Below are 56,956 nucleotides of genomic sequence, written 5' to 3' on the forward strand. Positions count from 1 at the left end.
GGCGGTCGATCGGTCGGCGAATTCGGGGCTGGAATTTTCGCTGACCCTGACAGAGGCGACGGCCTCCGTCACCGAGTTGTGGAGGAGCGATGTGGAGCGTCGCCGGTTCCTGGAAGGCACTGCCTACGCGGTCGCGGTCTACCCGGTCGCGAGCATGCGCTGGCTGACCCTCCCCGGCCGCGAGCACCCTGCCTCGGCTACAGGGCTTCGCCGTATCGGAGTAGCCGATATAGACGCTTTGCGCACCATGACCACCGCATTTCGTGATCTGGACAATCAAGTCGGGGGCGGCAAGGTCCGCTCCACGGTTGTGCACTACCTGCACACGTCGGTTGCACCGCTGCTGCGCGGCAGCTATACCGAAGACGTCGGCCGTCGCCTATTCGCAGTTACCGCAGAGCTGACGAAGCTGGCGGGCTGGGCCGCCTACGACCTCGAAGAACACGGCCTCGCACAGCGGTATCTCATCCAGGCACTCAGGATGGCCCGAGTCGCCGGGGACACAGCACTGGGAGCCGAGATCCTGGCGGCCATGAGCCACCAGGCGACATATGTCGGACGGCCGGGTGACGCGGTAGATCTCGCACGGGCAGCACAGATCGCTGCCCGATCGGCTGGACTGCCCGCGCTGGAAGCGGGATGCCACATGGTAGAAGCCCACGGGCATGCGGCCCGCTCTGATGCCCGCTCCTGCGGGAATTCGTTGAACGCGGCCGAGGGCGCACTCAACCGCGACAGCTCGAATCGTCCTCCATGGCTGTCCTACCTCGACACGGCGTACATGGCAGCGAAGGCTGCTCAGTGCTTCCGCGACCTCGGCGACAACAGTCGTGCCGCAGTGCTCGCGCGGCGATCTCTCGATATGAGCGACGGTTATCAGCGAGGCAAGGTATTCAATCTGTGTCTACTGGCATCGAGCCTCGTTGCCGCCGATCCGCAGGAGGCGGTCCGGATCGGCACGACCGCGCTCGAACTCGCCGGCGCTCTGGAGTCGCGCCGAACGTATGCCTACCTCCGGGACGTGCGGGCACGGCTTGCCCCATACCGTGAGATCCCGGCAGTCGAAGAGTTTCGTCTGCAGGTAGCGATCGCTAAGACAGCGTGAGCGCCCGGTACACGCCCACTACGGTCGCTGCGCCGACGATCTCGCCACGGTCGATCATTTCCACCGCCTCGCCGAGTGGTACCCACCGAATCGTCTCGGCCTCGTTGATATCCGGTCGGGTATCGGTGAGATCGGCACCGCGGGCGACATAGATTTCCTGTGGATGGTCGAGGGTGCCGATTGCGGGCTGATAGGTCACGAGGTGCTGCATCGTGTGCGGGCGCCATCCGGTCTCCTCTTCGACCTCACGGGCTGCCGCGGCGGCGACATTTTCGGCATGGTCGACGTATCCGCCGGGCAGTTCCCATACCCACTGGTCGATGATCCAACGGTGCCGGTACATCAGCAGCACCTCACGGGCGCCGTTGAGCACCAAGGTCATCGCGCATCGTGGCATCCGCGCGACGTACTGGGTGAACTCCACTCCGTCAGGAAGTCGAATATCCGCTGTCGACAAACGGATGTGCCGGTTCTCATCGACCAGTCGCTCACCGAGAATCGTCCACTGCGTATCGCTCACACTGTCGACCGTAGTAGATCCCACAGAGACTCGGCCGCATTGTAACGCCGAGGTCCCCGAGCAGTGCGGACAGCGGGATCAGCCCAGGGCCGGGGTGTAAGTGCGGGCGTCGCTGACGAATTCGGGTTTGCCGTAGGTTGCCAGCCGGCGCTCGATGAGCTTCACCAGGTAGCGGTCGACGGCGGGGGCGAGCTTCGGGATGCGGGCGGCGCGGTCCACGAGCAGTAGGCGGCCGAGGATGAAGGGGGCGGTTATCGCGATCCGGGCGAAATCGGCCGGGCCGAGCGTTACTCCCAGTCCGCGGGCGGTGCGCAGGCTGCCGCGGCAGAATGCCAGGACGAAACCTGCCTTGCTGTAACTTTTCTCGACAGCGTCGGCGATCCGGTCGAACCGGGAATCGTTGGGACGGAGGTAGGCGGCCATGGTCGAGCGGATCAGTTCGCCGCAGGTCGCGTCGTCGAAGCCGTCACGTAGAAGGGCCGCGCGGGCGTGGAATATGTGGATTATCTCGGTGGGCTCGGTCGGCAGCAATTCCTCGGGGAGGCCGAGGAGGAAGCAGCGGTAGCGGCTGAATTCCACCTGGGCGCGCTCGCCCGGGGTGAATTCGGTACGGCCCTGCCGACGCACCCGGACGGCGAGGAGGTAGAGGTCGATCATCCCGGCCGGCATCTGATCGACCTGCGGCACCGGTAACCCGTAGATATCGGTATCCCAGTGCTCGGACCGCTTCAGCGCGTTGTATCGGACCATCGAATGCATCAACCGCACCATGGCCGCCGCTTCGAAGCCGGGACCGTAGCGGTCGAGTGCGCCGGGCAAGGTTGTCACGGCGAAGAACGAGGCCGTTTCGTTGACGCGACGGGCCGCGCGTCGGCCGGACAGCGCGCCGGTGAGCGCCATCGGCAGCGCCGCGTAAGTGTTGGTGAAGGTGGCGATGAACGCACCCCGGGTCACGAAGGGAGCGAGCAGGGCGGCGGGGGTGCGCGCTGCCTTCGCACCTTGCCGGACCAGTTCCGGGTCGAGCCAGGCGGGTGTGGCTTCCATCGCGGAGATGAAGGCGACCAGTTCCGGCGGCGCCTCGGGCACAGCGTCCAGGCCTTCTCTGCAGGCTCGATGAACCATGCCGATCAGGCTGGTCACACTGTGCTCGGCGGATAAAGCCGCGTACGGGTCGGCGACGACATCACCCAGCATCGTAGCCGTGGACATCAGCTCGACGACGCGGTCGTCGGCCAGGATCGATTCCCGGTCGGCGACTCCGCGCGGCAGGGACGACGGTTCACCGGGCTCGGTCGCCAGGCGGTAGGGCTGTTTGCCGAAGTCGAGGTCACCGTAGAGGCCGGGCTGTAGCTCGCCCTGACTGCGCACACGCTGCGCAAGATCCGGGTAGTACGTAGGCATCGCGCCCTCCAAGTAACTAACACTGTGTGAGTTAATACTCACGGACTGTTAGTTAAGCTGTCAAGCATGACTTCGCAGCACCGGCGACGGATGCCCGCCGAGGCACGACGCGGGCAGATCCTCGATGTGGCGCACGCGATCATCGACGCCGAGGGCTTTCATGCGGCAACTCCCAACCGCATCGCGGACTCGGCCGGCGTCAATCGCTCGCTGCTGTACCAGCAGTTCGGCGATCTGTCCGGCCTGTTCGTCGCCTTGATCGACCGCGAAGCCGATCGAGCGGCCGCCCAGTTCGCCGACGCCATCTCCACAGGTGGCGGCGAAGCCCCGGAAAGCAACCCCGCCCTGCGCGCCTTCGACAGCCTGCTGCACGCCGTCGATGCCCGCCCCGCGACCTGGCGGCTGTTCCTGTTCCCGCCCCAGGGTGCACCCCCTGCGCTCTACGAACGACTCGCACAATCCGAGACCGTGGTCCGCGAGTTCTTCGTCCGGCAACTACTACGGTTCAACCCCGACCTCGAGGACCCCGACTACACCGCACGAGTACTCCACGCAGCCGGTCGCGAACTGCTGCAACTACGGCTCAGCGATCCCGAGGGCGCCACTCACGAACGCCTGCGCGCGTTGGTTGGAAGACTCAACTCCGAACTCTTACACCGTATTCGGTAACGCTGACTCGGATCGCACCGCGGCCGTGACTTCCTCGGCGAACCAGCGCAGATAATCCAGGAACTCCTGCTCGGAACCTATATTGCGCGGCGGCTGGGCAGCCACCCGAGTGATACCTGCCTTCCGGTAATCACCGGAGTAGGCCTCGATCAACTCGTCCCGGTACCCGTTCAGTTCGGAAGCGGTAGCACCGGCGAAACCCTTGTCCAGACCGACACCGGACGGCGCTTTCAGCCAGTTGACATCGAAGATGTCCTCCTTGCCCGCATAGGCCGGCTGTTCACGGATGTAGTCCAGCAGTGGCGGGATCTCTTCCAGCGTGAAGTTCGTCGGGTTCGGCTGCCAACCCTCGTGCCGCGCCGCGCGCCGCAACGCGGGCTTGGAATTCCCGCCGACATAGATCGGCGGTCGTGGTTTCTGTACGGGGCGCGGATCCACCGCGAGATCGGTGATCTCGAAATACTTACCGCGATGCTCGGGCTGTTCTGCGGTCCACAGCGTGTTCAGAGCTTCCAGGATCTCGTCGGTGATCGCTCCGCGCTCCCGGAACGGCACCCCCATCGCCGCGAACTCCTGTTCGGCGTGGCCGACACCGACCGACACATTGACCCGGCCGCCGGAGAGCACATCGATCGTCGCCAGTGATTTCGCCAGCCGCAACGGATGGTGATACGGCAGCACCAGAACGGTCGCATCCAACCGGATCCGGCGGGTCGCCGCGGCCGCGAACGCCATCGTCGACAACGCATCCTGCCAGTACGGGCCGAGCCTGGGCACCTCGAACAACGGCATCGCGAGATGCTCGGAGACCGACACGGCATGGAAACCGGCTTCGTCGATGGTGGTGAGAATACGCCGGAAACCGTCCGCATCGAGGGTGTGCGCCCACGGATAGAAACCCGGGATGTGACTGGTCCCGGGCAGGATGACATCGAATTTCATTGCTCACGAGCCCTTTCGTCCTGGAGGGGTCAGGATCCGGCGGCGGCCCGGCCGGCGCGGCGGCCGTAGAAGCTACCGTCACCCAGGGACGCGCCGCTCACATATCCGCCCGCACTGATTCCCGACGTGCAGCGGCCCGCGGCGAAGAGGCCGGGAATCGGAGCGCCGGATACGTGTATCACCCGGGAGTCGAGATCGGTGCGCAGGCCACCGAGGGTGAAACCACCTGTGCGGTTGCGCAGATCGTAGGCCGCCAGCGGCGCGCCGATCGGTTTCACCCACTGGGCTTTCTTACCCAGCACGGGATCCGCGCCGTCCTTCGCGTGCCGGTTGTAGACCTCGACCGTGGCCTGCAGGACACCGGCGGGAAAACCGATATCCGATTCCAGTTCCTCGACCGATGCCGCGACCCAGGTGGGTGGCACGCTGCGCATGGCGGCGCTGCTCGAGACGCTGTTGTTCGCCTCCTCGAGGGACGATTCGTCGATGATCAGGAAGGCTTCGTTGTTCTGGCGGATGAGGGTCGACTGCCCGATATGGCTGGGATAGGAATCCTCGGGAATGTAGCGCTGGCCGCGCCCGTTGACGAGGATCCCGCGCGCGATCATCTGCGGATCGGCGAAGATCGCGACCTCGATGGCGTCCATATGCGCCAGCTGAGCGCCCAAGGCCTGCGCGACCAGGATGCCGATACCGTCGTGTTCCTCGATGGCGGCCGCGGGCCGGTTGATCAGCAGCGGGGTGTAGGCCTCGACCATCTGCTGGTTGTAGGCGAAGCTACCGGTGGCCAGTACCACGCCGCGGCGTGCGCGGACATAAACAGGTTTGCCGTAGCGTTTGGCCACCACTCCGGCCACCCGCCCGGAATCGTCGACGATCAGGCGTTGCAACCGTAAATCGTACTCGGCGCGAACACCCAGCGCCGCAGCGGTTTCGGTGAGCGGTTTCATCAGCATGAACCCGCCGCCCTTCTCGCCGGTGTGCTTATCCGCCATTTCCGGAAGGTGTCCACGCGGCGCCGGGACGGCGAGGGTGTTGTACGGTGCGGCGTTCTCCCCGCCGGAGAACATCAGGCCCTGATCGGCCGGCGGTTCCCAACCGGGCTCGCCCCAGAATTCCTCCTTGAACGGAACACCTTGCGCGACGAGCCAATCGAAATGCTCCACACTGCCCTGGCAGTAGTCGTGGATCTTGGCCTCGTCGGCACCCGGACCGAGCGCGGCCATCAGGAACCGTTCCATATTCTCGGGCGTGTCCTCGTAACCCAGCACCTTCTGCAGCGCGGTGCCGCCGCCGAGATAGATGAACCCGCCCGAGAGCGCCGCCGCACCACCCCAACCCCCGGTGCGCTCGAGCACGAGGACATCGGCTCCCCCGCGGGCGGCCTCGATCGCCGCGCTCGCACCCGCCACTCCGTAGCCGACCACGACGACATCGGCCTCGTAATCCCATTCGGCGACCGCGGCGAGCCACTCGGGGTGCACACTCACATCCGACATTGGTTTCTCCTGTTCTGTGAGATCGGTGACCGATTCGGCGGCCGCAGCCGGCCACGATGGGATGGGCCGTGGCGGATAATGGAGCCGGCAGGAATACCGGTCGTCCTGCCTGCCGACGGGGCCGGACCCCAGTGTCGGTGGCGGTAACCGGCCCGGTTCCGGAAAATCCCGCTCAGCGAGAAGATTTGCCGGGGCGGCGCCGCCCGGGCCCCGCGGAGACGACGGAACGGGCCCCGGAACCGTTGCCCCGGGGGCCGTTTCCCTCCCGGCCGGATAGCTCAGCCGCGGACCGACGCCAGCAGTTTCCCGAGCGGAACGCTGCTGTCCGACAATACTTCCGGGCCCGGCCGATGACCTCGGCCGAGCGCGGAGCGCAGCGCCACGAAATCGGCCGGTGAGTTGAGGCATTCGGCGGCGAGCAGCGCATCGTCGGCGAAGTACAGGGCGACCTGTCGCCGCGGCCGACCAGGGTCCACCCGGACCAGCATCGACGTGTGACCGGTGAGCAAACCGGCGATCTGCAGCTTCTGATCCCCCTGATCCGACCAGAACCATGGGACGGGCCGGTCCGGAACGGGCCTGCCCAGCAGTACCGCGGCAGCGATACCGGCCTGCTCGACCGCGTTGTCCACCGACTCGAGCCGGTATCGGACGCCGGCGCCTGTGACGGTGGTGGTGCAATCGCCGACCGCCAGGGTCCATCCGTCGGAGGCGAGGCATCGCTCGTCGACGACAATCCCGCAATCGCATACCAGCTCGAGCTGCTCGGCCAGCTCGGTGCGCGCCTGGGCACCGACACCCAGGAGCACCGTCGCCGCCGGAATCTCCCGCCCGTCGTCGAGAAGTACACAGCGGGTTCCGTCATCACGGTGCCGGACCTCGGTCGGCACCGCACCCAGTACCATTTCGGTCCCCATCGCCCGATGGGCGGCCAGCAGGGTATCGGCGGTATCCGGGCCCACCGCGCGGGCCAGCAGCCGCTCGCCCGCCTCGATCACCGTCACCTCGGTCCCGAGTGCACGCGCGGTGGCGGCGACCTCCAGGCCGACGAACCCGCCGCCGACAACAACCATGGGCCCCGCCTGTATCCGGTTCGCGAGCGACCGGGCATGGTCCAGCTCACGCAGGACCAGGACGTCGGGATGGTCCGCGCCGGGCAACGCCGGCCGGCGCGCTCGCGCTCCGGTCGCCAGCACCAGCCGATCGAATCGCCGGACGAGCCGCTCGCCGCCCCGGGAAAACCGAAGCTCGACTCCCTCCGGCGTGCGGTCGAGGTGCTCGACCCGAGCACCGGTGATGAGCTCGATCTTCTGGTCCGAGTAGTACGCGGGGGCACGCAACAGCACCGAGTCGCTGTTCATCTCGCCCTTCAGCCATGCCTTGGACAATGGCGGGCGCTGATACGGCGGGTGCGCCTCATACGAGATCAACGTGATCTTCCCGGTGTAACCCTCACCGCGGAGACAGTCGGCCAGCTGTACTCCCGCATGTGAAGCGCCTACGATCACCACACTGTGCGGCACCGGGCCGTCCGAATCCACTCGGACCTGCACTCCGGTCATCGATCAGACCTGTTCCTCGGGGATGATCACGTGCAGGTCGATCCCGTCCGACAACGTCAGCTGGCAGGACAGGCGTGAGTTGTCCTCCCGGTCCGACGCGGTGCAGTCCAGCATATCGTCCTCGTCCTCACCGGGATCCGCGAAGTGGCCCAGCTCGTTGCGGTCGAGAAAGACGTGGCAGGTGGCGCACGACAGCGTGCCACCGCATTGACCGACGATGCCTTTCACACCGTTCTTCACGGCGGTGGACATCACCGAATCGCCCACGGCACCGTCGATCACCTTCACCTCGCCGCCGGGCTGGGTGTAGAAAACTTTCGGCATGGTGCTCCTACCAGGAGACGGGCAGATCGGTGACCGCCTGGGTCAAGTTGTCCATATCGATGACGGCCTCGCCCTCGAGTCGCAGGCCCGGCAGGCGTTTGAACAGTTCGGCGAGACCGACCTGCATCTCCATCCGCGCCAGCGGCGCCCCGAGGCAATGGTGCAGGCCGTAGCTCAGGGTGAGGTGCGGGTTGTTCGTGCGCCGGATATCGAACACCCCGTCGTTCTCGACGACCACACCGTCGTGGTTGACCGCGGCCGGGTCGACCAGGACCGCTTCGTCTTTCGCGATGAGCTGCCCGTCGAGTTCCACGTCCTCGGTGGCCACGAACGGCACCAACCCGCCACCGCCGGCGACAGTGGAGCCCACCGACATCCGGCCGTGCCGCAGGATTTCCTCCACGGCGGTCGGCGCGAGACCGTCGGGATCGGCGAGGAAGAGTTCGAGCTGATCGGGGTTCTTCAGCAGCGAGTGCACACCCGCGCAGATGAAGTTCGCGGTGTTGTCGAATCCGCCGATGATCAGCACCAGGGCGATCGGCAGGATCTCGCCGTCAGTGAGGCTGTCGTCCTTGTCACGGGCGTTGGCCAGATCGCTGAGCAGATCCTCGCGCGGGTTCTTACGACGTTCTTCGATCAGGCCCATCATGTAGACGACGAGTTCGGTCATATTGGCAACGACCTCTTCCTCGGGCATATTCGCCACCGCCAGCGTCGACGAGCTCCACTTCTGGAACTTCGGCCGGTCGTCGGGCGGCACACCGAGCAGGTTGGCCAGCATCTGGATCGGCAGTGCAACCGCGTAGTCGTGCACCAGGTTGGCCGGTGCACCCTCGGCGACCATCTCGTCGACGAGATGGTTGGCGAATTCCACCGCCGAATCCCGCATCGCCTTGACCCGCTTCGGGGAAATCGAGCGCTGCACCAGCTTCCGCAGCTTGGTGTGATGCGGCGGGTCCTCGAATTGCAGGGTGGTCTTCAGGAAGTCGGGGAATTCGACGAAATACGGCACCACCCGTTCACCGGTCCGGAACGGTTCGCGGACGAACCGCCTGTCGCCCAGCATTTCCCGGGCCGCGGCGTTGCGATGGATCACCCAGACGTCGCCGCCGAACGGCATGGTCATCTTGGTCATCGGCCGGTCAACGGCGATGGCGTGGTAGCGCTGCATTGCGTCCTCCGGCGCCACCGCCGGGAACGGGTACTCGACGCTCACGGCATTACCGGCCGTTTCGGTTGTGCTCATCGGATCACTCCAATAGGGACTGTGGGACGTCGGATCAGGAAGCCGGGAGCTGTGCGGGAGCGACCAGCTGCGGGATCGCTTCCGGCGTGATCGCCATGATCGTGTCGAACCGGTCGGCCACGCTCTCCACGGTGAGGCCCGGGTCGTGGATGCCCACGGTATTGACCAGAGCCAGCCGGTTCACGATGCCGCCCGCCACGTTGAACACCTCACCGGTGACCTCGCAGGACGGGTGCAGCAGGTACGCGACGACCGGTGCGACCTGCTCGGGCTTGAGCGCCGTGCGCATATACTCCATGACCTCGGGCGACAGCGTGTCGGCCGCGGCCTCGGCCATCCGGGTACCGGCGCCGGGCGCGATCGCGTTGACTTTGATACCCACCTCGAGCCCCTCGACGGCGAGGTTACGCGTGAGGCCGAACAGTGCGCCCTTGGAGCCGCCGTAGTGTGACATCCCCGGATTGCCGAGCATCGCCTGGGAGATGGTGTTGACGATCCGCGGCGCCTCGGCCTGTAGCAGATGCGGCCAGGCAGCGCGGATGACCCGCAGGGAACCGAAATAGTGGACGTCGAGATGGCGCTGGTACTCCTCATCCGGGACCTCGGCGAACGGCGCCCCTCGCACGATCCCGGCATTGTTGACGACCGAGGTCAGCCCGCCGAAGGAAGCGACCGCCGCATCGACGAGCGCACGGGCCCCCTCCTCGGTCGACACGTCACCGGTGCAGGCGACCGCCTTGCCGCCGGCGGCGGTGATCTCCGCGACGACCTCCGCGGCCGGGTTGTCAGCGTCGACGCCGGAGCCGTCGATGCGGGCGCCGAAATCGCCGACCACGACCGAAGCGCCACGCGAAGCGAGTAGCAGCGCGTGGGCGCGGCCGATACCGCGACCGGCGCCGGTGACGATGACGACGCGGTCGGAAAAGTCCAGTGTTGCCATTATTTCCTCGGAGTTCTGTGGGTTGCGGAATGGTCAGGGGCGGGTGCTGCCACCGGAGTGCTCGACTTCTGCCACCCAGATGGATCCCTGCGCTTCCCGGGCCGACTTCTCGAAGTCGAAAACCTCGAAGCCGGCGGTCATATAAAGGGTTGTGCGGTCCGTCCCGCCGAGCAGGCAGGCGGAGGCGACACCGTTCTCCAGCGGCAGCGAGACCGCGTGGGTGAGGCCCTTGTCGGTGAAGCGCGCGATATAGCCGCCGCCGGGCATTGCCGCCCACACACCGCCGTCCGCGTCGAGACCGATCCCGTCGGGCATGAAGGGGCAGGTGGCGAATTCCCGCGGGTTCGACAGGGTGCCGTCCGCGGCGCGATCCATCACCGTGATCTTGAAGGCCATCACTTCTGCCGTGTAGACCTTGGTGCCGTCTTCGCTGATGGCGATACCGTTGGCGCACAACAGCGGGCCGACTTTCTCCGGCGTCGACACCGTGCCGTCCGGGGCCACCACGATCAGCGGGGAGGTCACCGGCTCTTCACCTTTGAAGAGGTCGAAGCCGAGCTGGGTGATATAGGCCCGGCCGTCGGCGTCGACGACCATATCGTTGGCAGCGGCCAGTGTGTACTGCGAGATATCGGCGTACACGCTCAGATCGTCGGGCGCGCCACCACCGTGCATCAGAACGAGTTTTTCGTGCATCGACACCACGATCAGCCGGCCGTCCGGCAGCCAGCCGAAACCGCCGAGCACGATCGGCGCTTCGGTATCGGCGGCACGTCCGGTCGCGTCCACCACGACGGTCGCGATGCCGTCGGTGTCGAGCTTTTTCAGTGTGCCGGTGTACATATCGGAGAACCAGAAGGTGCCCTCGTGCCACCGCGGGCATTCCGGCCAGGAGTAACCGGTGGAGACCCGGCGGCTCTCCAGTGTTGGGGCACCGGCCGCGGTGACGGCGGCGGCTACGGTTTCCACGGGGTTTGTCATGATGCGGGGCCTTCCGAAAGCAGAGTTGACCGGGCCGCCGCGTACCCCCACAGCAGCGGGCGGTCGGAGCAGGCCTGGGATCGAGCGGGTAAGTGGTCGAACGAGAGCGCGGCGGCCTCCGGGAGGCCGCCCGAATGGAGCGAACCGCCGGCGCGCCCGGTACGACCGAGCAGTCCGACGCCGCGGCTTCCCACAACCGGGCGGGTTGCGGTGGTGTGAGCGGACCCGAAAACGGAGGGTCTCCGTCGGTGAACTGCATCACAACCACGTGGCATGACAGGACGATAGGGTCTGCGCAAGGGGCCGGTCGACGGCCTCCCATTGAGCGGGAGAACTCCTTCGCGAAACCAAGATGATCGCAGGTCACACACCACCGCAGCCGGATACGGCCGCGCCGGACAGGAAACCCCTGTTCCTGTCCGGCGCAATATTCGGCGTTATCCGCGGTGCCCGGTACACCGCGGGTAGCGGTCAAGCGGTCAGTTGACGTCGAGCGGGGCGTCGGCCGGGTACTCGGCGGGCGCCATGGCGTAGGTGGCGGTGAGCAGCGCGATGAAATCGCGATCGGTCATCGGATCTGCAGGGAACTCGAACGCGATACCGCGGCGCTTCAGATCATCGCCGAGAATGTCGAAAACCTTGTCGGCGGTGAGGTCGTCGGTGTGGTCGAGATAGCGGTCGGCGTCGTGCCGGTCGTCGAAGACCAGCGCCGTGTAGTGGAAAAGGGTCCGGACGTCACCGTCGGTGTACCGGCCGATTTCCTTCTCACCGTTGCGTACCACCCACTGACCGTTGTCACCGTGCAGACGTGTGTGCATTTCCAGCTCCGGCATATCGCGGCGGTCCCGCGGACCGTTGCCCTCGCGCCGGTGGTACATCTTCGAGTTGTCCGACAGCACAGCGGTATTCCAGAACGGCGCGGCCAGCCGTTGCGGAGCGCGGTCGGGTCCGTCGGGCCAGTAGGTGAAACCGCCGTCGAGATCTGAATCGTAGAAGTACGTGATCACCTGGGAGGTCTTGACCTCCCACGCGTCGAACAGACCAGATTTCGCCATCACACTCAGCAACCAGATCGGGGTTTCCACCGAACTCATTCCACGCCAGTTACCACTGTCGAAATGGCCGGCATCGAAACTGCGCGACGGCACCGCCATGTTGAACAGCATGTGATGGGCCATACCGTAGCGGGCACCGTGCACACTTTTGGCGTGCTCCAGCAGCGTCCGGCTCAGGTAGATATCGCGGATCTCGTCATAGAAGGCGACCCCCTCCTTGGCAAGGTAGCCGCGGAACACCGGCGCGGCGAAATCCGAGAGTTTCGCTTCCGGTTTCCGGTCTGCCCCACCGGATACGGCCAGATACTCCTCGGTCGAGGAAAAATGATGGGCCAGCACCAGCGGCCACGGCCCGCGATCGGCGATCACACCGAACAAGGCGGCGGTCTCGGCACTCGAGTAGAGGTCGGCGACGATCCGGGGCGGGGCGACCGGGATGAGCGGATGCCTGCCGGAAGTCGAGAGAGTGGCGGTCATGATATTTTCCTTCTTCCCGAAATACTGGTCACAGCCGTTCGAAGAGTTCCAGTACATGCCCTTCCGGATCCGCGACAAAAGCGACCCGGATACCGACATCCGCCATCGTGGTGGGCGGTTCGGTGACGGTGGCACCGGCCTCCTCGGCCCGCCGCACGATGTCATCGAGACCGTGCACCTCGAAACCGATCACCACCGAACCCGGAGTCGGGGCGGGCCGGTTCTTGTAGTGCAACAGCACCAGCGACTGCTCGGTTCCGTCCGGTGAGGTCATGATGATCTCGGCGAGCGGATCGGAACGGTCGTCGAACTCGTACCGGGTTTTCTCCACTCGACCGAAAACCTTCGAATAGAAGTCGAATTGGACCGGAAGATCATTCACCAGGATTTTGGTGAAGGCAAAGCGCGGACCGGGCATATATTTCCTTTCGTTGCGCGGTGGGTGCAACCCCACCGCGACGATTCGGTTACCCCGAAGCGCCACCGAGGACCGCATGGCGGTCCCCCAACTCGATATCGATCACGAATGTTCGTTCCACGATCCGCCACCCCTGCGCCGACCGAATCAGCCGGTCGCGATACACACCCACGCATTCGTAGGTGATGTTCGCGTTCTCCCCCGCGCCGATGTGCAGTACCCGGGCTTTGCAGATCGAGGAGGCGGTATCGCCGTCGATATCGATGACGTGGTTACCGAGCAGGTGCTGGGACGGGCCACACCGATCGAGGAAGGACCGGATCATCGCCACGGTCGCCACCCGGCCACGGACCGCGGGCGCCTCGGCCGCGCCGTAGCGGACCACCGCATCCGGTGCGAACACCTCGTCGAGAAGGGCCCAATCGCGGTCGTCGAGGGCGTAGGTGTAACGGTTCACGGTATCGGCGACGGCGTCACGGTCGGGTTTCGCCGGGCCGGGGTGGGAGGAATCGGACGAAGAAGTCACGATCGGATCGTAAAGGCACGGTAGTACGAACTCGGGCGGCCGATCCCGATGAACGGGAAGTTCGGCGGACGGCCCGGTCCGTCGCGGCGAACCGTCGACTCGGCGTCCGGCGCATCGCCCGGCTCCGCCCGACACCGGCCCGCCGCTCCGGCTCGGTCCGGCTCCGATGCCGCTACGAGGTAAGTCCCGTAGCGGCGTCGGCCCCGCAGTCCGTCAGGCGTACGCCGCCGAGGTCTCGCTGCCCTCGTCACCGGCCGGCAGACCGTCGGCCGGTTTCGTCTCCGGCTTCGGCCGGCCGATGAACAAGCACACGGCGGCCACGATCAGCGAGCACAGAATGAACCAGCCCACCGCCACATTGAACGACGACAACGCCGGTGCGGTGGTCTCCGGAACCGTCCACAGGGTCAGCATGACCGAAACGATGGCCACACCGATCGCCGAGAACGCCTGCCGGGCGGTGCTCAGAATGCCCGTGGTGACACTGGTGACGCTGTCGGGGACGGATTCGATCACGATCTTCGGGTAACCGGTGAACGCGAAAGCCGTAGCGACCGCGGCGACGGCGAAAACTCCCATCATCACGGGCAGCGATTTATGACCCACGAAGATCATGATGTTGGCAACGGCGAACAACGCGGCCCCGATGAGGAACGCCGTCCGGCCGCCCCACCGGCCGGCGACCGCCCCGGCCACCGGTGATGCGGCGAATCCGAAGAGGGCCGCGATACCGGCCACCAGTCCGGTAACCGTCGCCGACATCCCGAGCCCCACCGGCAGGGAGGTCGGTGACTGCAGGATCATCGGGGTCACGATCTGCACGGCGCCGGCAGGGCCGAGCGCGAGCACGGACAACGCGATCAGGTTGAGCGTCATACGTTTGTTCGCGAATACCCGGAAATCGACCAAGGGTTCGCTTCGACCCAGCTCCCAGAAGGTCCATACCGCCAGGATGCCGAGACCGGCGACGATCAGGCCGATAACGGCGGGACTGGTCCAGCCCCAGGCCGGCCCCTGTGTGATGCCGTACAGCAGCGCGATGAGTCCGGGCGTCATCAGGATCGCGCCCACGTAGTCGAAGCGGGGCAGTTCGGACCGGGTATGCGCTCCCGGAAGTACCGCCGCGGCCACGGCGGAAGCGACGATGGCCAGGACGGCGGCCAAGACGAAGATCATATGCCAGTCGGCGACATCGAGCAGGACCCCGGCGATCAGGGAGCCACCCGAACCGGCCAGGAGGGCCGCGCCGCTGATGAACCCCACGGCGATCGACACCTTCTCGGCCGGTAGAGCTTCCCGCGCCAGGCCATAGCAGAGTGGCAGGATCGCACCCGAAACTCCCTGCACACCACGCCCGACGATGATCGCCGCCATCGAGTCACCGAAAACGCTGATCACCGAACCGAGTACCGAAATCAGCATGACGGCGATGAGTACCTTTTTGCGGCCGTACATATCACCGAGACGGCCGCCGACCAGGGCCGTCGCCGCCGCCACGAGCATGTAGGCGGTAACCGCCCATCCTGTCGTGGAGGCCGGCGCCCCGAAAATTTCACTGAACCGCGGCAACGCGATGAAGATCGTGCCGGCCTCGAAAGCACTGACGCATTCGGCGAGGATCAGCGCCGTGATGATCATTGCCGGGGACCTGAACCTCGGCGGGTTACCGGGGCTTCCGGTGGTGAGCCGGGATGAGGGATCGGACATCGAACGTCCTCCTGAGACGAGATGGGCCCGGGGTTACGGTCGCCGGGTATCCCGCTCTGCGCTCGTGGAATACGACATTCCGCGGCGTGGTCGAGGGATTCGGCAACAGCACCCGGCGGGCCTACGGCACCGCGGAAACTGCACCCAGCACCGAGCACCGGTGCAGGTAGCGAACCAATGGTCGGCTGTTCGTGATCTGGATCACGAACGGCTGGCACAACGGACGATAAGGCGTGTCCGAAATGTCGACTGTCGCGTTTCCGGTGAGCGGGACCGAACAGGATCGATCGATTAGCGGCCGGCCTCCCATCTGACGGAACAGCGGCAGCCGAACAACGGCGGCATGCGTTCCCATAGGGGTGTCGCGACGGCCGGCCCGCAGAACGGATGAGCCATGCGTGAACTGAAGGGATGCCGGTTTCACAGATCGTGGAACCGGTCGTCCAAGGGATGGCGGAGCGCAAAACCCATAACTTCCCGCATCCGGAGTGGCTGAACCTGTGGGCCGGCCGCGTAGAACGTGTCACCGCACAGGCCGATTCACAGCCACACCTATCCCCTTCATATTCGCCGAGGAGACGACCGTGCCCGTTCCCCCACTCGATCCCGATGTCGAAGCACGTATCAGCGCCCTCGGGGCAGTGTCTTCCATGCGTTCCCGAGGTATCGAACAGGTCCGTGCCGGTGTCGAGGCGATGGCACCCCCGGCCGATATGCCGCCCATGGCAGAGATCGAAGAGCTCACCGTTCCCGGGCCGTACGGTCCCATCCCGCTCCGCGTGTACCGGCCCACCACCGATGCCCTCGCCCCGGCCGTGGTCCATCTGCACGGTGGTGGTCTCGTGATGGGTTCCAATGCCTCGTTCGAACCGCTGGCCCGGCAGATCGCGGCCGCCGCGGGTGCGACCGTGATCGGGGTCGACTACCGGCTGGCACCGGAATGGGGAGCGCCCGTGCAGATCGAGGAATCGTATGCGGCCACTGTATGGGCCGCGGACAACGCCGAGTCTCTGCGCATCGACGCCGGACGCTTGGTAGTGCTCGGCGACAGCGCGGGCGGCAGTCTCGCGGCCGGTGTAACCCTGCTGTCCAGAGACCGCAGCGGCCCGGCCCTTTTCGGTCAGGTGCTGCTGTACCCCGGACTGGACCGCGATATGGGCGCACCGTCGATCGTCGAAATGACCGATATGCCGCTGATGCTCCGCGACGACGTCGCTTATATGCACGAACTCGTCGACACCAGTGCCACCGGGCCGGCGGACTACTATCGGGTTCCGGCCTATGCCGAGGACCTGTCCGGTCTCCCCCAGACGATCATGGTGACCGCCGAGAGCGACCCGATCCGCGATTGGGGCGAGCGATACGCCCGCCGGTTGCGGGACGCGCGGGTCCAGACCACGGTCACGCGGTACCCCGGTGTGCTACACGGTTTCCTCATGCGGCCGGAGAATTCGGCCCGCGCGACACTCGCGATAGCCGAAGTCGGCGCTCTGCTGCGCGCCAAGTTCAATCATCCGCTGCCCTTCGGCTGATCGGCACGCAGATACGAACTGACGCACCGTCCGGCCCGGCGCCGGGGCGGCCGGATCCGGTATAGATCCGGCCCAGGGCCCCGCCGCCCAGCATCTCCCTATTTCCGGCCGGCCACCAGCTCACGGGCTTCGGCGCTACCGTTCAACGGCCGGGTGACCCGACGGGTGACACACCAACCGCTGTCGGTGCGGCGCAACTCGATCCGGTGGACTCCGGCCCGCCAGATGTAGAATTCGCCGTCTTTCTGCCGTACCAGTATCGATTCGCAGATCGCGGCGGCCTCGTCGCCCTCGATACGTTCGATATGGGGCGGGCCGAAGAAGTGGGCACTGCCGCCGGTGATGATGTCCTGGTGGGCGTCGGACAAGACCATCGCCCGCACCTCGGCGCGCCCGGCCATCCGCCAGTGCTCGACGTCGTATACACCGTCCTCGGCCCACAGTGCGGCCACGGCATCGGCTTCGCCGGCATCGACCAGCGGTCCGTAAGCGGTGAGTTTCCGGATGATGGCCAGCTCGTCCTCGAGCCGCTGTACCCGCGTCACCAGTCCGGCGAGTGTCTCTTCCACGCCCATATTTCAACCTCTCGTCGTACCGAATCGCCGCAAGGCAATTCGGCTGTCACGTAGCGCTACCGCAGCTTGATCGTTCCACCGTCGACCATGAGGGTCTGACCGGTGATGTAGTCGGCGTCCGCGCTCGCCAGGAATACCGCCACCCGCCCGATATCCTTTTGCGGATCGCCGAAACGGCGCAGGGGCACACGCTTCAGCATGACGTCCTCGACACCCGGATTCGCTTCGAGATACGCCTGCACCCCTTCGGTGAGGGCCAGCGGCGAGATGATGTTCACATTGATGTTGTCGGCCGCCCATTCGTTGGCCGCCACTCGGCTGACCGCCCGGATCGCTTCCTTGGCCGCGGCGTACGAGGCCTGGGTTACCTGCCCGTCGATACCGGCACCCGAAGCGAAATTGATCACCGAACCCGCGGTCGCCCGCAGATGCGGGTACGCGGCCTGCATCAACCGCACCGTCGGGTAGAAGCCGGTGCCGAACGACAGGTCGAACATGCCCTGCGTCGTTTCGAGCAACGGAGCCTGTCGCGAGGCGTGCGCATTGTTGACCAGGATATGCAAGGCACCGAAGGCTTCTAGTGCTGCGGCACAGATCTTTTCGGCGCTACCCTCCTGCGCGATATCGATATCGATGTACTTCGCCCGGCCGCCGAGATCCTCCTCCAGCGCACGTCCCGCTTCGGCGTCGATATCGGCGAAAACGACCGACGCCCCCTCGTCGGTGAAAGCCCGGACGATCCCGCGCCCGATCCCACCGGCGCCACCGGTGACTATCGCGACTCTTCCGTCGAGTCTCACGTATGTTCCTTCCGTCCCGATCTCACCATTCGCCCGAACATCTTCGGCACCATCGTTATTCGGTCGGCGGCGGAAGCAGCTTCTTCGCCGAGGCCCGCGCCTCCAGCAGCAGTTCGGCCCGGTTGTGCCCGCTGTTCTTCTCGGCGACCGCCTCGAACTGCTTCACCACCACGACGGGGCCGTTGGCCAGATTCGCCAGACCCTGCGCCGCGACATCGCGGGGTTCGGAGACCGTCAGGCCGGGCCGGTCCATCTTCAGGCCCGCCCGGTCCATGGCGGGCGTGCGGGTGAGCCCCAGCACGAGCTCCAGGACATCGACGTCGTGATCCTTCATCTCGAGCCACAGCCCTTCGGCGAAGATGCGGCCGAACGATTTCACCGCCGAGTAGACACTGATCTGGGCCGATCCCAGATAGCCGCTGAGCGAACCCACCAGCAGGATTCCGCCGCGGCGCCGTTCCTTCATGGGCGCGCCGAAATGCTGCACCAGTTTCAACTGTGCGGTGATGTTCAGATCGATAACGGCCTGGAAACGTTCGAGGTCTCCGGTCACGAATTCGTGACCGTAGGTGTTGGCGCCCGCGTTGTAGATGAACAAACCGACGACGAGATCGTCGGTGGCCTCCCGGATACGGTCGAAAGCATCGGCGGCGCACAGGTCGACCGATAACGTACGCACCTCGGCGCCATGCGCGCGGCAGGCCTCGGCGGTCGCCTCCAGCGGTTCCGGTTTACGCGCCAGCAGTACCAGGTTCATCCCCTGCTCGGCGAGCTGGACCGCGAACTCGGCACCGACGCCTTCGGAGCCGCCCGCGATAACGGCCCACGGCCCGTACTTCTGCATATCCACGTGTTTCACTCCTCGTTCTGACCCGATGCCGGGCTCATATCTCGCCGATCCGGGTCGGCGAATCCCGGCAGAACCGATTTCCGAGGCTAGAGTCGGCGGCCGGATTCGCGTTGCCGACTCCCACTGAATGGATTTGCAGCCGCCTGACCTGTGCAGGAAGGCCGTGGTGAATTCGCCCGGCTCAGGGTTGAGGGGAGCGCGTGGCCGCCACCCTCGCCCATACCTCCGGGTCGGTGCGGGGCCCGCCCGGAGTGTTCGCGCCGTAGCGCTCGATCTCGGCCGAAAGGTCGAGCGGCGCGGTCATCGAGGCGCCGCGCAGTGCTTCCTCGACGTGCTCGTCGGGTACGAGCCAGCACACCTCGAACTCGATACCGTCGGGGTCGCGGCCGTACAGCGCCTTGGTCGACCCGTGGTCGCCCGCACCGGTCAACGCCCCGGCGTCGGCCAGACCCTGCCGGGCCGCCGAGAGTTCGGACAGCGTGTCGACCTCCCATGCCACGTGATACAGCCCGACCGATCCGGGGGCCGGGACGGCCGCGCCCCGGGATTCGAACAAGCCGAGATCGTGGTCGTTGGCCGAGCCCGCGTGCCGTAGGAACGCGCCGCCGGGGAACCCGCCGGGAAGCCGCTGGAACCCGAGCACCTGCTCGTAGAAGTCGAGACTGCGCGCGAGGTCCGAGACGTACAGGACGACATGGTTGATTCCGCGCATATCCGGTGGACCTCCTCGGCCGTCGGTTTCGTCCGCCAGGCCGCCCACGGCGGTGACGGAACACATCACCCACCATCATGCTCCGCTCGGCCGGCGCTATCGCAGTCCCTCCCGGCGACCGGAACACCGTCGGGCCGGTCGCGGCGCGTATGCGCTCGTCACGCCGGGGCACCGCCATCGCTGCGCACCATCCGGCGCCGCGGACCGGTGACGCAGCGCTGTTCGAGGCTGTCCATACCGCCGGAAAAAGTTCCACTCACCGGTAAGCGGCGAGACAGCGCGATCGTCCGGCCGATACGTTCCGGAGTTGTCCACCGGATTGCCGGCTGTTTCGGGCCCGGTGGATCGGATTCGAAGGAGGCTCATGATTTCGGCGGACGCAATACCACTCGACCAGGTGCCGCAGGGCCCGGTCACGTCCTTCCGCTGCCGGGTCGAGGATTCCTGGATCGACTTCAACGACCATATGAACGCCATGTACTACGGCATCATCGTGTACCGGGGCCAGTCGAAGTTCAGCGCGCTCATCGGGATGGGCGGCGACTACGTCGATCGGACCGGCCTGGGGAAGGTCGTGGTCCAGTCGTCGCTGAGTTACGAGCGGGAGGTACGCCGCGCAGACGAGCTCGAGATCCGTTCCTGGCTGCTGGGTTCCGACGAGAAGCGGATCCACGTCCTGCACGAGGTGTTCAGCCGGGACACGCAGCGCCGAGTCGCGGTCAGTGAGCAACTGGACCTGCATTTCGACCTCGCGTCTCGACGCTCCTCCCCCATGTCGGCCGAGCAGCGGCACTACCTGACGGAGTTCGGCCGGATTCAGGCCGCGGCCGGGCTTCCCGACGGAATCGGCCGTACGGTGCGCGGACCGCAAGCGCACTCCTCACTCACCTGACAGCGGGGAACGACCCGCGTCGATGCGCTGGGTCGACCGTCACCTCGGAGCCCGAGTCCCACCGTTCGGCAGGACTCGGGTTCCGGCTGGTTCAGCCGAGGCTGAACGGCTGTCCCCAGACGGTGACGATCTCCTTGGCGGTCGCGGTTTCGACCTCCACCTCGGTGAATGCCCTGGCCTGCGCATAGCCCGCGCACCCCGAGAGCCCGATGGTGCTGTTGTGCCAGCTCACGCTGCCGCTGGTACCGGCGATCGAGGAGAAGGGCCGATGCGATTCGGAACCGAAGGCATCGGGGGCTTCCAGGTCCAGCAGGTAGAACTTCTTCGCCTGCCCCGGTCCCAGACTCAGGTTTCCACCGAGGCTGCCGCCGGCCGACTGGTTCTCGCCCGTCGAATCCGTGCTGTAGTTCGCGCCGCTGTTGGCTCCGCCGCCGGCGATATTGACCTGGCAGCCGACCACATAGCCGGGTTTGATCTTCGAGCGCGCCGGCGTGGACAGTTCGACCTGGGCACTGGCCGACACCCAGGCATTGCGGTGCAGCGGGGTGGCGCCCATCGACGGGCTGATAGTGGCCGATTCGCCGACGATGCGCAGCGTGACAGCGGTGCCGTCACCGAGGGTTTCGGTGACCGCTGCCCCGGGCAGCGGTACGAAGGTATCGGCGCCGGCGGTACCGGTGGCCAGCAACCCCACCGATGCGGCCGCCACGAATGTAGCGCGGACGAGTTTCTTGGGATCAATCATCGGTAAAACCTCTCCGGGTTCATAACTTGTCGAGAAGACGAGCGGTCGGAAATCGGGCCGTGCTCATCCGATACTGAACGGCGCCCCGTAGAGGGTGGTCTTCGAGTAGTGGTCGCCGATGATTTCCACGACCGTGTAGGCCCGGGCCTGTGCGTAACCGCCGCAACCCTGGATCTCTATTTCGAAATCCCGGTATCCGACGCTGTAGACACCCGGCTGGAGAATATCCTTGAAACCGACCCGGACGAATTCGACCTCACCCGGGCCGAGCTGGATTCCGGCCGAACCGCTCAACCCGCCGCCGTTGGTGCTGACATTTCCGGAAAGCCCCGCCGAGATCGCGCTGTCGCCGATGCTGACCTGGCAGCCGACGATATAGCCGGTGTTCACCTGGGAAGCGCCGTGGGTCGACGAATTGTTCGTACCCGGCATATCGGCCGGTGTCGAATAGGGACCCGGGCGTTCGACGGTCGGCGTATGGGTGACATCGGCCGTGACCGTGCCGGATACCCACACCACCCGTCCCACACCGTTGGCGGCCATCGACGGGGAGATCACGGCATGTTCGGCCGTCCGGCTGATCGTCGCCCCGGGGGCGGCCTGATGGCCGTCGGGTAGCGGTACGAAGGTATCGGCCGTGGCGTGGCCGGCGGCCAGCATTCCGACGGCCGCGAATACCGCACTTACTCCACCCAGGCGCAGACCACAGGCATACGGGTGGCGGGGGACGTTTGCTTTCATCTGTTGACCCTCATCTCGATCGAAAGCGGGCATGCCGATACCGGCACTGTTTCCGGAATATCGCCGGAAGGATATGGACAGGCCACTACGCCGAATATCGCGCGATTGTTCGACCAATGAGCACGTTGAATTACCCGGACAGCACAAACCCGGGACGGCGAAGTGGTTCCGGTCAGCCGAGCGGATACATTCGGTGACCGGCGCAATGAATGCGGCGCTACCGCCACGCCGATTGTCAGGGTGTGGCGTTATGCCGCCGCCCGGAATTCCGGACGGCGGGGAGGACACCGCAACTACTCGGCTATAAGGGGTGGGTTGCGGTCATGACGTTCCCTTCTTCTTCCTCCGCTGGCCGCCCGGCGCGGATATATGCGCCGAATGCGGAGGTTCGCGGCCACCGGCCCGCTGTTCCCCGCCGGCCGTTTCCGAGGCCGGCGCAACAGCACGGACCGGTCGCCCCGTAGCGGTCGGCAACCGTGTGTCTCGACCGGCGCGGACACCGGCCCCGCGCGGTGCAGACCGCTTCGGGGACCGGTGCATTCCGGGCGATTCGATGTCGACCGTAAGCCGCCGCCGTAAAAGAGACCATCGCCACTCCCGCTCAGCGAGAATCGCATTGGTGCCGGGGGTTCCGCGGCGTCGTTGCCGCACTGCTCTACCGCCCGGCTCGGTCGTCCGGATCGCCGGCACCGAAGAGACGCACACCGGCACGAACACCGGCGGAAGGAATCGGCGTCAGAGCTTGAACCGCCCGGCGAAGCTGCGCAGCGGCAGGTCCGCACTGGTGATGATGCCCGGCCGGGCCGCGACCACGGACCGCAGCGAGTGCAGTGCGGGCATACCGGTGACGGTCATGCCGATGGAGGCGAAACTTGCGGGGTCGGACAGGTCGACCCCCTTGCGGGGGAAGACCATATGTTTGCTGTAGATACTGGGATCGCCGGTGATCTGGGTGATGTAGCAACCCTTGATCTTCCACGCCGGGTCGGTATGCGGGGTCATCTGCCATTCGAGATGTGATTCGACCCGTGGTACGCCGTCGACGAGGCCCTGGTACTTGATGTAGTTGGCGCCGAGCGACCCCTTGGGCAGGAAATACCAGCCGAGATCGACATCTTCGGTGCAGGCGCCCAGTTCGTAACCGAAGGTGACCTCGTCGAGTTCCAGGCCGAACGCGTCGGCCATGAGATACACCGAATCGGCGAATACCGCGGTGTATTTGTGCAGCGATTCCGGAATGGTCGGATCGTCGACCGGGCGGCCGTAGCCGACGGCCTTCCAGGTGTCGACGGAATGGTGGCAAGAGACGTCGACCGATTCGGTCACGGTGACGTTCTCGATCTCGGCGACATCCGCGCTGTGCACGATCCCGAGGATCTGGGCCAGGCCCGGGTTCATCCCGGTGCCGTAGAACGTCGCGTTACCGCGTTCGCAGGCGGCGGCGATGACCTCGCTGACCTTGCGGCCGGAGGGATGCGGGTGGTTGGTGTCGCGGTGGTAACCGGTGATCCAGTCCGCCGTGGTCACCACGTTGATCCCTGCTTCGAGGACCTTCTCGTAAAGGTCTTCGTCCGGGAAGACGCCGTGGAAGGTGAGCACATCGGGCCCGGCGGCGATGATCTCCTCGACCGTCCCGGTGGCGGTCACGCCGATCGGTTCGATACCCACGATCTCGCCGGCGTCGCGGCCGATCTTCTCCGGGGTGTAGCAGTGCAGCCCGACGAGTTCGAGGTCGGGATGGTTGCTGATCCGGCCGATCATCTCGGTGCCGAGATTGCCGGTCGCTACCTGGAATACCCGGATCTTGTCGGTGCTCATAGGGGGCCTTTCGGTCTGGCGAGGGTGACTATTCGAGCGGGCTGGTTACGACGGGTCGTTCGCGGGCCGGACGGCACCGCTGTACTGCCGGTGCGGATCCGCGCCGGCCGGACCGCCGTCGGGGTAGAACTGCCGCGCCCATTCCCGTAGCGCCGTGAACCCCTGGTACTCCTTGCGGGACAGTGCGGGCGGATCCGAATAGCGCTGGTGTGCCCAGATCTCGATATCGGCCTCGAACTGCTCGATGACGAAATCTGCCATCGTCTTCCCGTACCGGCCGATCTCCGGGGAATCATCTCCCGGTTTGCGGCCGATCCACACTGTGAAGCGGATATCGGAGGTGTATTCGTCCACCGGCGTCACCGCCGGCATGGTGCGGTTGTCGACCATGCCCCAGCTTTTGGTGATCGAACATCCCAGCCCCGCGTTGATCGATTCGACGCCGCTGTTGACCTGGTCCGCGGCCACCGATTCGTCGAAGGCGATGGTGAAATCCACGTAGGAGACCGGGCCGGAGAAATCGTGCCGGGTGAACTCCGGGACGAACGGGGTCTTGTGCACGAACTTGAAATGCGCGAAATCGACACCGTTCTCCATGACGTACTGGGGATGCATCTCCAGCCCCGTCCGGAACAGGGTCGCCGCGGGGACCGGCGGGTAGTAATCGGCGGCGGTGTGATCGTCACCGAAGGCGGTGAACATATCCGGCACCTCGAAGTGCGGCGGTCGTCCCTCGATATCGAACCAGATCCACACCGCCTCGTTGCGTTCCACCACGGGGTAGGTGCGGATCCGGCGACCCTTGTTCGGATGGCTCTCGTACGGGATGCAGACATTGCGTCCCTCGCGGTTCCACTCCCACCCGTGGAAGGGGCATACCAGGTTCTCGCCCTCCACCCGGCCGCCGTATCCGAGATGGGCGCCGAGGTGTTCACAGTAGGCGTCGAATACCGCGACCCGGCCGGATGCCGAACGCCAGGCCACCATCTCGCGGCCGAAGTACTTCATCTTGTGCACCGCACCGGTGGTGATCTCATTGCACCAGGCCACCTGGAACCAGCCCGTCGGCTCCATCGACAGCGGCGGTTTCGCCATCTGAACCCTCCACGCCTTCGTGAGCTGCCCGGATCGGCCGATCCGGCCACGCGCCCACCGATGGTAGAATCCTCTACGAAAGAATACAAGAGGGCTATGTGAAACTCGGGGATCCGGCTCGCCACCGGTAGAATCGCTGCTCGTGACGGAAACGGCGGCAGGTGAACGGCGCGCCAACAGGCGCGGAATCCAGTCTCGGGAGAGCATGCTCGAGGCCGCGATCGTCTCGCTGGCCACCGGCGATCCCGCCGCCGTCTCCGGTAACCGCATCGCCCGCGATATCGGCGCGACCTGGGGCGTGATCAAGTACCAGTTCGGCGATATCGACGGCCTGTGGGCGGCGGTGCTGCGACGCACCGCGGACAAACGCGGTGATCTGCCCGCCGGCATCAAACCGGACGGCACCCTGCACGAGCGGGTCGCCGCCATGATCACCGCCATGGCCCGCGGTCTGCGCAGCCGGGAATCCCTGGCGATCGAAACCCTGCGCGCCGCCCTCCCCCGCGACCACGCCGAACTCGAACGCGATTTCCCGCTCACCGCCGCCGAACTGGCCTCCTGGAAACCGCACTGGGATACCGCCTGCCAGAAGGCATTCGCCGACCTCGATCTGGACCCGGCCAAGATTCGCAAGGTGGCCGCCCTCATCCCCGCCGCGATGCGCGGGATCACCTCCGAACGCACCCTGGGCACCTACGGCGACCTCGACGACGCCCTCGACGCCCTGATCGGCGGGATCGTCGCCTACCTGGAGGCGTGAAACGAACCGTCGACCGGAACCGTCGGTCTCGCCGAATCCGCCGACAAGAAGCTCGCCCGCAATCCACACTGACCGCTGTGCGCCCCACGCGTCACACCCGACATCCGGCAGAGGAGTATCGATGGCCGCCGACAGCGCAGCGGTACAGGTTTCGCAGGTGTCCGCCGAGGACTTCGCCGATATCCTGGCCCAGACCCGCGAGTTCGTCCGCGATGCGGTCGTACCGCGCGAACAGGAAATCGCCGATACCGACCGTATTCCCGACGATATCCGCCGCGCGGCCGCCGATATGGGCCTGTTCGGGTACGCCATCCCGCAGGAATGGGGCGGGCTCGGCCTGAACCTCGCCCAGGATGTCGAACTGGCTCTCGAGTTCGGATACACGACCCTGGCGTTCCGGTCCATGTTCGGCACCAACAACGGCATCGCCGGACAGGTACTGGTCAACTACGGCACGGAGGAACAGAAGCGGGCGTGGCTGGCGCGGATCGCCTCCGGCGAGGTGGTGGCCTCCTTCGCGCTCACCGAACCCGGCGCGGGCTCCGACCCGGCCGGGCTGCGCACCAAGGCCGGGCGCGACGGCGACGAGTGGGTGATCGACGGCGAGAAGCGTTTCATCACCAATGCGCCCGTGGCCGACCTGTTCGTGGTCTTCGCCCGCACCCGGCCCGCCGACGCCGACGGTCCCGGTATCGCGGTATTCCTCGTGCCCGCCGCGACACCGGGCGTGGAGATCGGGCCGAAGGATCGCACAATGGGCCAGGAGGGCGCTTGGACTTCCGACGTGCGGTTCACCGGCGTACGGGTGCCGGCGTCGGCGCTGGTAGGCGGCAGCGAAGACGTCGGCTACCGGGCGGCGATGGTGTCGCTGGCCCGGGGCCGGGTGCATATCGCCGCGCTCGCCGTCGGCTCGGCGCAACGGGCGCTCGACGAATCGGTCCGCTACGCCGCCACGGCGACCCAGGGCGGCACCCCGATCGGCGATTTCCAGCTGGTCCAGGCCATGATCGCCGATCAGCACACCGGTGTGGTCGCCGGGCGCGCCCTGGTCCGCGATATCGCCGCCCGCTACGTCTCCGGGGAGGACCGCCGGGTGGGTCCGTCGGCGGCGAAACTGTACTGCACCGAAATGGCGGGCACGGTGGCGGACCTGGCGGTGCAGATCCACGGCGGCACCGGCTATATGCGTGATGTGGCGGTCGAACGGATCTACCGCGAAGTGCGCCTGCTGCGCCTGTACGAGGGCACCAGCGAAATCCAGCGCCTCATCATCGGCGGGCGGCTGGTCGGACAAGCCGAACGGGAGGCGAACGGCGGGCAGCACTGAACGTTCGGCCCACACATTTCTTCTCGCACACTATGGATCGGAGCTGAGTATGGGCTTGCTGGAAGGGCGGGTGGCCGCGGTCACCGGCGCCGCGCAGGGCATCGGATTACAGATCGCCCGCACCTTCGTCGCGGAGGGCGCGCGGGTCGCCCTCGGCGATATCGACGATGCGGCCGGAGCTGCCGCGGTGGCCGAACTCGGTGGCGAATCGGTGGCCCGCTACACCCACTGCGATGTGCGTGACGCCGCCCGAGTGGAGGCGTTGCTCGATACGGCCGAGCAGTTCGGGCCGATCGGTGTGTTCGTCAACAACGCCGGCATCACCCGCGACGCCACCATGCGCAAGATGACCGAAACCGATTTCGACGATGTGATCGCCATCCATCTCAAGGGCACCTGGAACGGCACCCGGGCCGCTGCCTCCCGGATGCGCGAACACGGCCGCGGCGCCATCGTCAATATCTCCTCCCTCTCCGGCAAGATCGGCCTGCCCGGCCAGACGAACTATTCGGCCGCCAAGGCCGGGATCGTCGGGCTCACCAAGGCCGCGGCAAAGGAAGTGGCGTTCAAGAACGTGCGCGTCAACGCGGTGCAGCCGGGCCTCATCCGCACCGCCATGACCGAGGCCATGCCGCAGAAGGTCTGGGCTCAGAAAATGGCCGAGATCCCGCTCGCACGAGCGGGTGAGCCGAACGAGGTCGCCGATGTGGTGTTGTTCCTGGCCTCCGACCTGTCGTCCTATATGACCGGAACCGTTCTGGAGGTCACCGGTGGAAGGTTCATGTGATGCGTGACGTGGTGATCTGCGAACCGGTACGCAGCCCGATCGGCCGATTCGGTGGCACCCTGAGCAGTCTGACGGCCGCCGACCTCGGTGAGACGGTATTGCGCGCGCTGCTCGACCGGACCGGTCTGGCCGCCGAGGCCGTCGACGATGTCGTTCTCGGCAACTGCTATCCGAGCAGCGAGGCCCCCGCCATCGGCCGGGTGGTCGCTCTGAACGCGGGTCTGCCCGTGCACGTTCCCGGTATGCAGGTCGACCGCCGCTGCGGCTCCGGTCTGCAATCGGTGTTGCAGGCGGGTATGCAGGTCGCCACCGGGATGAGCGAACTCGTCGTCGCGGGCGGGGTCGAGAGTATGAGCAATGTCGTCTTCTACGCCACCGATATGCGCCGCGGGGTCAAGAGTCCCGGCGTGACCCTGCACGACGGCCTGGCCCGGGGCCGGGTCACCGCGGGCGGACGCGACTACCCGGTGCCGGGCGGCATGCTCGAAACCGCGGAGAACCTGCGCCGCGATTACGGTATCGGCCGCACCGAACAGGACGAATTGTCCGTCACCTCGCACCGGCGTGCGGTGGCCGCGCAGCAGTCCGGCGTATTCGCCGAGGAGATCGTCCCGATCACCGTGCCGTCGCGACGATACCGTCGTCGAAGAGATCGCACGCGGCTGGATGAGCGTATCCGGCGAGATCAACACCCATTTCATCGTCGCCCATATGATCGCCCGCCACGACACCGACGCCCAGAAGGCGCACTACCTGCCGAAGATGGCGACCGGCGAGATCCGCGGCTCGTTCTCCATGTCCGAACCCGTCCTCGGCAAAATCGACAATTTGGCTACATGGGCGTCGACACCACCGAAGCCTTCTTCGACGGCTTCCGCACCGGCGCCGACGCCGTCCTCGGCAGCGAACCCGGCAAGGGCTTCACCCATATGATGGACGGAATCGAAGTCGGCCGCGTCAACGTCGCCGCCCGCGCCTGCGGTATCGCCCTGCGCGCCTTCGAACTCGCCATCGCCTACGCCCAGCAGCGCCACACCTTCGGCAAACCCATCGCCGAACACTAGGCCATCCGCCCACCTCATGATGTTGACTTCCTCCCGGCCGTGAACGACCGGGATTCCTCCTGAACCACACGGCCCTGAGGCGGGTTCCTGCTTCACCGAGGCGAGCCGCCCGCTACGCGGCCGGACTTACCGCCTCTCCACAAGCGTTTCGACTCTCCGCAAGCCCTGCGGCGAGAACATTCCGAGCAGCATTCACATCACGATCGTGCACAACACCACAGGTGCACGTCCATTCCCGCACGTGTAACGGCTTGGAGTCCCCGACCACCCCACAGGCCGAACACATCCGAGTCGAAGGAAACCAGCGATCCACCCGGGCAAACCTGCGGCCGCGCCGAGCGGCTTTCTCCTCCAGCATCCGGGTGAACATGCCCCACCCCGCATCGTGCACCGACTTCGCCAGATTCGTCCGCGCCAGACCCCGCACACACAAGTCCTCCACGAATATCGCTTGGTTCTCGCGAACAATCCGCGTCGAATGCTTATGCACGAAATCCCTGCGCATATCGGCCACCCTCGCGTGCGCCTTCGCAACCCTGATCCGGGCCTTCACCCGATTCCGCGACCCCTTCTCCTTACGAGACAGGCACCGCTGCGCCTTCTTCAACCGCCGCTCGGCCTGCCGCAAAAACCTCGGACTATCGATCCTGCGCCCGTCCGACAACACCGCGAACGTAGCCAAGCCCAGGTCGATACCCACCTCGGCATCGACCACCGGCAACGGATCGTCGCCGACCGCGACCACGAACGACGCGAAATACCGGCCCGCCGAATCCTTCACGACCGTGACCGAGGACGGCTCCGACGGCAACTCCCGTGACCAGGCAACCTTCAGTTCGCCGACCTTGGCCACGTACAGCTTGCGGTTCGCCCGCAGGCTGAAACCGTTGCGGGTGCACCGGATCGCCTGCCGATTGTCCTTCCGGGACCGGAACCGGGGCTTGCCGAGTTTCGGGCCTTTACGCTTCCCGGATAGGGAGTCGAACCAGTTCCGGTACGCGGCGCGGGCGTCCTGGCAGGCTTGTACCAGCACCACCGATGACACCTCCGCCAGCCATGCACGTTCGGGGGTGCGTTTGGCTTTGGTGACCACCTGCCGCTGAACCTCGGTATCCGACAGTTTCACACCGGCCGCATGCGCGTGTTCGCGGGCGCGGAGGTTGTCGTTGTACACCACCCGCGCACACCCGAACGCCTGCGCCAGCGCGATGCGCTGACCAGGCGTCGGGTAGATGCGGAAGTTGTACCGAAGCTGCACCCGCGCACCGTAACAACGACCACCGACACAAACCCTCGACCCCTGATCGCGAAACGGTTGATGCGCTATCCCTGCCCTGAAAAACCCGGCTTACGCGTTACGTTTCATGGTCATCCACAGCACCGACACGGACGCCCGGAAAATCCGCGACACCAGGGTTCGGATCAGCGCGCGAATTACCGTTCCCCAATCGGCGGTGGCGTTGCTGTAATGCGGCTATGCCTCATCCCCGACCTCAGCTCGCTCTCAACGCGTTCATCTATCCCGCGGGCCATCACGAGGCCGCCTGGCGGCATCCGCTCAGCCGCCCGGAGCGGATCTACGATGTGCGCTACTACCAGGAGATCGCGCGGACCGCCGAAGCCGCGGCCTTCGATGCGATCTTCTTCGCCGACGGCCCCGCCCTGCGGACCAGCGTGGCCTACAACGCCGCGCCCGGTCTGGAACCGATCACGCTGCTCACCGCGATCGCCGCCGCCACCAGCCGGATCGGTCTGATCGCGACGGCGTCGACCACCTATTACGAGCCCTACAACCTGGCCCGGCTCTTCTCCTCGCTCGACCATATTTCCGGTGGCCGGGCGGGCTGGAATATCGTCACCACCGGAACCGATCTGGCCGCCGCCAATTTCGGTCTCGACCAGCACCCCGACCACACCGAACGTTATGCGCGGGCCCGCGAATTCGTCGACGCCGTGACGGCACTGTGGGACAGCTGGGAGGACGACGCCGTCCTGCTGGACCGTGCCGCCGGCCGCTACGCCGACCCGGACAAGATCCATCCCATCCATTTCGACGGAGAACATCTGCGGGTGCGTGGCCCGTTCACCGCCGCCCGCACCCCGCAGGGTTATCCGGTGCTGGTGCAGGCCGGCGCTTCGAACGACGGCCGCGCGTTCGCCGGCCGCTACGCCGAGGCGATCTTCACGGCACATCAGCGGCTCGGCGACGCCCAGGCCTTCTACACCGATATCAAACGCCGCGCGACCGAATTCGGCCGCGACCCCGATCATGTGAAAGTTCTGCCCGGCCTCAGCCCGTTCATCGCCGCCACCGAAACCGAGGCGAAACAGCTCGAACGGGAGTTCAACGAGCTCACGGTGCCCGAATACGGTCTCGACCAGCTGGAAGGACTCGCCGGTGAGTCTTTGCGGCGACTGCCGCTCGACGAACCGGTGCCCGCCGGCCTGTTCGCCGACGCGGGCGATGTCACCGACAACACGGCCAGCCGGCGCCAGGTCGTGGCCGGTATCGTACGCCGCGAAAACCCCACCCTGCGCGGCCTGCTGCACCGTCTCGCCGGTGCCCGCGGGCACCGAGTATTCGCCGGAACCCCGGAACAGGTGGCCGACACCATCGAGGAATGGTTCACCTCGCGCGCCGCCGACGGATTCAATGTCATGCCGCCCTACTACCCCGGCGGGCTGGAGATCTTCACCGAAACCGTGGTACCGATCCTGCGCGAGCGCGGCCTGTTCCGCGCCGAGTACACCGGCACCACGCTGCGTGACCATCTGGGTCTCCCGAAACCGGCAAGCCGGTTCACGCCCGTGCCGATACCGGGTTAGCCAACTCGTCCTCGCTGCCCGAGGTCCATCCAGCCGGTCTGGACAGGGCCCGGGGCGACCACGTTCACGCGGATGCCGCGCGGTGCCAGGTCCAGTGCGGCCGAGCGGGTGAGTGCTTCCAGCGCCGCCTTGGATGTTCCGTATAACCGGTCTGGCCGGGGAAAGCTCCGGAGTTTCGCAATGGGCCGCGTTGTTGACAAGCACATTGATCGCGCCGGCACGGGTTGCGACCGCAACCACGAGCCGGGCAGCGCCGTCCGGTTCGAACCGCGTGTTCAGAGTCGTAGTTCCGCAATGACAGGGTTGGAGGCCAACTGTGGATATTCTTCCCCCAGTTCGACCAGCACAGCGTCCCGGAAGGCCGGCCACGCATCCCTGAGCTCGGCGATGCTACAAACCGCCTCGGCAGTGGAGTACGTGCACGAGATCCGGACCTTCCCGGCGTCGGGCGTGAAAACGATCAGCTCGTCGTTTTCGGTGAAACCAACCCTGCAACGCTCGCCGTGCTCCAGGTATCCCGCCATCCCGTGCATCGACCAGAGAATGGGCTCATCACGCTCTCCCTCCTGCCCTGTCCCGAAATCGCAACCAGAGACCAGAGTAGTCGGGATCGAAACACTACTGCTGCACCAACAATGCGAGGTCGGCGGCATGAGCCCTCTCGCGGCGCAGAACCTTTCCCACCGGATCGGCCGAATCCATCCCGATCTCGACGTTGTCGGGGAACTCATGCAGGGTCCCGTAACCGAGCACTGGATGTGGAATCAGTCCGCGAATGGCGGGCGCGGAGACCGGAATCGGGCTGCGTGGATCGGTAATTCAAGGGCCGCACGGAATTACGCGGGTGAGGCCGCGGCGCATCCGCCGGCACGAGGTTTCGAACGAGGCGAGCATCGAGGCAACCCGGAGGTATCCGCGGGCGCGGTCCGGGTCGGCCGCGATTTCCACCATCTCCTGGAACCGCTCGCTGCGCCGGCCGGCATCGGTCTGGCGCATTTCCTCGTAGTTCTTCTGGGTGTTCTGCTGGACGTCCAGCGCCGCCGCATCCCGGCGGACCCGCGCGTAGGTCGCCACGGCACGGTCCGGGTCACCGCCGGTGAGTGCGTAACAGACAGCTTCCACGGCGGCGTGTGCGTCGTGGATACCGCTGTTCATTCCCATTCCGCCGAGCGGGTTGTTGATATGCGCGGCATCGCCGAGCAGCAGTACCCGGCTCAGGCCGAAGGTCGCGGCCAGCCGCTGGTGCACCGAGTAGATCGTGGAATGCACCACCGGATACGGCTCGGGGAGCCGGACCACACTCTGCAACCGCCGCTGAATGTTGTCCGGCGCGAGCGCTTCTTCGTCGGATTGCCCGTCGACGATCGGGAACAGCACCCGCCAATGCGAAGGAGTGCGCAACAGCACGCCCCAGTCGTCGGGATCGTAGATATAGGAAACCGGTGCGAGTCCGGGCATATCGGCGGTGAAATCGTGGGTTGTCGACGCGACCAGAAAACGCTCGGGGTAGGTCACGCCTTCGAAGGCGATCCCCAGGGTGCGGCGTACCGCAGAGTTCGCGCCGTCGGCCGCCAGGACCCAGTCCGCGGTGATCGACGGTTCGAAGGTGTCGCCGGGCAGGAACAGCCGGGCGCACCCGGTGCCGATCTCGGCCCGCTGCACCGGCGCGCCGAAACGCAAGGTGACGTTGGGCATCCGTTCGAGATGGCGCCGGATGATCCGGGTGAGTTTGCTCTGCTCACACTGCACCCGGTACGGGTACGGCGTGTCCTCCGACAGCACCGACATATCCAGATGCGCGACGAGTTCCCGGGAGTGGCCCCGGTAACCTACGGGCCCCATCCCGACCACGACAACAGGAGCGTTCACGTGGAACTCCCTTTCGGAAGCAGATACGAATGGCTGCTCAGCGGGTCGGCCGGGTCACCAGGTCGGGAAATCCGTAGGCCTGTCCATGGCCTCGACCGGTGCGGCCGGATGCATCGCCGGTCACGCTGACGCCCCTCCGGCAACGCCCCGGATAGTGGTGAGGGTTCTCCGATGATGAAGCCGAGTCGCACTGACGGGACTCCATTACTACTATGTGCAACAGACGATTTCGTCATACGGACACAGCACGACCGCGCCGCCTGAATCGGATCGGGCGGCGCGGTCGGCCGGATATCCTCGGCGCCGGTGCCGGGATGCTACTTACCGGTGCGCCGATACGTCACAGACTTCCGTTCAGCACCGTCGCGTATTCCGTACGCAGCTGCCGTTTGAGCACTTTTCCGGACGGATTCTTGGGCAGCGATTCGGTGATCACCACATGTTTCGGGCACTTGAATCCGGCGAGGACGGACCGGGCGTGGCTCAGCACATCGTCGGCGGTGAGCCCGCTCCCCGCTTTGGGCACAACCACCGCGACAACCGCTTCCACCCAGCGTTCGTGGGCCACACCGAAAACAGCGACCTCGCTGACATCGCCGAGCCGGTAGATGGCCTCCTCGACTTCCCGGCTCGCCACGTTCTCGCCACCGGTCTTGATCATGTCCTTCTTCCGGTCGACCACGTATAGGTAGCCGTCATCGTCGAAGTAGCCCAGGTCTCCGGAGTGCAACCATCCTCCGCGAAAGGCTTCCTCGGTCTTCGCTTCGTCGTCGTAGTAGCCGAGAGTCGCCTGCGGAGACCGGTGCACGATCTCGCCGACCACCCCGGCCTCCACCGGCTCATCGTCGTCGTCGACGATGAGCGTTTCGACGTTGAGCACAGGCCGGCCCGCGGATCCGGCGTGGGATCGCTGACGGTCGGGGCCGAGGATGGTCGCCACCGGAGCCATCTCCGTCTGGCCGTAGAAGTTCCACAGGTCCAGTGCGGGCAGCCGCCGCTGGATTTCGTCGAGAACGGCCACCGGCATGGCGGAGGCGCCGTAGTAGCCCTTGCGCAGCGAGGACAGATCCGTTTCGTCGAAAGCGGGCGAACGGAGCAGGCTTATCCACACCGTGGGCGGCGCGAACAGTTTGGTGGCCCGGTGTTTCTCGACGGCGCGCAGCACGGTATCCGGGTCCGGACCCGGCAAGATGATGCTCGTCGCACCGAGGTAGACATCCGTTCCCAGGAAGCAGTCCAGCTGGGCACAGTGGTAGAGCGGCATCGCATGGATTTCCACGTCATCGGCCGACATACCGCCGTCGACCATGCACGAGACGTATTGCCACAACAGCGAACGACTCGACAGCAGAACCCCTTTGGGACGGGACTCGGTGCCGGAGGTGAACATCATGCGGACCGGATCGTCGTCGTCGACCTCCACCTCCGGTGCCGCACCGTCGTGGTCGAGCCAATCCTGCAGATCCGTCCAGCCGGGCCGGGAGTCCTCCGCGCCGGCGCGGAGCTGCACTCGAGCCGAGACCCGGCCCGCCGACTGCGTCAGCGCCGCGTCGGCGACAGGAATCAGTGAATCTTCGACCACGAACCCGGTGGCACCGCTCGCATCGAGGAGATAGGCGATCTCGGCGGCGCCGAGCATGAAGTTCAACGGAACGAAAACCACCCCGGTGCGCGCCGTGGCGAAGTTCAGCACCGCGAACTGCCAGCAGTTCCGGGAAAGGATCGCCAACCGGGAACCCTTTCCGAATCCTGCGTGCACCAGAGCGGCGGCGGTGCGGTCCACCGCCGCGTCGAACTCCGCGAACGAGAGGGAGGTGGCACCGTCGACGACGGCAGTCTTGTCACGTTCGCGTCGAGCAGCTCGGCGTGGAAGGTCGCCCAGGGTATGGCGGCGCGCCCGCCGGTTCAGAGAATTGGACATCGACACTCTTTTCCACTGGATCGAACAGGAGCCGGAACCGGAACAGCGGTCAGCGCCCTATCTTCAGCATCCTGCCCACGGTGCCCTGCCAGAGCGTCCCGTCCGGCCCGATCGTCCCGGTCAGCTGCAACGGCTCGTCGACCGGCGCGACACCGACCTGCTGGTACGCGCGACGTTCCCCGGTATCGAAATCCACCGCGGTGTAGTAGACGGGGCCGACCTGCTGGATATCGACTCCGGGCGACAGTGGCCCGTAGGAAAGACCGTGAATCAACCCGTCGCCACGGGACAGCCGCGGCAAGGTCGCCATCCGGTCGGCGCTTTCCCAGACCCGCCGGCAACCGTCCTCGCCGACATCGACGCGGGTCATACCACCGACGAACGCTGCCTGCGGCGGATCGCTGGGGCCCGAGGTCGCCTGCGGCGGATAGGAGAACCCGTAGGTACTCGGGATGACCAGCGAATTCCTCCAAGCCATCGGCGAGTTCTCCGTTCCCTGCCCGGAAGTCTCGAAGGCCGGCATCCGGCACACTTCCGACCCGTCATCGGAACGGTAGACGGTCAACTCGGGCCGGGCCGCATCATCGACGATCGCCACCCAGGCGTCGCCACCGGGCCCGAAATAGGTGGGTGTGGTACCCGATCCGGGTCCCAGCTGACCCGGTTTACGCACCGAACCCGCCGCGTACGGCGCGCGCCAGAGCACAGCCGGCGAGCCGTCCGCACCGATACGCATCTCGTACAGTGCCTCGGTGGTCAACACCGAGACACCGTCGGGGCGGACGGACAACCCATTGGTCAGATCCTCCCCCTCCGGCAGCTGGGCGGTCGCAATATGTCCGTCCGCGCCGGCCGTGCCGACCACACCGTGGGTCGTGACGAACCAGATGCCGCCGCGGTGATCCGGTGCGACACCGGTGATCGCGTCCCCCGCCGGAATATGAGCGCTCACATCGACGCGTTCGTCGATGAACAACTCCCAGCGCCCGTCGGTGGTGCGCCGGTGGGCGACCTTGTTGATCACCCCGGCGCCGTCGGCGACGACCACCCGATCGCTGGCGTCGAGGTAGCCGTAGACACCACCCAGCAGACCGCCTTTCGGCAATTGGATCGAGGCTACCGGAGCCGCGGAGACCGGGTCGAAGAGTTTCACCGTGGGCACCAGGATGTCCGGCGGTGTCAGGCCGACGTAGCTGTTGCACAGCGACAACGGCATACCGTCGGCGCCGATGAATGTCGCGGCGCACACCCCGCCGGGAACGGACGAAGCCACCACATGTCCACCCGGCCCGGGGCCGGCGTGCGGGGTGGAATCGGACGAGGCGAGATCACCGTGCATCAGTGCGGTTCCCGCGGGCCCGACGTCGGGCGCTCCCTCGTTCGCCGCGGTAGGGCCCGCGCCCGCCGTGAGGATCAGTGCGGCGGCGAGCACCGGGCCGATCCGCTGGATTGTCCGGCGCGGGGATGAGCGCATAGGTGTGGGCTCCCGTTCTCGACGGTCGACATTGTCCTCCGGCTCGAGGCAGTTCGATCATCCAGGATGACTCGACGAGTAAGGAACAGGACTTCCCTGTCCCGGTGAACGGAACACCGCCGCGCCGAGGGCCGGGAAGGGTGAGGGTATCCGCCTCGGTCACCGTTCGGCGGCCGAGGCGAGTTGGGCGGCAACAACTTTCTGGCCGGCCGGTATCTTTGGATCGATACCGGCCGCCAGACGGATTCGTACCGCCCGGGTCAGGCAGTGACGCGGGCCGCTGCTCCCGCGTCGACCGGCATCACGGTGCCGGTGATATGCGCGCTTGCCTCATCGGCCAGATACAGCACCGCCCGGGTCACTTCGAACGGTTCGAGGAACGGCACCGGCTGCGCGTGCAGCGTCGCGAAGATCGGTTCGGCATCGGCGAGAGTCGGAGATTCCAGGTCCGGCCGCATCTTCCGGTACAGGGCGTCGTTCTGCGCCATGGGTGTCGCGATATTGCCCGGCGCGATCACGTTCGCCGTTACGCCGTGCGGGGCAAGGTCGAGCGCAACGCTTTTCGTCATCCCGACGACCCCCCATTTCGACGCACAATAGGCGGCCTGCCCCGGAGCCGCGCCACGGCCGAGCATGGAACTGATCGTGATGATCCGGCCGTAACCCCGCGCGATCATGCCGGGCGCGACAGCGGCGACGGTATTGAACACTCCCGTCAGATTCGTCCCGATCACCTCGGCCCAATGGCCGTCGAACGCCTCCTGGATCGGCGCCCCCGCCGACACACCCGCATTGGCGATCGCGATGTCGATTCCGCCGAACTCCGACTCCGCCCGAGACACCAGCGCCTGGATGGCCGCCTGATCCGCAGTATCGGCCCGCTCGGCGATACAGCGCCGGCCCGCTGCTTCGATCAGTGCCTTGGTCTCCGCGAGTTCGTCCTTGCGCCCCATCGCATAAACAACCGCCGGCACGTCCTCGCAACGGTCACAGATCACCACATCGGCGCCCCGTTCGGCCAGCGCGACGGCATGCGCCCGGCCCTGCCCCCGTGCGGCACCGGTGACCAGCGCGACCCGGCCCGTGAAATCGTTCATTACATCCTCCTGATACGCCCCGGTCGGTCGGAGTTGCCGACTGTCACCACGGCAGCGCCTTCCATGTGGTCGTCACGTTTCGCATGACTCCCGAGGTCACACGTGTAACACGCAGGAAGTCGGCGGCGCGGCGCAGATTCCGCACGGTGGGATTCCCGTGCCGGCGTTTCCGGCCACGCATCGGTTGCGGTGCCCCGACAGATCGCGCCGCGGCACACGCCCGCCACGCGGTGCAGCCGGGCAGGGCCGGAAGTCACATACGCTGCATACGTCCCGGTCGTCCCCGGCCGGACCGCCGTGTATCGAACGACCAGATCGGAAGGAGTGCGATGAGGCTGGCCGGAAAAGTCGCGATCGTGACCGGAGGAGCGGGCGGGATCGGGCGCGGGATCGTCCGGGCATTCACCAAGGAAGGCGCTGAAGTGCTTTTCGTCGATATCGACGACGACGCGGGCGCGGCGCTCGAAACCGAACTGGCCGGAACCGGGAAGTTCCTGAACGCCGATATCTCGAAAGAGGCGAACGCGGCGGTGATCGTGAAAGCGGCGATCGAGGCGTTCGGCAGACTCGATATCGTGGTCAACAATGCGCATGCCTCCCGGCAGGCGCCGCTGCTGGAGACCACTCAGGAGATGCTGGATCTGTCCTTCGGGACCGGCTTCTATCCGACCTTCTGGCTGATGAAGGCCGCGCACGATCAACTGGCCACCAATCAGGGCACGATCATCAACTTCGCCTCGGGGGCCGGTATCGAAGGGCAGGAGAATCAGGCCTCTTATGCGGCCGCGAAGGAGGCCATCCGGGCGATCAGCCGAGTCGCCGCCAACGAGTGGGCGGTCGACAACATCAACGTGAACCTGATCTCGCCGCTCGCACTGACCGAAGGCGTCGAGTCCTATATCGCCGCGAATCCCGGTATCGAGGATGTTCTGCTGGCGAAGACCCCGCTACACCGGTTCGGTGATCCCGAGGCCGATATCGGCCGGGTCGCGGTGTTTCTCGCCAGCGCGGACGCCGACTACATCACCGGGCAGACCATCATGGTCGACGGCGGCAGCATCAAACTGCGGTAAACCGAGGCGCAGGTTCGGCCCACCGGCCCGGTCAGCGGCCCAGGCGCTTGGCACACTCCGCCATTTCGTCGATCACGAGATCCATGGAGGTGGCGTGGCGGGACGCAGACAGGACGAGGCGATCGGCGCCGAGTGCGCGGGACCGGTCGAGCTTGGACTCGTCCAGGCGCGGCAGGGTGGCGCCGAGTACCAGGGAGATATCCCCGGGATCGCGCTCGGCCGCCACTGCCGCTGCGCGCATGGCGCCGATCGCCGTATCCAGGTCGTCGCCGGCCAGCCCCAGTGGCTGGAACCCGTCGCCCAACCGGCCGGCCCGGCGCGCGGCCGCCAGGCTGTGGCCGCCGATGTACAGCGGGACCCCGGTGTCTCGGAAAGGTTTCGGTCGGCTGTAGGCACCGGTGAACGAGAAGTATTCGCCGCGGAAATCCACACCGTCGCGACCGGCCCACAGTGCCCGCATGACCGCGATGGCTTCGTCGGCAATCTTGCCGCGACGGTCGAACCGGCCGCCGCAGGCCTCGATCTCCTCCCGCATCCAGCCGAGACCGAGGCATATACGCAGGCGCCCACCGGAGAGCCGGTCGAGGGTGGCGAGGCGTTTGGCCAGCACCACCGGGTTGTGGTTGGGCAGTACCAGTACGCCGGTCGACAGGCCGAGCGTGGTGGTGGCGCCGGCGACGAACGACAGCAACTCCACGGGGTCCGGGATATCGCAATCGTCGGGCAGGTGCGATTTGCCGGTCGGCGAATAGGGATATGTGCTCTCGGTATCCGCGATCACCACCGAATGTTCCACGGCGGAGATCTCGTCGAACCCGAGCGATTCCGCGGCTCGGGCGAACCGCAGGATCTCCTCCGGTTCCCCGCTCGTCCCCAGTTCGACCGGGATCACGACCCCGAGTTTCATTCCCTGTCTCCTTCGCTACACGAGCACAGCCGACCTGCCGTCACCGGCGCGAGGCCCCGGGGTCCGGCAGAAACCGGGCACGGCCGTACGTATGGAATTCCTGTTCCAGTTCCTGTTTACCGGTCTCGGTGAGCAGTTCGTAGGTCAGCGCACCGCGGCCCACCCGGTGGTATATGGGGTCGCCGACCCGCCACAATTGCGCCTGCAGTTCCCGTTTGAGCACCTTGTTCGACCCGGTCACCGGCAGATTCGTCGAGACCCGCACGAATCGCGGCGCCGCCTTGGTCCCCAGATCGTCCTGGGAGCCGAGGAAATCCGCGAACTCGGCGGGGTCGAAATCCGATACCTGCGCGACCTCGATCGCGGCCATCACCTGGTCCCCCGAACGCGGGTCGGGTACCGCGTACACGCCTGTCGCGATGATCTTCGGGTGCCGCCGCAGGATCCGCTCGATCGTCAGCGCGGAGGTGTTCTCGCCGTCGACGCGGACCCAATCACCTTTGCGGCCGGCGAAGTAGATGAACCCGGCCTCGTCGATATAGCCGAGGTCGCCGGTCCAGTACCAGCCGTGCCGGATCCGCTCGGCCACCGCGGCCTCGTTCTTGTAGTACCCCTCGAACCGTTTCGCGCCGCCCTTGTCGACCATTTCGCCGATCGCCTCATCCGGGTTCCGCACCCGGCCGAATCGGTCGAGCTTCGCGCGGGCGCATTCGTCGCGGGTGTCCGGGTTCACGACGGCGATATCGGCGTGCGCGGGCCGGCCCATGGCGCCTTCGGGGGCATCCGGGTCGGCCTTCACGGATCCCGCGCCCTCCGAGGATCCGTACCCCTCGAACAATTCGGCGCCGAACCGGCGGGCGAACTCGGCCTTGTCCTCCGGTGATGCTTCGGTGCCGAACCCCCGGACCAGGGTGTTGTCGATATCGTCGGGCTGTTCCGGGGTGGCCATCAGATAGCTCAGGGCCTTGCCGACATAGGTGAAGAAGGTCGCGCCGAAGAACCGCACATCGGGCAGGAACCCCGAGGCGGAGAATTTCGGGGTCAGGCAGACGGTGGCACCGTTGGACAGCGCCGGCGCCCACAGCGCCATCAGCGCGTTTCCGTGGAACAACGGCATACAGCAGTAGTCGACATCCTCGCGAACGTGCCCGTACTTCTCGTTGTTCGCATACGCGAGCCTTGCCAGCCGGCCCTGGCTGCAACGCACCGCTTTCGATGTTCCGGTGGTGCCGGAGGTGAACAGCAGCAGGTACAGGGACGTTTCGTCCACCTCCGGTACGGCGACCGGCTCATCCACCCAGTGCGCACGGACTCGGTCGGGATAAGAGGGCGCGTCGACCAGCACGAACCGATCCTCGTCCAGCCCGAGATCCAGCTCACGCAGCTGCGCCATCCCGGCGGTATCGGTCACGATCAGCTGGCAGTCGACGTAGCGGATCTCGGCCTCGAGTTCGGCGCCGCGCCGGGTGGGGTTGATACCGACGATCACCGCGCCGCTCAATGCGGCGCCGCCGAGCCAGAACAGATACTCGGGGGTGTTCTCGAGCAGCACGCCGATATGGAAGGGTCCATCGACCCGCAACGCCGTGGCCAGCGCGCCGCGGGCGGCGCTTTCGCGGACCGTTTCGTCCCACGTCCAATCCCGCTCCCGGGTCCGCACCCCCAGATGCGAATCACCGAGACGGTCGAGCAGCATCCCCGCAATGGTCGCGTGTTCCAACTCAACTCCTGCCCGCATATCCCGTGCCGCACGTATCCGGCAACGCCGCATGTGCCGACCCGACGCTATCCAAGTCCGCCCTCTGCCCACCGCCACGGGTCTCAGCCAGTGGAAGCCCACCGCACCGGGGCCGGCCCGGACGGCCCGATGGATTCGACGTCGAGCACCCGGACATCGCAGCGAGTGCTGATCGGGGCCCGTGCCGGTTGTACTGCGGTCACGCTCGTGGCCGGCTGCGTCCGGCACATGCGGCGCGACGCCGCCGACCGGCGTTCAGTCGACCTGTGGCGCCCATTGCACGCCGTTGATATGCGCGCCGCCGTCGACGAACAGGGTGTTTCCGGTGAGGTATCGCGCACCGTCGCCGGCCAGGAACGCGACGACCGGACCGATATCGTCGAGCGGATCACCGACGCGGCCCATCGGGTTCGCCGCATCGATCGAGGCCGCCATCTCCGGGTTGGCGTCGGCCATCCGCTGGTAGGCCGCGCTGCGCGCGCCGGGGCAGATCACATTGCAGCACACCTGTTTCGGCGCCCATTCGCGCGCCGCCGTGCGGGTCAGCGCCCGCAGCGCCTCCTTGGCCGCGTTGTAGGCCACCGAGTACATATGGGCGTTGACGCCGTTGAGGCTGGCCAGGTTCACGACCCGGCCGGTTCCGTGTTCCGCCAGCGCCGGATAGGCGCGCTGCATGGCCCAGAACGCGGCCATCACTGCCATATCGAAACCGGCCGACATCACCTCGGGGGCGGTCTTCTCCAGGCGGGCATAACCCGTTCCGCGCCAGGCATTGTTGACCAGAATGTCCAGCCGGCCGTATTCGGACACCGCGGCGTCCACCATCGCCTCGACCTGGCGCTGTTCGGTGACATCGGTGTGCACGAAATGCGCTCGCACACCCCAGGTCTCGGTCAGCCACCGCACGGTATCCGCACCCGCGGCCGCGTCGATCTCGGCCACGAGCACATCCGCGCCTTCCCGGGCCAGAGCACCCGCGATACCGCGCCCGATACCCACCCCGGCGCCGGTGACAACTGCGGCCCGACCGGTCAACGTACCCATATGCATGCCTCCTCTTTCGTGGGCAGCCTGCGGGACTCGCAAGTGGCGCGGCCACCGAAGTCTCACCCAGCGAGAGACCCCCTGGGATCCGGTGCCGATCCGGGCTGAGATACAACGATGGATCCTGTCGACCGTCTTGCCCTGACCACGCTCGCGGCGCGCTATGCACAAGCTGTCGACCGCCGGGACACCGCGGCAGTCGCTGCCCTGTGCACCTCCGAGGTGGTGTTCGCCCTGCCGCCCGAACTGAACAGGACGAGCGAACCGTCCGAACTCCGCGGTAGCGCGACAGTGGCGCAGTCGGTGGTGGGGGCGGTGTCGCATCTGGTGGCGACGCGGCACGTTGTCGAACAGCAGGTCGTCGAGACCGATACGGAAGACCGCGCGTACGGCGAGACCTACTGCACGGCGCACCATATCTACGCCCGTGGTGACGGTCACCGGGACAACCGGATCGCGCTGCGCTATCAGGACACCTTCGAGTACCACGGCGGCATCTGGTTGTTCTCCCGGCGCGAACTCGTGGTCGACTTCGCCGAGGATGTGCCGGTTACCCGGTCGGGCGGGTGAGCCGGGCTGTTCATTGACAGTCCAATCGGACTGTGAAACCGTTCTCGGTACCTTCGCCGCCGAGATTGGAACGCCGAAATGACTTTCGCCGGGAACACGGTCGCCTACGAAGTCCGCGACCATCGCGCCTACCTCACCCTGAACCGGCCCGACCGGCTGAACGCGATCACCGGCGAGATGGCCCACGAAATCGGCGCGGCCGTCGCCGCGGCGAACGCCGACGATTCGGTACGCGTCATCGTGATCCAGGGCGCGGGCCGCGCCTTCTGCGCGGGCTACGACCTGAAGCTCTACGCCGAAGGCGGCGAAGAACACCAGGGCGCGGTCTGGGATCCGATCAAGGATTTCCGGATGATGAAAACCAATACCGACCATTTCTTCTCGCTGTGGCGGTCGGCCAAACCGACCGTCGCGAAAGTGCACGGCTACGCCGTGGCCGGCGGAAGCGATATCGCGCTGTCCTGCGATCTCGTCGTCATGGCCGAGGACGCACGGATCGGCTATATGCCCGCCCGGGTATGGGGCTGCCCCACCACGGCAATGTGGGTGTATCGCCTCGGCGCCGAACGCGCGAAGCGGATGCTGCTCACCGGCGACACCATCGACGGGATCCGGGCCCGGGAGTGGGGGCTGGTCATCGACGCGGTCCCGGCGGCCGAACTCGATACCGCGGTCGAAGAACTCGTCGACCGGATGGCCGGGGTTCCCACCAATCAGCTGGTCATGCAGAAGATGATGATCAACCAGGCCTACGACAATATGGGCCTGCAAACGACGCAGAACCTCGCGATCCTCTTCGACGGCATCACCCGCCACTCCCCCGAGGGCCGCTGGTTCGTCGATTTCGCCCAGCAACACGGTTTCGACGCCGCGGTCCAATGGCGCGATACGGGCCGGTTCATCCCGGACGGCGGCGGCGATATCCCGGCCGACGACGAAATCGAGCGAATGAAACAGGAGCTCGAACAGCGGGCGGAGCAGCGGCGATGACCGCGCTCACCGAATCCCTCTGGCCGGTCGACACCAGCGTTCCGGTTCTCGAGGTCACAGTGGGTGAACTGCTCCGGCAGGCGGCCGCCGCGGCACCGGAGAAAGTCGCACTGGTCTCGGTGGCTCCGCAACGCAGCGCCCGCACCTGGACCTACGCGCAGCTGCTCGATGATGCCGAACGCGCGGCGGCCTGGTTGCTCGACCGGTTCCGGCCGGGCGAACATATCGCGGTCTGGGCGCCGAACGTGCCCGAATGGCTCGTGCTCCAGTACGGCGCCGCGCTGGCCGGCCTGGTGCTCGTCACGACCAACCCCGCCCTGCGCGGGCCGGAACTCGAATATGCACTCGCCCGGTCCCGTGCGGCCGGCGTCTTCTATACCGACAGCTTCCGCGGCACCGATATGGCCGCTCAGATCGACGCCGTGCTGCCCGCAGTCCCCGCTGTGCGCGCCGCCGTCACCTTCGACGGCTGGCTCGACGAGGTCCGCGGCACCGAGAAGCATTCGCAATTACCGCTTGTCGATCCACGCTCGGCCACCCAGATCCAGTTCACCTCCGGCACCACCGGCCGCGCGAAACCGGCGGTACTGGCGCACCGGTCGATGGTGACCAATGCGGCGTTCGTCCGCGACCGCTGCGGCGCGACGCCGGGAGCGACCTTCGCCACCGCTCTGCCGCTGTTCCACACCGCGGGCTGCGGTCTGGCCGCGCTGGGGTCGGTGTATCAGCGGGCCACGCTCGTCCTCGCCGAAGTATTCGACCCGGCAACGATGCTGACGGCGATCCAGGATCACCGCGCCGAGATCTACGGTGGTGTGCCCGCCATGCTGCATGCCCTGCTCACCTATCCCGAGCTCGCCGAGTTCGATCTCGGTGCGCTGCGGGTCGTGATGTCCGGTGGCGATGCCGTCCCGCCCGCGCTGATCGACGGCTGGGCGCAAACCTGCGGCGCAGCGATGAGCGCGGTGTACGGCCAGACCGAACTCGGGCCGGTCATCTGCCAGACGAGTCCGGCCGACAACCGCGACGACAACCTGTTCACAGCGGGCCGCCCCCTTCCCGGCGTCGAGGTATCCGTGCGCGATCCCGACACCGGCGCGGTGCAGCCGCTCGGGGTCGAGGGCGAGATCTGTGCCCGCGGCTACCAGCAGATGATCGAATACCTCGGGATGCCCGCCGAAACGGCGCAGACGATCGATGCCGAGGGCCGGCTGCACACCGGCGATCTCGGGACGATGGACGCCCGCGGCTACATCCGCGTCACCGGCCGGCTCAAAGATATGATCATCCGCGGTGGGGAGAACATCTATCCGCGCGAAATCGAGGAGGCCCTGGCCGCCCATCCCGCGCTCATCGACGCAGTCGTCCTCGGCCTGCCCGATGGAAGCTGGGGCGAGAGCGTGGCCGCGGTGGTCCGGCCGGACCCGGCCCGGCCGGCCCCCACACCGGCCGAGCTCCAGGACTACCTGCGGGAACGACTCGCCCCACCCAAGACCCCGAAATCCTGGTACGTCGCCGAGAGCTTCCCCGTGAACGCGATGGGCAAACTGCAGAAGTTCCGGCTTCGTGAGCAGATCGCCGACGGCCGGCTCGACGCCCTGTGATCGGGAAGCCGATAGGTGCCGGCGCTACGTCGCAGAGCTCCACGCAACCGGTCCCGCGCACCGCCGGCCTGTCCCGTAGAGAACAGCACGCGAAAACCCACGCCGCACTGCTCGACGCGACGATCCGGTGCCTGGTCGAGCACGGCTACGCGGGCACGACCACACAGCGGATCCAGGAGGAGGCAGGCGTCTCACGAGGCGCGCTCCTCCATCATTTCGCGTCGAAATCGGAGTTGCTGGTCGCCGCGATCCACCATATCGCCGACCGGCGCCTGGCCGTTTTCGGCGAACACGTCGCCGGGCTGGGCGACGGACCCGAAACCCTGCCGCAGATGGTGCAGGCGGTCCGGTCGGCCATGACCGGACCGGCCTTTCAGGCGGCGATGGAACTGTGGGCCGCGTCCCGCACCGACCCGCAGTTGCGCGACGCGCTGCTACCTGCCGAGAAACGACTGGGGTCCGCACTGCGTAACCATTTCGAACGGCACGCCGGTATCGCCGATCCCGAAGCCGCCCGGACGGCGTTCGAATCGCTGATGGCACTCGTTCGCGGGCTCGAACTCACCCGGCTCCTGCGCACTGATTCGACCCTGGCCGACCGCGTCGTCGACGACTGGCTGCACAACGTCGCCCGGCAACGCGAGACCTGACAGCTAGAGCGGCGACAGTGGCGGCGAGGGCGGGAAGACGACCGGCAGCGCGGTCAGCGCCCGATGGAAAGCGCCTGTCCGCCAGGTCAGCTCGTCGGCCGGTACCCCGAGCCGGATCTCCGGCAGGCCGTCGAGCAATTGGTCGATGGCGTCCTGCGCGATCAGGTAGGCCAGCGAACTGGCCGGGCACACATGGGGCCCACCGCCGAAAGCCAGATGCGCCCGGTTACCCGCGTGCCGGTTCGAGCCGATCACCGGATCGGTATTGCAGGCCGCCATGCTGATGATCACCGGCTGGTGGGCAGGCAACCACACATCGTCGATGAGAATCGGCTGCTTCGGGAAGGTGAAACAGAAATTCGCCATCGGCGGGTCGTTGAACAGCACCTCGTCCAGCGCGTCCCGGGTGGACAGGCTACCGTCGAGCGCGCTGTCGCCGAACTGTTCGTCGGTGAGCATCAACCGCAACGCATTGACGATCAGATTCTGCAGCGGTTCGATTCCTGCCCCGTATATCGTTCCGATCTGGTTCGCGATCTCGGGTTCGGTCAATGCGCTCGGGTGCCGCATCATCCGTGTCGTCACATCGTCACCGGGGTGAACGCGTTTGAGCTCGATCAGTTCCGCCAGCGATTTCATGAGCAACTCGGCACCACCCTCGGCGCCGACACCCTCGAACATGGCGGCCATCCCGGTCGCGGCCCGCTGCGCGATCTCGGTGGGGCAGCCCAGCATCGCGTTCAGCACGGCGAAGGTGAGCGGGAACGCGTACTGCTTGATCAGGTCCGCCGATCCGTCGCCGCAGAAGGAGTTGATCAGCGGAATGGCGATCCGCTCCACGGTCTCGTGCAGACCGAACGGGTCGACCTCGCCCAGACCGGCGACGATGGCCTGCCGATAGCGTGCGTGCGCGCTGCCGTCGTTACGCCGGGCGTTGGGCCGCCACTGCATGAGCGGCAGCACCGGGCAGTCCGCCGGAATATCGCGCTGCCAGGTGCGGGGGTCGGCCGGGAAATGGTCCGGGTCGTTGTAGATACGCAGCGCCGTATAGTAGCCGATAACCAGCGTCGCGGGGACGCCCGGCGCTATCTCGACGGGCACCAGGGACCCGTGCTGTTCCCGCATCGCGCGATAGGTACTGTGCGGGTCCACCGCGAATTCCGGTATATACAAAGGAATCCGCGGACCGTCGGTATCGGCCGGTGAACTGTGCGGAGCCCGGGGCGTCGGCTGCTCGGAGATTGTCACCGGACGGATCCTAGGCACAAGATCGACAACTCTCGCGCGATACCGGCATACGCCGCGCCGGTCCGGTCTCGGTGATCGGGAACAGCGCGTTCACGACTTCGGCGAACGGTCTAACTTCTACTCGTGACCCGCACCAGGACCTTCCCGCATCTGCTCGCCCCCGGGACCATCGGCCCGGTTTCGCTGGCCAACCGCGTGGTCTTGCCCGCGATGGATATGAATCTGTGCGAGGACGGCGAGATCGAACAGGGCGATATCGATCATTTCGCCGCCCGCGCGGCCGGCGGTACCGGGCTGATCATCACCGGTGCCTGCGCGGTCGCGTACCCGGTCGGGTGTGCGAGCACCAAGGAACCCGGACTCTCCGAGGACCGGTTCGTTCCCGGGCTGAAAGCGCTGGCCGACGCCGTCCACGCCGCCGGCAGCAAGCTGTGTGTGCAGATGACCCATCACGGCAAGATCGCCCGGATCGATACCGTCCAGGATCGGCCACTGCTGGTTCCGTCGCCGCCGGCCGGACCGGCGGACCTGTCCGCGCTCGCCGACAACACTCCCGGCGAGCTCCAGAAGATGGGCGCCGTCACCGGCGGGAAGCAGGCCACCTACCACGAGGCCACCGAGGACGATATCGACTGGCTGGTGCGCTGCTTCGCCGAGGCCGCGGGACGGGTGCGCGAGGCCGGCGGGGACGCGGTCGAGATCCACGTGGCGCACGGCTACGTACTCGGTGCCTTCCTGAGCCGGGCAGACAACAAGCGCACCGACGAATACGGTGGGTCGCTCGAGAACCGGGCACGGCTGGCGGTGGAGGTGATCCGCGCGGTCGAGGCGGAGGTCGGTGATTCGCTCGCGATCCTGGTGCGCGTCGCGGGCCGGGAGTTCGGCGAGGAAGGCGCGCTGACCACCGAAGAGGCCGTGCAGGCGGCGGCACTGTTCGAGACGGCCGGCGCCGACGCCATCCACGTCACCGGCTGGGGTCGTAACCCGTTCTCCAATTTCACCGACGGCCCCCTGCCCGACAAGGTCGGCGCCTACACAGACCTCGCGGCCGCGGTGAAGCGGGCCGTATCCATCCCGGTGATCGCCGTCGGCCGGGTGCTGCCGGAGGTCGGCGAGCAGGCGATCACGGATGGGTCCGCAGATTTCGTGGCCATGGGCCGGCAGCTGCTGGCCGATCCGGACCTGGTGAACAAACTCCGGGCAGGGACACCGGAACAGGTCCGGCCCTGCATCAATTGCTATGTGTGCGTCCAGGAGAACTTCTGGGACGACACTCCCCTGTGCGCGGTGAACCCCGCACTGGGCAACGAAAAACTGCTTCCGCTGACGCCTGCTCCCGCGCGCAAACATGTGGTCGTCGTCGGCGCCGGGCCCGGTGGACTCGAGGCCGCCCGGGTGGCCGCCGAACGCGGGCACCGCGTGACCGTACTGGACAAATCCGATCGCCTCGGCGGCACGCTCTGGTTCTCCGGGCTCACCACGCCGGACAACCAGATGCTGCTGGACTGGTTGAAGGTACAGGTCCAGCGTCCGGATATCGATATCCGCCTGAAGACCGAGGCCACGGTGGCCTCGATCCAGGCGCTGCAGCCGGATGCGGTGGTCGTCGCCACCGGCGCGGTGCGCGGACGGCCCGCGGTTCCCGGCAGCGATCTGCCGCATGTCCACACCGGTGATACGTTGCGCGCCTTGATGACCGGCTCCGGCGACGTTTCCCGAGTACCGCCGCTGCTTCGGGCCGTCGCCAAACTCGGCAAGCTGTCCGGTATCACCAGGAGCGCGGCCGCGATCCGCACCGTCACCCGCACGTTCCTGCCGATGGGTAAGAACGTCGTCGTGATCGGCGGTTCGCTTGTCGGTCTGGAACTTTCGGAGTTCCTGGCCGAACGCGGTCGCACCGTGACCCTGCTCGAAGAAGGCGGGCAGCTCGGCGTGCCGATGGCACTGCCGCGGCGCTGGACCGCCGTCCGCCACGCGAAGGAGTCGGGCGTACAGATCCACCGCCGGGCCACCGTGCAGCGAATCACCGAGAAGCATGTCGAGTTCACCGTCGGAGACAAAACTTCGACTGCTCGGGCGGATATGGTCGTCGTGGCCTCCGAGGTTTCCGCCCAGGCACAATTGGCCGAAGCGCTGGAAGGTGTAGTTCCCGAGGTGCACGTGGTGGGCGACGCCGTGCAGGTCGATTACATTCAGGGCGCGATCCACACAGCGTGGCAGGTCGCGACGAAGTTGTGAGGTCTTCCGGTCCGCCCGACCACCTCCTAGGATATCGAGGGCTGGCGAATGCGCCGGCGCCTCAGGCGTACACGGCTTTGGCGGTCCAGGCGTCAACGAATCCGGTAGATCCGGAGTTGTCGGTGGCGTGTGCCATACTCGCCAGCGATGAGCCGCCACACCACGTTCCGGTATTGCCTCGACCCGACGGTCGAGCAGTTGGCCGTGCTCGCACGGCATGCCGGTGCGGCCCGGTTCGCGTTCAATCAATGCCTGCACATGGTCAAAACCGGCCTCTCCCACCGCGCAACCGATCCCAGGTACCCCGTGCCGTGGACCCGGTTCGATCTGATCAACGCCTTCAACACCTGGAAGAAAACCGACGCCGCCGGACGGATATTCACCGTCGACCCCCACGGTGTCACCGAGGTGCAGGTAACGGGGCTGGCGTGGCGCAACCACGTGTGCCAGCAGGTGTTCGAAGAAGCCGCGGTCGACTGCGGGCGGGCCCTGGCCGCGTGGTCGGATTCCCGCACCGGCAAACGACGCGGCGCCAGGGTCGGGTTTCCGAAGTTCAAAAAGAAGCACCGTAGTGCCCAGTCGTTCCGGCTACGCAACAAACACACCAGGACCGGACGGACCGCGATCCGCATCGGTGACCACGACATCCACCGCTCGGTGACTTTGCCGGGACTTGGCCGGATCCGGGTCCGCGACGATACCCGCCGGCTGCGGCGCATGCTCGCCAGCGGGCGGGCGAAGATTCTGTATGCCACGGTCTCGCTGCGGGCAGGACGCTGGTGGATCACCATTGCCGCCGAAGCCGCCGACATACACGCCGCTCACCGTCACCGCCCCCGCGCTACCGGTGACCGTGGTGGCTGGGTCGGGATCGACCGGGGTTTATCGGCGTTCCTGGTCGCCGCCACCGCCGACGGCAGAGAACTGGCCCGGGTCGACACCCCACCAAAACCCCTGGCCGCCGGTCTGCACCAGCAGCGGCGGCTCGCGAAGACGCTGTCGCGAAAGAAGAAAGGATCCCGCAACCGACAACAGGCCGCCGCACGGCTGGCGCGCCACCACCATCGGGTCGCCGATGTTCGCCGTCATTTCCTGCATCAGGTCACCAATACGCTGGTCAAAACCCACGACCGGCTCGTTGTCGAGGACCTGCACGTGGCCGGGATGCTACGCAACCGGCGTCTGTCCCGCGCGATCAGTGACGCCGGATGGGCCGACTTCGCGCGGCTGCTGCGCTACAAACAGCAGTGGCGCGGCGGGACCGTGGTCACCGCCGACCGCTGGTATCCGTCGAGTAAACGCTGCTCGGCCTGCGGCACCGTCAACACCGGTCTCACACTGTCGCACCGGGTGTTCACCTGTGGGTGCGGGTACCGGGCCGACCGCGACCTCAACGCCGCAGCCAACCTCGCCGCCTGGGCGGCAACACACTATAAAGCCGTTTCACGATCCCCGGACCCCTCAGCAGGAGGCCGGGTCACCAATGCCCGCCGACGGGAAGGCGCTGACCGGCACCCTGTGGGTGTCGGTGAAACCGTCCCGGTAGACGCGGGAACCGAGGTTCACACCCCGATCGGGGTGTGAACCGACGACGCCCGAGAAGGGCGGTGTCCGATAACCCGTACGAGTTATCGGACACGCTGTCAGTACTTCAACGCTCCCGAGTCGACCGGGATCTGTGTACCGGTGATGGCCACCGAAGCGGGACCGGCCAGCCACGCCACCACTTCGGCGACATCCTCGACCGGCATGAAGCCGCTCTGCCCGTCGTTGGCCGACTTCAGCGGCACCGGCGGGAAACTGTGCAGGAACGACGGATGTTTGCCGAACATCGCCATCATGTCGTCCGGCTGGATCATCGGGGTGTCCACCGAATACGGATGAATCGAGTTCACCCGGATACCGAACTCACCCGCCTCCAGCGCCAGCGTATTGGTCAGTGCCACCAGCCCGTGCTTGGACGCCGCGTAATGCCCGTTACCCGGTGTCGCCTTCAATCCGGCCGACGAACTGACGATCACGACGGATCCACCGTTGCCCGCCTCGATCATTGCCGGTAACGCGGCCCGGACCGTGCGCCAGGTGCCACTGAGATTCACGTCGACAACGGTGTCCCACTGCTCCTCGCTCATCTCCCACAGACGAGCCCAGCTCAGCACCCCCGCATTGGCGATCAGCACGTCGAGGCGGCCGAACCGATCGACGCCGTCGGCCACCAGCTGCTGCAGTGCGGCCAGATCCCGGACATCGACTGCACGGGTGAGGATTTTGCGGCCCGCGGATTCGACCAGGCGCGCGGTCTCCGCGAGATCCTCCGCAGTGGCGGCCGGGTAGGTGACGGTGCCGGAGATCGGCGCACACGCATCGATGGCGATGATATCGGCGCCCTGCTCGGCCAGCCGGACCGCATGCGCGCGGCCCTGTCCGCGGGCCGCGCCCGTCACCAGGGCCACCTGTCCCAGCAGCGGCTCGGTCGGATTACTCATCGTGGCACCTTCGATCATCGTTGTCGGGCGGACGGCCGGCTCCGGCCACCGCGATACGGGCATATTCGCCGAGGGGTTCCGAGCGGGTTCCGACCGGCCCACTTCTCTCGGCGGCTGAAACGAAGTTAGACGGGTGTCCATATAACAGTCAAGGGCGCTGACAGTGCGCGAACCGACGCCGGACAGCGCCGTACCACGGGTTCACCCGATATGGCGAACGCGGCCGCTCAGGGGTGGTCGGCGACGGGAATCGCGCGCTCGACCGCCATGCGGACCAATTCATCGACCCGCTCCTCGGTGAACACCCCGGGCAAGGTGAGGCGTTCCAGGATGAGCCAGTTCAGGGCGAGGAACAGCAGGACGACGGTGTTCTCGTCGCCCGGCATTCCGTTGTCGACGTGGTTGCGGATATTGAACTCCAGATCGGCTCGCACCCGTTCGGTGAGCAAGGCCTGGAGCTCGGGCCGCCGGGTGGCCTCGAGGCGGAGTTCGAGCAGCGCGAGATAGCCGGTGCGGAACCTGGTGACGCGTCCGACGACTTCGGTCATGAGTTCGGTGACGGTCTCGCGGGAACGGGGTCCCTGCAGTTTCACCATGACCGATTCGTCGGGGACCAGCCGCTCGTAGTACCGGTGACCTGCTTGAACCAGCAGGTCGTCGCGGTTGGCGAAATAGTTCGAGGCGGTACCTGCCGGCACTTCGGCTTCTTTGTCCACTGCGCGGAACGTCAGGCCGCGGGCCCCTTCCCGGGCCAGGACCTCGATCGATGCGTCCAGTAACGCCTGGCGGCGTTGGGGATTCGTGCGGACCACTTGACACCACTCCATCTGTAGTACTACGGTTCAAATCACTTCGTTCAGAGTACTACAGACGAGGTGGTCAGGTATACGAGGTGATCCCCGCTCTGCCGACTCCACCGTCCTCGTCGAAAGGCGGAACCGATATGCGAAAGCCCCACGGCACCTTCCCTATTCCGAACAACCAGCAGCGTTTCGCTGCCCGGCCGACACCGCCGCGCGCGGCAATCGCCAAGAAAGGACTGCCCCGCAACACCAGGCGCGGCGGGCGGTAGCCAGCGCCCGGCCGGGGTCGGTGCACGACAAGCTCATCGATGAACCGGCCAGGTCAGAACGCCGAACCGAGAGCAGCCCGACGAAAGAGGACAACACCATGCGTGATGTGAAGATCTGGAGTGAAGAGTTCGGCGCCGCCACCGATCCGCCGATCCTGCTGATCATGGGATCGATGTCGCAGGGCATCCTGTGGCCGGAAGAATTCATCGACCGGCTCGTCGCCGGCGGCCGCCGGGTGATCCGGTACGACCATCGCGACACCGGGATGTCGGACACCGTCGACTTCGCAACCCACCCGTACACCTGGGAAGACATCCACAACGACGTATACCGCGTCCTGGACACCCACGGCCTCGAAAGCGCCCATCTGGTGGGTCATTCGGCGGGCGGCCTGCTCGCCCAGCTCATCGCGGTACAACGGCCGGAACGGGTGCGCTCGCTGACCGTTATCGGCTCCTCACCACTCGGTGGTGGCGAGGGCCGGGTACTCATGCGCGCTCTGCTGGGCGAACCACAGCCGCCGGGCAGCCTGCCCGAACCGGCACCCGAATTCGTCTCCTTCTACCGCGAACTCATGGCGACACTGCCGCCGGAGGACCGGCGCACCCGTATCGACGGCATGATCGCCGAACAGCGCGTACTCCACGGCACCGGCCTGCCGTTCGACGAGGCGGCGGCCCGCGCACTCCAGGAACGGATCCACGACCGAGCCCGCGACCTCTCGGCGGCCACCAACCACCGGCTGGCCGCCGCCGCCCACCCCGATTTCGAACCGACCGGCGCACTCCCCCGGATCCAGGCGCCCACGCTGGTCGTCGAAGGCAGCCACGAACCGGTCAAACCGGGTCACGGCGCGGTGATCGCCGAGCAGATACCAGGCGCACAGCTGCGGATCGTCGACGGTATGGGCCATACGCTGCCGGTGCAGGTGCACGAGGAACTCGCGGCTGCCATCCTCACGCATACAGCGGGATGAGCCCAGGCGAGAAGGCATTCCGGTCCGCGCGGACGCTCGGGCGGATCCACGTCACAGCCCGCGTGAGTTCACCGCGGCAACTGCCGACAGCGCCCCGATACCGCCCTCGTCAGTAGCGCTCGTTCAGGTACCCGAGCAACTCGTCGTGCAGCAAGCCGTTCGACGCGGCCGCGCTGTCGCCGAGCGGCCCCGGGCTGCCGTCGAGACCGGTGAAGGCGCCACCGGCCTCGGTGACGATCACCGCGTGCGCGGCCATCTCCAGCGGCGAGAGATCCGGATCGGCGCAGATATCGACCACCCCCTCGGCGACCATCATGTAGGGCCAGAAGTCGCCGTACGCGCGCGTACGCCACACTTCCCGGGAAAGTGCCAGGAGACCGCCCAGCCGGCCCTGCTCCTCCCAGCCCGCGAAGGAGGAGTACGCGAACGACGCGTCCGGCAACTTCGAAACACCCGAAACACGCATCCGTGAGGCCGAGGAAAGATTACGGCCGGTGAAGGCGCCGTGATCCTGCACGGCCCACCACCGGCGCCCCAGCGCAGGGGCCGAGACGACACCGACCACCGGCCGGTAACCGTCCTCGGATGCTTCGATCAGGGAAATCTGCGTAGCCCATACCGGTACGCCGCGCGCATAGTTCTCGAGACCGTCGATGGCGTCGACCACCCAGCAGCGCGGCCCGGTGCCGTCCAAGCCCTCCCCCTCGCCGAGAACGGCGTCACGCGGGCGGGAACGCTGCAACTGTCCGCGAATGAGCTTTTCCACCTCGGTTTCGGATTCGCGCACCGATTCCAGATCCGGCTTCGACTCGATCACGAGGTCGAGAGCCTTGAAGCGGTCCATGCTCGCCGCGGCCGCGGAATCCACGAGAACATGGGCGAATCGGAGGTCGTCGAGATGGTCCTTCACCACATGAAGTTATCCGCAGCAAACCGACAGCGCCACCGGGCCCGGATTCCACTCCGCTGACCTGCCGCGGTGCGGAACATGCACCGTTTGCACAAATCTCCGCACAGCGCATGCGGCCGCGTCGGTAGCAGCGATATTGTCGACAGTGTTGTACCGGTGTTGTTCTCGGATCGGAGTGTGTCGTGGCGGGAAAATCGTTGGATCTGCACACCGATAAACCGCACAGCGCCCGGATCTACGACTACCTGCTCGGCGGCAAGGACAACTATCCGGCAGACCAGCAAGCCGCCGCCAAGGTCGAACAGGCGGTTCCGAACGCGCGCAAGGTCGCCCGGGCCAACCGCGATTTCATGCACCGGGCCGCCCGGTTCGCCGCCGACGCCGGGATCGGCCAGTTCCTCGATATCGGTACGGGTATCCCGACCGCACCGAATCTGCATCAGGTCGTCCAGGAGGTGAACCCGGCCGCACGCATCGTGTACGTGGACAACGATCCGCTGGTCCTCGCCCACGCCCGCGCACTCATGACCGGCCCCCAGGAAGGGCGCACCGGCTACATCAACGCCGATCTCACCGCCCCGGAGACGATCCTGTCCGCCCCCGCCCTGACCGACACCCTCGACCCTGACGTACCAACCGCGTTGAGCCTCATCGCCATCGCCCATTTCGTCCCGGGCGACATCATCTACGACGCCGTCGCAACCCTCCTGGATACCCTCGCACCCGGCAGCTACCTGGCGATGACGCACCTGACCGCCGAGATCGACCCCGAGGGCGTCGCCGGCACCGTCGCCACCTACACCCAGAGCGGAATCGCGATGCAGCCCCGCACCCGCGACGAATTCGAGCGATTCTTCACCGGCCTGGAACCGGTCGAACCGGGCACAGTCCCGCTGCACCGCTGGCGTCCCCGAATGGACCAGCCCACCGCCTACGACCACACCCTCCCCTTGTACGCAGCCGTCGGCCGCAAACCCGCGCGGGCGTAGCAGGCGCAGTCGGCACCGCCGGATAGTCGTCCCGATCGGCGCGATGTCAGTGACCGAGGGCGGACAAGCGCGCCACCGAACCGCGACCGGCAGGCCGGCCACGACGGACCGGCACGTGAAGCGACACCTTGCACTGTCCGAGGCTTCCGGCGGTTTCGCAGCAGATGAGCCGGGTACGCGTGCGAAGAACCGGCAAACCGAGA

54 protein-coding genes and 1 pseudogene are annotated in these 56,956 nt (G+C 66.4%); 20 read left to right on the plus strand and 35 right to left on the minus strand.

Annotation, left to right across the window (positions count from 1 at the left end; genetic code table 11):
• The first annotated feature begins 40 nt into the window (after positions 1–40).
• On the plus strand, positions 41–1,105 hold the full coding sequence (locus tag ON22_RS29725) for an NsdA family TPR-like regulatory protein (RefSeq protein ID WP_506329734.1): 1,065 nt from the start codon (positions 41–43) through the stop codon (positions 1,103–1,105).
• Here ON22_RS29725 and ON22_RS29730 read toward each other — a convergent pair.
• Together ON22_RS29730 and ON22_RS29735 are read right to left on the minus strand one after the other, a co-directional pair.
• Complete coding sequence (locus tag ON22_RS29730; RefSeq protein WP_033242573.1) at positions 1,092–1,625, minus strand: NUDIX domain-containing protein; 534 nt, start codon at positions 1,623–1,625, stop codon at positions 1,092–1,094. The two genes, ON22_RS29725 and ON22_RS29730, sit on opposite strands and share 14 nt — an antisense overlap.
• A 78-nt stretch (positions 1,626–1,703) precedes the next feature.
• Positions 1,704–3,026 carry an oxygenase MpaB family protein gene (locus ON22_RS29735; RefSeq protein ID WP_033242572.1) on the minus strand — a complete coding sequence of 441 codons (1,323 nt, stop codon included), beginning with the start codon at positions 3,024–3,026 and terminating at the stop codon, positions 1,704–1,706.
• A gap of 90 nt (positions 3,027–3,116) precedes the next feature.
• Here ON22_RS29735 and ON22_RS29740 point away from each other — a divergent pair, with 90 nt between their 5' ends.
• Positions 3,117–3,695 carry a TetR/AcrR family transcriptional regulator gene (locus ON22_RS29740; protein ID WP_033242571.1) on the plus strand — a complete coding sequence of 193 codons (579 nt, stop codon included), beginning with the start codon at positions 3,117–3,119 and terminating at the stop codon, positions 3,693–3,695.
• Here ON22_RS29740 and ON22_RS29745 read toward each other — a convergent pair.
• From ON22_RS29745 to ON22_RS29795, 11 genes are all read right to left on the minus strand, one after another.
• Positions 3,678–4,637: a TIGR03619 family F420-dependent LLM class oxidoreductase gene (locus tag ON22_RS29745; protein ID WP_051158270.1), complete on the minus strand. Its 960-nt coding sequence runs from the start codon at positions 4,635–4,637 to the stop codon at positions 3,678–3,680. The genes ON22_RS29740 and ON22_RS29745 overlap by 18 nt on opposite strands.
• A 29-nt stretch (positions 4,638–4,666) precedes the next feature.
• Entirely contained in the window at positions 4,667–6,136 is a 1,470-nt protein-coding gene (locus ON22_RS29750; RefSeq protein ID WP_033242570.1) for an FAD-dependent oxidoreductase, read from the minus strand.
• A gap of 278 nt (positions 6,137–6,414) precedes the next feature.
• Positions 6,415–7,698, minus strand: coding sequence for an NAD(P)/FAD-dependent oxidoreductase (locus tag ON22_RS29755; protein ID WP_051158271.1), 1,284 nt, complete (start codon positions 7,696–7,698; stop codon positions 6,415–6,417).
• A gap of 3 nt (positions 7,699–7,701) precedes the next feature.
• Positions 7,702–8,022: a 2Fe-2S iron-sulfur cluster-binding protein gene (locus tag ON22_RS29760; RefSeq protein ID WP_033242569.1), complete on the minus strand. Its 321-nt coding sequence runs from the start codon at positions 8,020–8,022 to the stop codon at positions 7,702–7,704.
• A gap of 7 nt (positions 8,023–8,029) precedes the next feature.
• Entirely contained in the window at positions 8,030–9,268 is a 1,239-nt protein-coding gene (locus tag ON22_RS29765) for a cytochrome P450 (protein ID WP_033242568.1), read from the minus strand.
• A gap of 34 nt (positions 9,269–9,302) precedes the next feature.
• Positions 9,303–10,208, minus strand: coding sequence for an SDR family NAD(P)-dependent oxidoreductase (locus ON22_RS29770; RefSeq protein ID WP_174375642.1), 906 nt, complete (start codon positions 10,206–10,208; stop codon positions 9,303–9,305).
• A gap of 33 nt (positions 10,209–10,241) precedes the next feature.
• Positions 10,242–11,189 carry an SMP-30/gluconolactonase/LRE family protein gene (locus tag ON22_RS29775; protein ID WP_033242566.1) on the minus strand — a complete coding sequence of 316 codons (948 nt, stop codon included), beginning with the start codon at positions 11,187–11,189 and terminating at the stop codon, positions 10,242–10,244.
• A 479-nt stretch (positions 11,190–11,668) separates the two neighbouring features.
• Positions 11,669–12,721: a hypothetical protein gene (locus ON22_RS29780; protein WP_033242969.1), complete on the minus strand. Its 1,053-nt coding sequence runs from the start codon at positions 12,719–12,721 to the stop codon at positions 11,669–11,671.
• A 28-nt stretch (positions 12,722–12,749) separates the two neighbouring features.
• The gene (locus tag ON22_RS29785) at positions 12,750–13,139 is read right to left on the minus strand and encodes a VOC family protein (protein WP_033242968.1); all 390 of its coding nucleotides are present in this window, start codon (positions 13,137–13,139) and stop codon (positions 12,750–12,752) included.
• Between the two features lie 49 nt (positions 13,140–13,188).
• Positions 13,189–13,665 carry a nuclear transport factor 2 family protein gene (locus tag ON22_RS29790; RefSeq protein WP_051158281.1) on the minus strand — a complete coding sequence of 159 codons (477 nt, stop codon included), beginning with the start codon at positions 13,663–13,665 and terminating at the stop codon, positions 13,189–13,191.
• Positions 13,666–13,878: 213 nt separating this feature from the next.
• Positions 13,879–15,372: an MFS transporter gene (locus tag ON22_RS29795; protein WP_231508236.1), complete on the minus strand. Its 1,494-nt coding sequence runs from the start codon at positions 15,370–15,372 to the stop codon at positions 13,879–13,881.
• Between the two features lie 584 nt (positions 15,373–15,956).
• Here ON22_RS29795 and ON22_RS29805 point away from each other — a divergent pair.
• Positions 15,957–16,904 carry an alpha/beta hydrolase gene (locus ON22_RS29805; protein WP_033242564.1) on the plus strand — a complete coding sequence of 316 codons (948 nt, stop codon included), beginning with the start codon at positions 15,957–15,959 and terminating at the stop codon, positions 16,902–16,904.
• Between the two features lie 98 nt (positions 16,905–17,002).
• On the opposite strand, the gene ON22_RS29810 is transcribed toward ON22_RS29805, so the two are convergent.
• The 4 genes from ON22_RS29810 to ON22_RS29825 form a co-directional block, all read right to left on the minus strand.
• On the minus strand, positions 17,003–17,479 hold the full coding sequence (locus ON22_RS29810) for a nuclear transport factor 2 family protein (protein ID WP_033242563.1): 477 nt from the start codon (positions 17,477–17,479) through the stop codon (positions 17,003–17,005).
• A gap of 56 nt (positions 17,480–17,535) precedes the next feature.
• Positions 17,536–18,279 carry an SDR family NAD(P)-dependent oxidoreductase gene (locus ON22_RS29815; RefSeq protein ID WP_033242562.1) on the minus strand — a complete coding sequence of 248 codons (744 nt, stop codon included), beginning with the start codon at positions 18,277–18,279 and terminating at the stop codon, positions 17,536–17,538.
• A 55-nt stretch (positions 18,280–18,334) separates the two neighbouring features.
• Positions 18,335–19,123, minus strand: coding sequence for an SDR family NAD(P)-dependent oxidoreductase (locus tag ON22_RS29820; protein ID WP_033242965.1), 789 nt, complete (start codon positions 19,121–19,123; stop codon positions 18,335–18,337).
• Between the two features lie 187 nt (positions 19,124–19,310).
• Complete coding sequence (locus ON22_RS29825; protein ID WP_033242964.1) at positions 19,311–19,841, minus strand: VOC family protein; 531 nt, start codon at positions 19,839–19,841, stop codon at positions 19,311–19,313.
• A 364-nt stretch (positions 19,842–20,205) separates the two neighbouring features.
• Between ON22_RS29825 and ON22_RS35055 the strand changes: the two genes are divergently transcribed.
• Positions 20,206–20,733, plus strand: a complete 528-nt coding sequence (locus ON22_RS35055; RefSeq protein ID WP_051158273.1) for a thioesterase family protein — start codon at positions 20,206–20,208, stop codon at positions 20,731–20,733.
• Between the two features lie 91 nt (positions 20,734–20,824).
• Here the strand turns inward: ON22_RS35055 and ON22_RS29840 are convergent, their stop codons facing one another.
• From ON22_RS29840 to ON22_RS29855, 4 genes are all read right to left on the minus strand, one after another.
• A complete protein-coding gene (locus ON22_RS29840) occupies positions 20,825–21,478 on the minus strand; it encodes an MspA family porin (RefSeq protein ID WP_033242560.1) in 654 nt (217 codons plus the stop codon).
• Between the two features lie 63 nt (positions 21,479–21,541).
• Positions 21,542–22,219: an MspA family porin gene (locus ON22_RS29845; RefSeq protein WP_051158274.1), complete on the minus strand. Its 678-nt coding sequence runs from the start codon at positions 22,217–22,219 to the stop codon at positions 21,542–21,544.
• Between the two features lie 735 nt (positions 22,220–22,954).
• Positions 22,955–24,037, minus strand: coding sequence for an NAD(P)H-dependent amine dehydrogenase family protein (locus tag ON22_RS29850; protein WP_033242559.1), 1,083 nt, complete (start codon positions 24,035–24,037; stop codon positions 22,955–22,957).
• A 45-nt stretch (positions 24,038–24,082) separates the two neighbouring features.
• Complete coding sequence (locus ON22_RS29855; RefSeq protein WP_033242558.1) at positions 24,083–25,132, minus strand: Rieske 2Fe-2S domain-containing protein; 1,050 nt, start codon at positions 25,130–25,132, stop codon at positions 24,083–24,085.
• Positions 25,133–25,274: 142 nt separating this feature from the next.
• Here ON22_RS29855 and ON22_RS29860 point away from each other — a divergent pair, with 142 nt between their 5' ends.
• The 6 genes and pseudogenes from ON22_RS29860 to ON22_RS38240 all read left to right on the plus strand — a co-directional run bounded on the left by ON22_RS29860 (position 25,275) and on the right by ON22_RS38240 (position 29,070).
• Positions 25,275–25,892, plus strand: a complete 618-nt coding sequence (locus tag ON22_RS29860) for a TetR/AcrR family transcriptional regulator (protein WP_063820681.1) — start codon at positions 25,275–25,277, stop codon at positions 25,890–25,892.
• 121 nt (positions 25,893–26,013) lie between these two features.
• A complete protein-coding gene (locus ON22_RS29865; RefSeq protein ID WP_033242556.1) occupies positions 26,014–27,219 on the plus strand; it encodes an acyl-CoA dehydrogenase family protein in 1,206 nt (401 codons plus the stop codon).
• Positions 27,220–27,268: 49 nt separating this feature from the next.
• A complete protein-coding gene (gene fabG / locus ON22_RS29870; RefSeq protein ID WP_033242555.1) occupies positions 27,269–28,006 on the plus strand; it encodes a 3-oxoacyl-ACP reductase FabG in 738 nt (245 codons plus the stop codon).
• Positions 28,006–28,626, plus strand: a pseudogene (locus ON22_RS38230) (thiolase family protein); the annotation flags it as partial. The gene fabG and the pseudogene ON22_RS38230, both read left to right, overlap by 1 nt.
• Before the next feature lie 46 nt (positions 28,627–28,672).
• Positions 28,673–28,939 carry an acyl-CoA dehydrogenase family protein gene (locus ON22_RS38235; RefSeq protein WP_231508349.1) on the plus strand — a complete coding sequence of 89 codons (267 nt, stop codon included), beginning with the start codon at positions 28,673–28,675 and terminating at the stop codon, positions 28,937–28,939.
• Positions 28,939–29,070, plus strand: a complete 132-nt coding sequence (locus ON22_RS38240; RefSeq protein WP_231508347.1) for an acyl-CoA dehydrogenase family protein — start codon at positions 28,939–28,941, stop codon at positions 29,068–29,070. Before ON22_RS38235 ends, ON22_RS38240 begins: the two co-directional genes overlap by 1 nt.
• Positions 29,071–29,182: 112 nt before the next feature.
• Here ON22_RS38240 and ON22_RS29880 read toward each other — a convergent pair whose 3' ends face one another.
• On the minus strand, positions 29,183–30,328 hold the full coding sequence (locus tag ON22_RS29880; protein ID WP_033242554.1) for an RNA-guided endonuclease InsQ/TnpB family protein: 1,146 nt from the start codon (positions 30,326–30,328) through the stop codon (positions 29,183–29,185).
• A gap of 218 nt (positions 30,329–30,546) precedes the next feature.
• On the opposite strand from ON22_RS29880, the gene ON22_RS29885 reads away from it, so the two are divergent.
• Entirely contained in the window at positions 30,547–31,896 is a 1,350-nt protein-coding gene (locus tag ON22_RS29885; protein WP_033242553.1) for an LLM class flavin-dependent oxidoreductase, read from the plus strand.
• Here the strand turns inward: ON22_RS29885 and ON22_RS37440 are convergent.
• From ON22_RS37440 to ON22_RS29910, 6 genes are all read right to left on the minus strand, one after another.
• Positions 31,893–32,102, minus strand: a complete 210-nt coding sequence (locus ON22_RS37440; RefSeq protein ID WP_373280897.1) for an SDR family oxidoreductase — start codon at positions 32,100–32,102, stop codon at positions 31,893–31,895. The genes ON22_RS29885 and ON22_RS37440 overlap by 4 nt on opposite strands.
• A 69-nt stretch (positions 32,103–32,171) precedes the next feature.
• Complete coding sequence (locus ON22_RS37000; protein ID WP_156052222.1) at positions 32,172–32,429, minus strand: hypothetical protein; 258 nt, start codon at positions 32,427–32,429, stop codon at positions 32,172–32,174.
• A 286-nt stretch (positions 32,430–32,715) separates the two neighbouring features.
• Positions 32,716–33,765 carry an FAD-dependent oxidoreductase gene (locus tag ON22_RS29895; RefSeq protein WP_156052221.1) on the minus strand — a complete coding sequence of 350 codons (1,050 nt, stop codon included), beginning with the start codon at positions 33,763–33,765 and terminating at the stop codon, positions 32,716–32,718.
• 340 nt (positions 33,766–34,105) lie between these two features.
• On the minus strand, positions 34,106–35,686 hold the full coding sequence (locus tag ON22_RS29900; RefSeq protein WP_033242551.1) for a fatty acyl-CoA synthetase: 1,581 nt from the start codon (positions 35,684–35,686) through the stop codon (positions 34,106–34,108).
• Between the two features lie 49 nt (positions 35,687–35,735).
• Positions 35,736–37,160, minus strand: a complete 1,425-nt coding sequence (locus ON22_RS29905) for a hypothetical protein (protein WP_051158276.1) — start codon at positions 37,158–37,160, stop codon at positions 35,736–35,738.
• Between the two features lie 260 nt (positions 37,161–37,420).
• On the minus strand, positions 37,421–38,257 hold the full coding sequence (locus tag ON22_RS29910) for a mycofactocin-coupled SDR family oxidoreductase (protein WP_033242550.1): 837 nt from the start codon (positions 38,255–38,257) through the stop codon (positions 37,421–37,423).
• Positions 38,258–38,586: 329 nt separating this feature from the next.
• On the opposite strand from ON22_RS29910, the gene ON22_RS29915 reads away from it, so the two are divergent.
• Positions 38,587–39,330 carry an SDR family NAD(P)-dependent oxidoreductase gene (locus tag ON22_RS29915; RefSeq protein WP_033242549.1) on the plus strand — a complete coding sequence of 248 codons (744 nt, stop codon included), beginning with the start codon at positions 38,587–38,589 and terminating at the stop codon, positions 39,328–39,330.
• 31 nt (positions 39,331–39,361) lie between these two features.
• Here ON22_RS29915 and ON22_RS29920 read toward each other — a convergent pair whose 3' ends face one another.
• The 3 genes from ON22_RS29920 to ON22_RS29930 form a co-directional block, all read right to left on the minus strand.
• Positions 39,362–40,237 carry an LLM class F420-dependent oxidoreductase gene (locus ON22_RS29920; protein WP_033242548.1) on the minus strand — a complete coding sequence of 292 codons (876 nt, stop codon included), beginning with the start codon at positions 40,235–40,237 and terminating at the stop codon, positions 39,362–39,364.
• 40 nt (positions 40,238–40,277) lie between these two features.
• Positions 40,278–41,975 (minus strand): steroid-22-oyl-CoA synthetase, encoded by a 1,698-nt coding sequence (casI, locus tag ON22_RS29925; RefSeq protein WP_033242547.1) that lies wholly within the window; start codon positions 41,973–41,975, stop codon positions 40,278–40,280.
• A 255-nt stretch (positions 41,976–42,230) separates the two neighbouring features.
• Entirely contained in the window at positions 42,231–43,019 is a 789-nt protein-coding gene (locus tag ON22_RS29930) for an SDR family NAD(P)-dependent oxidoreductase (protein WP_033242958.1), read from the minus strand.
• 117 nt (positions 43,020–43,136) lie between these two features.
• Between ON22_RS29930 and ON22_RS29935 the strand changes: the two genes are divergently transcribed.
• The 4 genes from ON22_RS29935 (at position 43,137) to ON22_RS29950 (ending at position 46,833) form a co-directional block, all read left to right on the plus strand.
• On the plus strand, positions 43,137–43,589 hold the full coding sequence (locus ON22_RS29935) for a nuclear transport factor 2 family protein (RefSeq protein WP_033242546.1): 453 nt from the start codon (positions 43,137–43,139) through the stop codon (positions 43,587–43,589).
• 78 nt (positions 43,590–43,667) lie between these two features.
• The gene (locus tag ON22_RS29940; RefSeq protein ID WP_033242545.1) at positions 43,668–44,579 is read left to right on the plus strand and encodes a crotonase/enoyl-CoA hydratase family protein; all 912 of its coding nucleotides are present in this window, start codon (positions 43,668–43,670) and stop codon (positions 44,577–44,579) included.
• A complete protein-coding gene (locus ON22_RS29945; protein WP_033242544.1) occupies positions 44,576–46,183 on the plus strand; it encodes a class I adenylate-forming enzyme family protein in 1,608 nt (535 codons plus the stop codon). The genes ON22_RS29940 and ON22_RS29945 overlap by 4 nt, the downstream gene beginning before the upstream one ends.
• Entirely contained in the window at positions 46,180–46,833 is a 654-nt protein-coding gene (locus tag ON22_RS29950) for a TetR/AcrR family transcriptional regulator (RefSeq protein WP_231508233.1), read from the plus strand. The genes ON22_RS29945 and ON22_RS29950 overlap by 4 nt, the downstream gene beginning before the upstream one ends.
• Positions 46,834–46,836: 3 nt before the next feature.
• Here ON22_RS29950 and ON22_RS29955 read toward each other — a convergent pair whose 3' ends face one another.
• Positions 46,837–48,075, minus strand: a complete 1,239-nt coding sequence (locus ON22_RS29955; RefSeq protein WP_033242956.1) for a cytochrome P450 family protein — start codon at positions 48,073–48,075, stop codon at positions 46,837–46,839.
• Between the two features lie 129 nt (positions 48,076–48,204).
• Between ON22_RS29955 and ON22_RS29960 the strand changes: the two genes are divergently transcribed.
• Together ON22_RS29960 and ON22_RS29965 are read left to right on the plus strand one after the other, a co-directional pair.
• Positions 48,205–50,319 carry an oxidoreductase gene (locus tag ON22_RS29960; protein ID WP_033242543.1) on the plus strand — a complete coding sequence of 705 codons (2,115 nt, stop codon included), beginning with the start codon at positions 48,205–48,207 and terminating at the stop codon, positions 50,317–50,319.
• 147 nt (positions 50,320–50,466) lie between these two features.
• Complete coding sequence (locus ON22_RS29965) at positions 50,467–51,903, plus strand: RNA-guided endonuclease InsQ/TnpB family protein (protein WP_051158278.1); 1,437 nt, start codon at positions 50,467–50,469, stop codon at positions 51,901–51,903.
• Between the two features lie 59 nt (positions 51,904–51,962).
• Here ON22_RS29965 and ON22_RS29970 read toward each other — a convergent pair whose 3' ends face one another.
• Both ON22_RS29970 and ON22_RS29975 read right to left on the minus strand, forming a co-directional pair.
• Entirely contained in the window at positions 51,963–52,805 is an 843-nt protein-coding gene (locus ON22_RS29970) for a mycofactocin-coupled SDR family oxidoreductase (RefSeq protein ID WP_033242954.1), read from the minus strand.
• Between the two features lie 227 nt (positions 52,806–53,032).
• Positions 53,033–53,632: a TetR/AcrR family transcriptional regulator gene (locus ON22_RS29975; RefSeq protein ID WP_174375643.1), complete on the minus strand. Its 600-nt coding sequence runs from the start codon at positions 53,630–53,632 to the stop codon at positions 53,033–53,035.
• A 343-nt stretch (positions 53,633–53,975) separates the two neighbouring features.
• Here ON22_RS29975 and ON22_RS29980 point away from each other — a divergent pair, with 343 nt between their 5' ends.
• Positions 53,976–54,854 (plus strand): alpha/beta hydrolase, encoded by an 879-nt coding sequence (locus ON22_RS29980; RefSeq protein ID WP_033242541.1) that lies wholly within the window; start codon positions 53,976–53,978, stop codon positions 54,852–54,854.
• A gap of 109 nt (positions 54,855–54,963) precedes the next feature.
• Here ON22_RS29980 and ON22_RS29985 read toward each other — a convergent pair whose 3' ends face one another.
• Positions 54,964–55,764: an inositol monophosphatase family protein gene (locus ON22_RS29985; protein ID WP_033242953.1), complete on the minus strand. Its 801-nt coding sequence runs from the start codon at positions 55,762–55,764 to the stop codon at positions 54,964–54,966.
• Between the two features lie 182 nt (positions 55,765–55,946).
• Between ON22_RS29985 and ON22_RS29990 the strand changes: the two genes are divergently transcribed.
• On the plus strand, positions 55,947–56,753 hold the full coding sequence (locus ON22_RS29990; protein ID WP_033242540.1) for an SAM-dependent methyltransferase: 807 nt from the start codon (positions 55,947–55,949) through the stop codon (positions 56,751–56,753).
• Positions 56,754–56,956 lie beyond the last annotated feature (203 nt).

The sequence above is a fragment of the Nocardia carnea NBRC 14403 genome (assembly GCF_000308515.1).
Classification (GTDB): Bacteria; Actinomycetota; Actinomycetes; order Mycobacteriales; family Mycobacteriaceae; genus Nocardia; species Nocardia carnea.

What these genes read in the sequence shown, in the direction of transcription:
- ON22_RS29735 (WP_033242572.1), bottom strand. Translation starts at nt 3,026, where the DNA reads ATGCCTACGTACTACCCGGATCTTGCGCAGCGTGTGCGCAGTCAGGGC.
- ON22_RS29740 (WP_033242571.1), top strand. Translation starts at nt 3,117, where the DNA reads ATGCCCGCCGAGGCACGACGCGGGCAGATCCTCGATGTGGCGCACGCG.
- ON22_RS29745 (WP_051158270.1), bottom strand. Translation starts at nt 4,637, where the DNA reads ATGAAATTCGATGTCATCCTGCCCGGGACCAGTCACATCCCGGGTTTC.
- ON22_RS29750 (WP_033242570.1), bottom strand. Translation starts at nt 6,136, where the DNA reads ATGTCGGATGTGAGTGTGCACCCCGAGTGGCTCGCCGCGGTCGCCGAA.
- ON22_RS29755 (WP_051158271.1), bottom strand. Translation starts at nt 7,698, where the DNA reads ATGACCGGAGTGCAGGTCCGAGTGGATTCGGACGGCCCGGTGCCGCAC.
- ON22_RS29760 (WP_033242569.1), bottom strand. Translation starts at nt 8,022, where the DNA reads ATGCCGAAAGTTTTCTACACCCAGCCCGGCGGCGAGGTGAAGGTGATC.
- ON22_RS29765 (WP_033242568.1), bottom strand. Translation starts at nt 9,268, where the DNA reads ATGAGCACAACCGAAACGGCCGGTAATGCCGTGAGCGTCGAGTACCCG.
- ON22_RS29770 (WP_174375642.1), bottom strand. Translation starts at nt 10,208, where the DNA reads ATGGCAACACTGGACTTTTCCGACCGCGTCGTCATCGTCACCGGCGCC.
- ON22_RS29775 (WP_033242566.1), bottom strand. Translation starts at nt 11,189, where the DNA reads ATGACAAACCCCGTGGAAACCGTAGCCGCCGCCGTCACCGCGGCCGGT.
- ON22_RS29780 (WP_033242969.1), bottom strand. Translation starts at nt 12,721, where the DNA reads ATGACCGCCACTCTCTCGACTTCCGGCAGGCATCCGCTCATCCCGGTC.
- ON22_RS29785 (WP_033242968.1), bottom strand. Translation starts at nt 13,139, where the DNA reads ATGCCCGGTCCGCGCTTTGCCTTCACCAAAATCCTGGTGAATGATCTT.
- ON22_RS29795 (WP_231508236.1), bottom strand. Translation starts at nt 15,372, where the DNA reads ATGTCCGATCCCTCATCCCGGCTCACCACCGGAAGCCCCGGTAACCCG.
- ON22_RS29810 (WP_033242563.1), bottom strand. Translation starts at nt 17,479, where the DNA reads ATGGGCGTGGAAGAGACACTCGCCGGACTGGTGACGCGGGTACAGCGG.
- ON22_RS29820 (WP_033242965.1), bottom strand. Translation starts at nt 19,123, where the DNA reads ATGCAGAAGTACGGGCCGTGGGCCGTTATCGCGGGCGGCTCCGAAGGC.
- ON22_RS29825 (WP_033242964.1), bottom strand. Translation starts at nt 19,841, where the DNA reads ATGCGCGGAATCAACCATGTCGTCCTGTACGTCTCGGACCTCGCGCGC.
- ON22_RS35055 (WP_051158273.1), top strand. Translation starts at nt 20,206, where the DNA reads ATGATTTCGGCGGACGCAATACCACTCGACCAGGTGCCGCAGGGCCCG.
- ON22_RS29840 (WP_033242560.1), bottom strand. Translation starts at nt 21,478, where the DNA reads ATGATTGATCCCAAGAAACTCGTCCGCGCTACATTCGTGGCGGCCGCA.
- ON22_RS29845 (WP_051158274.1), bottom strand. Translation starts at nt 22,219, where the DNA reads ATGAAAGCAAACGTCCCCCGCCACCCGTATGCCTGTGGTCTGCGCCTG.
- ON22_RS29850 (WP_033242559.1), bottom strand. Translation starts at nt 24,037, where the DNA reads ATGAGCACCGACAAGATCCGGGTATTCCAGGTAGCGACCGGCAATCTC.
- ON22_RS29855 (WP_033242558.1), bottom strand. Translation starts at nt 25,132, where the DNA reads ATGGCGAAACCGCCGCTGTCGATGGAGCCGACGGGCTGGTTCCAGGTG.
- ON22_RS29865 (WP_033242556.1), top strand. Translation starts at nt 26,014, where the DNA reads ATGGCCGCCGACAGCGCAGCGGTACAGGTTTCGCAGGTGTCCGCCGAG.
- fabG (WP_033242555.1), top strand. Translation starts at nt 27,269, where the DNA reads ATGGGCTTGCTGGAAGGGCGGGTGGCCGCGGTCACCGGCGCCGCGCAG.
- ON22_RS38235 (WP_231508349.1), top strand. Translation starts at nt 28,673, where the DNA reads ATGAGCGTATCCGGCGAGATCAACACCCATTTCATCGTCGCCCATATG.
- ON22_RS38240 (WP_231508347.1), top strand. Translation starts at nt 28,939, where the DNA reads ATGGACGGAATCGAAGTCGGCCGCGTCAACGTCGCCGCCCGCGCCTGC.
- ON22_RS29885 (WP_033242553.1), top strand. Translation starts at nt 30,547, where the DNA reads ATGCCTCATCCCCGACCTCAGCTCGCTCTCAACGCGTTCATCTATCCC.
- ON22_RS37440 (WP_373280897.1), bottom strand. Translation starts at nt 32,102, where the DNA reads ATGTGCTTGTCAACAACGCGGCCCATTGCGAAACTCCGGAGCTTTCCC.
- ON22_RS37000 (WP_156052222.1), bottom strand. Translation starts at nt 32,429, where the DNA reads ATGCACGGGATGGCGGGATACCTGGAGCACGGCGAGCGTTGCAGGGTT.
- ON22_RS29900 (WP_033242551.1), bottom strand. Translation starts at nt 35,686, where the DNA reads ATGTCCAATTCTCTGAACCGGCGGGCGCGCCGCCATACCCTGGGCGAC.
- ON22_RS29905 (WP_051158276.1), bottom strand. Translation starts at nt 37,160, where the DNA reads ATGCGCTCATCCCCGCGCCGGACAATCCAGCGGATCGGCCCGGTGCTC.
- ON22_RS29910 (WP_033242550.1), bottom strand. Translation starts at nt 38,257, where the DNA reads ATGAACGATTTCACGGGCCGGGTCGCGCTGGTCACCGGTGCCGCACGG.
- ON22_RS29915 (WP_033242549.1), top strand. Translation starts at nt 38,587, where the DNA reads ATGAGGCTGGCCGGAAAAGTCGCGATCGTGACCGGAGGAGCGGGCGGG.
- ON22_RS29920 (WP_033242548.1), bottom strand. Translation starts at nt 40,237, where the DNA reads ATGAAACTCGGGGTCGTGATCCCGGTCGAACTGGGGACGAGCGGGGAA.
- casI (WP_033242547.1), bottom strand. Translation starts at nt 41,975, where the DNA reads ATGCGGGCAGGAGTTGAGTTGGAACACGCGACCATTGCGGGGATGCTG.
- ON22_RS29930 (WP_033242958.1), bottom strand. Translation starts at nt 43,019, where the DNA reads ATGGGTACGTTGACCGGTCGGGCCGCAGTTGTCACCGGCGCCGGGGTG.
- ON22_RS29935 (WP_033242546.1), top strand. Translation starts at nt 43,137, where the DNA reads ATGGATCCTGTCGACCGTCTTGCCCTGACCACGCTCGCGGCGCGCTAT.
- ON22_RS29940 (WP_033242545.1), top strand. Translation starts at nt 43,668, where the DNA reads ATGACTTTCGCCGGGAACACGGTCGCCTACGAAGTCCGCGACCATCGC.
- ON22_RS29945 (WP_033242544.1), top strand. Translation starts at nt 44,576, where the DNA reads ATGACCGCGCTCACCGAATCCCTCTGGCCGGTCGACACCAGCGTTCCG.
- ON22_RS29965 (WP_051158278.1), top strand. Translation starts at nt 50,467, where the DNA reads ATGAGCCGCCACACCACGTTCCGGTATTGCCTCGACCCGACGGTCGAG.
- ON22_RS29970 (WP_033242954.1), bottom strand. Translation starts at nt 52,805, where the DNA reads ATGAGTAATCCGACCGAGCCGCTGCTGGGACAGGTGGCCCTGGTGACG.
- ON22_RS29975 (WP_174375643.1), bottom strand. Translation starts at nt 53,632, where the DNA reads ATGGAGTGGTGTCAAGTGGTCCGCACGAATCCCCAACGCCGCCAGGCG.
- ON22_RS29980 (WP_033242541.1), top strand. Translation starts at nt 53,976, where the DNA reads ATGCGTGATGTGAAGATCTGGAGTGAAGAGTTCGGCGCCGCCACCGAT.